Here is a 53,620-nt window from a genome sequence, read left to right on the forward strand (position 1 = left end):
CTTCTTGGTCTTGCCCTTCTGGACGATCGTGTTGACGTTCGTGACGCTGACATTGAACAGCGCCTCGACGGCAGCCTTGATCTCGGGCTTGGTCGCGTCGCGCGCGACCTTGAACACCACCGCATTCTGTTCCGACATCATCGTCGACTTTTCGGTGATGTGGGGGGCGACGATCACGTCATAATGACGGATGTCGATCGCGCCCTTGCTCGGCTTCTTAGCCATTGAAACGCGCCTCCAGCTGTTCGACAGCGGCGCGCGTCAGCACCAGCGTGTCATGCTTCAGGATGTCGTAGACATTGGCGCCGGCGGCCGGGAGCACGTTGAGGTGCCCCAGATTGCCCGCGGCGAGGGCGAAGCTGGTGTCGACCGCGTCGCCGTCGATGAACAATGCCGTCTTGCCGAAGCCGAGCTTTTCCAGACTGCCCTTGAGCGCCTTGGTCTTGCCGTCCTTCACCGTCAGGCTGTCCATGATCACCAGCGAGCCCGCCTTGGCATGGCTCGACAGCGCCATCTTGAGGCCGAGCGCGCGGATCTTCTTGTTCAGCGACGGATTGAAGTCGCGAACGCGGGCGCCGTGCGCCTTGCCGCCGCCGACGAACACCGGGGCGCGGCGATCGCCGTGACGGGCGGTACCGCCGCCCTTCTGGCGACCGAACTTCTTGCCGGTGCGGGCGACGTCGGCGCGCTCACGCGTGCCGCGCGCGGTGGCGCGACGCTTTTCGAGCTGCCAGGTGACGACGCGGTGCAGGATGTCGGCGCGCGGATCGAGGCCGAACACCTCGTCGTTGAGCTCGACGTCGGCTGCTTTAGCCTTTGCGTCGAAGGAGGAAATCTTGACCTTCACGTTCAGCCCTCCTGGCCTTCGGTCGCTTCGGGCGCCTGGACTTCCTCAGCGGGAGTCTCGGCGGGAGCGGCAGTGTTGCTGTTGGCGGCCTGCTTGAGCCCGGCCGGGAACGGCGCGTCGGCGTGGCGGGCGACCTTGACGGCGTCCTTGACGAGCAGCCAGCCGCCCTTCGAGCCAGGGACCGAGCCCTTGACGAAGATCAGACCGCGCTCGACGTCGGTGCCGACGATCTCGAGATTCTGCTGGGTGCGGTTCTTGTCACCCATGTGACCGGCCATCTTCTTGTTCTTGAAGACCTTGCCCGGATCCTGGCGCTGACCGGTCGAACCGAGCGAGCGGTGCGAGACCGAAACACCGTGGCTGGCGCGCAGACCGCCGAAGCCCCAGCGCTTCATGCCGCCCTGGAAGCCCTTGCCCTGCGTGCGGCCCTGAATGTCGACGATCTGGCCGGCGACATAATGGTCGGCCGAAATCTCGGCGCCCACGTCGAGCAGTCCGTCTTCGTCGACGCGGAATTCGGCGAGGAAGGCCTTCGCCTCGACCTCGGCCTTGCCGTAATGGCCACGCTGCGGCTTGGCGACGTTCTTCGCCTTGGCGACGCCCGCGCCGAGCTGAACGGCGCTGTAGCCGTCCTTATCCTTTTCGCGACGGGAAACGACCTGCAGCCCTTCGAGGCTCAGCACGGTGACCGGCACGTGGCGGCCGTCGTCCTGAAACAGGCGGGTCATCCCCAACTTCTTCGCGATCACGCCAGTGCGCATGATCTTGGCTCCTTACAGAGGCACATGCAGACAATCCGCAAGTGCGTGTGGGCATCCGTCGAAGTGATACTTCGATGGAACCCGTCAGCCCGGTAATGCGAAGCGAGCCCCCCGTCCCGGGCTGGTGTTCCTGGCATAAGCCTGAAACGTGACGGGAGACGCTGCCTGACCCGAAGATCAGCGGTATCTCTATTTGTCAGCGTCCCGCAGGACCCGTGAGGGTCGACCGCGGGAGCAGCGCCATTAGGCGAGCTTGATCTCCACGTCAACACCGGCGGCGAGGTCGAGCTTCATCAGCGCGTCGACCGTCTGCGGGGTCGGCTGAACGATGTCGAGCATGCGCTTGTAGGTGCGAACCTCGAACTGCTCGCGCGACTTCTTGTCGACGTGCGGGCCGCGGTTGACGGTGAACTTCTCGATGCGCGTCGGCAACGGGATCGGACCACGGATGAGGGCGCCGGTGCGGCGCGCGGTGTCGGCGATGTCGCCGGTTGCCTGATCGAGCACGCGATGATCGAATGCCTTCAGGCGAATGCGAATATTGCTATCCATGGTTCCTGCCGATGCGAAAGAGCGGGGCGGTTTTCCTCTTTCGAGAGCCGCCTCTTGCTGGTTCAAAACTAAACTGGAGGGGCGCCACTACAGGTGCCCTCACTAAAAGGCAACCGCCCGCCGCTCCTTTTTTGACGAAGGAGCGGCGGGCGGCCGTTTGTCGATCGGATCAGCTTACTTGCTGATGCCGCTGACGATGCCCGAACCGACCGTGCGGCCACCCTCGCGGATGGTGAAGCGCTGGCCGACGTCCATGGCGATCGGCGCGATCAGCTTGATGCCGAGCGCGACGTTGTCGCCCGGCATCACCATCTCGGTGCCCGCGGGCAGTTCGACGGTGCCGGTCACGTCGGTGGTGCGGAAGTAGAACTGCGGACGATAGTTGGCGAAGAACGGCGTGTGACGGCCACCCTCGTCCTTCGACAGGACGTACACTTCCGAGTTGAAGTCGGTGTGCGGCGTGATCGAGCCCGGCTTGGCCAGAACCTGGCCACGCTCGACTTCCTCACGACCCACACCGCGGATCAGCGCGCCGATATTGTCGCCGGCCTGGCCCTGATCGAGCAGCTTGCGGAACATTTCGACGCCGGTGACCGTGGTCTTGCGGACGGTCGGCTGGATGCCGACGATCTCGACTTCCTCGCCCACCTTGACGATGCCGGTCTCGACACGGCCGGTGACGACGGTGCCGCGACCCGAAATCGAGAACACGTCCTCGATCGGCATCATGAACGGCTTGTCGAGCGGACGCTCGGGCTGCGGCAAATACTCGTCGACCGCCTTCATCAGGTTGAGCACGGCTTCCTTGCCGAGCTTCTCGTCCGAACCCGAAAGCGCGGCAGTAGCCGAGCCCTGGATGATCGGGATATCGTCGCCCGGGAAGTCGTACGAGCTCAGCAGCTCGCGGATTTCCAGCTCGACCAGCTCGAGGATTTCGGCGTCGTCGACCAGGTCGACCTTGTTCATGAACACGACCATCGCCGGCACGCCGACCTGGCGCGCGAGCAGGATGTGCTCGCGGGTCTGCGGCATCGGGCCGTCGGTCGCCGACACGACCAGGATCGCGCCGTCCATCTGCGCGGCGCCGGTGATCATGTTCTTCACATAGTCGGCGTGGCCCGGGCAATCGACGTGCGCATAGTGGCGCGCTTCGGTCTCATATTCGACGTGCGCGGTCGAGATCGTGATGCCGCGCTCGCGCTCTTCGGGGGCCTTGTCGATGTTGGCGAAGTCGACCGCGGTGCCGCCGGTCGTTTCCGCGAGCACCTTGGTAATCGCCGCGGTCAGCGACGTCTTGCCATGGTCGACGTGACCGATGGTGCCGATGTTCATGTGCGGCTTGTTCCGCTCGAATTTTGCCTTCGCCATTGTTTCCTACCTTCTGGATTCTGATTCGCGGCCTTGACGGCGCCACGCGAACGCGGCCCCTTAACGACCTATTTCCGTTTAGGCCAGCCCTGCGGGCGAAGCCCGGTTAAGCCAATTTCGCCTTCACTTCGTCGGCCACGTTCTGCGGCACTTCGTCGTAATGGCTGAACTGCATCGAATAGCTCGCGCGGCCCTGGGTGAACGAGCGCAGCTGGTTCACGTAACCGAACATGTTCGCGAGCGGCACCATCGCCTCGACCGTTTGCGCGTTGCCGCGGCTGTCGGTGCCCTGGATCTGCCCGCGGCGGCTGTTCATGTCGCCGATGACGTCGCCCAGATAATCCTCCGGGGTGACGACTTCGACCTTCATGATCGGCTCAAGCAGCTTGATGCCGGCCTTCTGCGCGGCTTCACGCATCGCACCGCGCGCGCAGATTTCGAACGCCAGCGCCGACGAGTCGACGTCGTGATACTTGCCGTCGATCAGCTCGACCGAGAAGTCGATGATCGGGAAGCCGATCAGCGACCCCGTCTCCGCCGTCTCGCGCATGCCCTTTTCGACCGACGGAATATATTCCTTGGGGACGTTACCGCCCTTGATCGAATCGACGAAGACATAGCCCGACCCGCGCTCGCCCGGCGTGACCTTGACCTTCACTTCGGCGAACTGGCCCGAACCGCCCGACTGCTTCTTGTGCGTGTAGGTTAGCTCGACCGGCTTGCCGAGATATTCGCGGTACGCCACCTGCGGCGCGCCGACGTTCGCCTCGACCTTGAACTCGCGCTTCATGCGGTCGACCAGGATTTCGAGGTGGAGCTCGCCCATCCCCTTGATGATGGTCTGGCCGCTCTCGTGATCGGTCGACACGCGGAACGACGGGTCCTCGCGCGCGAGGCGGTTGAGCGCAACGCCCATCTTCTCCTGGTCGGCCTTGGTCTTGGGCTCGACCGACAGCTCGATGACGGGGTCCGGAAACTCCATCCGCTCGAGGATGATCGGCGCGTTCATCGCGCACAGCGTATCGCCCGTGGTCGTATCCTTCAGGCCCGCCAGCGCGACGATGTCGCCGGCATAGGCTTCCTGGATGTCCTCACGCTCGTTCGCATGCATCAGCAGCATGCGGCCGACCTTTTCCTTCTTGTCCTTGACCGAGTTGGTCACCTGCGACGCGGTTTCGAGCTTGCCCGAATAGATGCGCGCGAAGGTCAGCGTTCCGACGAACGGGTCGTTCATGATCTTGAACGCGAGCGCGGAGAACGGCGCCTCGTCCGACGACGGACGCGAATCCTCGTCGCCGTTGGGCAGGACGCCCTTGATCGCCGGGACGTCGAGCGGGCTCGGCAGATAGTCGACCACGGCATCGAGCAATGGCTGCACGCCCTTGTTCTTGAACGCCGAGCCGCACACCACCGGCACGAACGCCATGGCGAGCGTGCCCTTGCGGATCATCTTCTTCAGCGTCGGGACGTCGGGCTCATTGCCTTCCAGATACGCTTCCATGACATCGTCGTCCTGCTCGACGGCGAGTTCGATCAGCGTGTTGCGGTATTCGGCCGCCTTGTCCTTGAGGTCGTCCGGAATGTCCTGATATTCGAACTTCGCGCCCAGCGACTCCTCGAGCCAGATGATCGCGCGGTTCTCGACCAGATCGACCAGGCCCTTGAACTGCCCCTCGATGCCGATCGGGAGATAGAGGACAGCCGGGGTCGCGCCCAGACGATCGATGATCGACTGCACGCAGAAATAGAAGTCGGCGCCGGTGCGGTCGAGCTTGTTGACGAAGCACATCCGCGGCACGCCGTACTTGTCGGCCTGCCGCCACACGGTCTCGGACTGCGGCTCGACGCCGGCAACGCCATCGAAGCATGCGACCGCGCCGTCGAGCACGCGCAGCGAACGCTCGACTTCGATGGTGAAGTCGACGTGGCCCGGCGTGTCGATGATGTTGATCAGGTGCTCTTCGCCCTTGCCGTCCTCGGCCTTCCACTTGCACGTGGTCGCCGCCGACGTGATCGTGATCCCGCGCTCCTGCTCCTGCTCCATCCAGTCCATCGTCGCGGTGCCTTCGTGCACTTCGCCGATCTTGTAGGACTTGCCGGTGTAATAGAGGATGCGCTCGGTCGTCGTCGTCTTGCCGGCATCGATGTGGGCCATGATGCCGATGTTGCGATAGCGTTCGAGCGGATGGCTGCGGGCCATGACGTGCTTTCCTTAGTTGGATTATAATATGTCTGAACGCCGAAGCGCTCAGGGAAAAAAGAGCTTGGCGATCGCAGCGCCGGCACCGAGCAAAGCCGCGGTGGCGAGCATCGCCTGAAAGATCATCGAACGCGGCATAAGTTCGCGGTCGCTGTCTAACTTCAAGCGCTCTGCAGCCAATTTATTGGCTTCAGCCATCAGTTTCCGCGTTTCCGCCTCGATACGCGCCGATTGGCGGTTCAGTTCTTCGACGGACGGTTCAGATGCGGTTGCCATGGCTTTGCCTCCAAGCGCAATATAGCCACTTACCAGCGATAATGCGAGAAGGCGCGGTTGGCTTCGGCCATGCGGTGCGTGTCTTCGCGCTTCTTGACCGCGTTGCCGCGGTTGTTCGACGCGTCGAGCAGTTCGCCCGACAGGCGCGCCGACATGGTGTTCTCCGAACGCGCACGCGCGGCGGTGATCAACCAGCGGATCGCCAGCGCCTGGGCACGCTCGGGGCGCACTTCGACCGGCACCTGATACGTCGCACCACCGACGCGGCGCGAACGGACTTCGATGCCCGGCTTGATGTTGTTGAGCGCGTCGTGGAACACGCCGAGCGGGTCCTTCTTGGCGCGCTGCTCGACGGTGGTCATCGCCGAATAGACGATGCCTTCCGCGACGGACTTCTTGCCGTCCAGCATGACGCTGTTCATGAATTTCGACAGAACCTCATCCCCGTACTGGGGATCAGGCAGGATTTCCCGCTTTTCGGGACGACGACGACGAGCCATTTCAAATTCCTTGTTGTGCTTCAGCTTACCCGGAACGCGTCCGGCGCTTACTCTGGCCGATTATTTGGGGCGCTTGGCGCCGTACTTCGAACGCGACTGGCGGCGATCCTTGACGCCCTGCGTATCGAGCACGCCGCGCAGGACGTGGTAGCGAACGCCGGGCAAGTCGCGCACACGGCCGCCGCGGATCAGGACCACCGAGTGCTCCTGAAGGTTGTGACCTTCGCCCGGTATGTAGCTGATCACTTCGCGGCTGTTGGTCAGGCGGACCTTGGCCACCTTGCGCAGCGCCGAGTTCGGCTTTTTCGGGGTCGTCGTATAGACGCGCGTGCAGACGCCGCGCTTCTGCGGGTTCTGCTCCATCGCAGGGACCTTCGACTTGGCCTTCTGCGGGTCGCGGCCCTTGCGGACCAGCTGGTTGATCGTTGGCATGAAGCCCTTCACCTTTGCGTTACCAGAATTCTGGCGGTTACTTTGCCGGGAGCCTTGGAGAAAACGAAAAGGGTCCATGAGAGTCTCGTCGACTCTCCGGGACCCGCGTCTTCCGGCAGCGTTCAGCTCTCCCCACACGGCAAAAGAGCCGGTGGAGCGGGCGCGCCTATAGACTCGGGCCGCGGCGCGGTCAACCGGCGGGGCGGCTTTACCGGGCGCTAACCCGCCATGGGCTAGCATCGTGCAATGCCGTTGTCGCCCGCCCCCCTGCCCGGCCTCGCCGCCGCGCGCCAAGCGACGCGCCGGACATGGCTGGTGCTCGCGATCGTCGCGCTCGTGCCCGGCTGGGCCGCGGCGCAAGCGATGGGCGGCTTCGCGACCATAGGTGCGCAGACCCTTTCGAAAGACGCGCCCAACGTCTGGTCGATCGTCGCTCGGCTGCCGTGGCTCGGCGCCCTCCCCCTCGCCGGGCTCGCCATGGCCAGCGCGATCGGCGCCGCGGCGTGGCTGGCGGCGCACTTCTCGGCCAGGCCACCGCGCGACGCGCTCGCCGCAGCGTTGCTGATCGCGCTGGTAGTCCCCGGCCTGCTGCCCGGCATGACGCCCGTCGATTTTCTGCTCGCCGGCTTACTGAGCGTCGCGCTTTCGGCGCGCGACCGCGACCGCGCGAGTCTGTCGATCGCAGCGACGATCGGCGCCGGCCTCGCCTTGGCCTCGGCCGATCTCGCCCCGCTCGGCGCGGCACCGATGATCGTCGTAACCGCGCTGGTCGCGCAGCGGTTCTTCCTATCGCCGGCCAATGACAATGGCTTGCCGCTAAATCCGCTTGCCGAATTGCCGGGTTAGGCCCAGCCTTTCCGTTTCGCCCGCGAGTCGGGTTCGGGAGGGTCGATATGTTCAACAAGCGCGATGACGCCCCGGCGTCGCCCCATCAACCCGCGCCCGCCGCGCGCCGCGCGCCCGCGGGAGGCTTTTCGGTGATCGGGCCCGACATGGTCGTGATGGGTAACGTTCGCGCCTCGGCCGATTTGCATGTCGAAGGGCGAGTCGAGGGCGACCTTGACTGCGGCAATCTCGTGCTCGGCGCCGAAGCATCGATCCAGGGCCAGGTCCGCGCCGAGAGCGCGCGCGTCGCGGGCACGATCGAGGGATCGGTCGCGATCCGGCAGTTGGTGGTCGAATCGGGCGCGCGCATTTCGGGCGATGTCGATTACGAATCGATCTCGATCGAGAACGGCGCGCAGATCGACGGGCGGTTGCGCCATGCGGCGAACCTCAAGACCGCGGCGTCGAGCAACCCGGCGCTGACCGGGCCCAAGGAACTCAAGATCGTCGACTCGTCGAGCGACGTCGCGGCGGCCTAGTCTTTCATGCCGGAATGGGTCCTGCCGATGGCCGGCGGCTGCAGGTGCGACCGCGTACGGTTTGCGATCACCAGGCCGCCGGTAATCACGATGCTGTGCCATTGCACAGGATGCCAGCGGATGACCGGCAGCGCATTCTCGACCACGGCGATTGTTCCCGCAGACGGCTTTGCGGTAATCGAGGGCGAGACGGTGATCGGCGGTATTCACGGCGACCAGGGCCGCCATCACCATTGCGACTGGTGCAAGAGCTGGCTGTTCACCGAAGTCGATCCGGCGATGGGCGTCGTCAACGTCCGCGCGACGATGCTCGACGATCCCTCCTGGTTCGTGCCGTTCGCCGAGACTTATACCAGCGAGGCGCTACCCTGGGCGCTCGCGGGCACGCAGCATGCGTACGCCAAGTTCCCGCCGATGGACGATTTCCAGAAGCTGACCGCCGAGTTCGCCGCGCGCTAGGAGCAAGGCTTGAGCACCACTTTCTCGCGCGGCGCGCCGGCGACGGTGTAGATCCGCTCGGCCGGAAACTTCACGCGCAGCCCGGTCTTGGGCAGGTCGAAATCGTAGACCGCACCCTTCAATCCCGCCATCCGTCCGCCGCACACGGGCTTGCCGAGTGCGATGAAGCCGACCGCGAGCCCCTCGCCCATGCTGCCGGTCCAGCGCCCGGTGCGGACGCTGACCGGACCGGGATGGTATTTGCCGGGACGCGGCAGGACATATTCGACCCATTGCCGCGGGATCCCGGTTTCGCGTTCCTCGGACGGCAGCTGGTGCATCTGGTACGGCATCGGCTTCGTCACGAACCATCCCATCACCGCGCGCGCGATCGCCGAATTCCCGCCCGACGGCGTGTCGGTCAGGTCGACCACTACCGGTGCGCGCGCCGGCAGCTTGGCCATCGCCGCATCGAACGCAGCGATCGTACCGTCGTCGCCGATCGAATTGTTGAAGCGGATCGTGGTGACGCCGCGGGCCGCGGTCACGGTCAGTGCCGGACGGTCGGGCTGGTTCTTATACAGACTGTCAAGCGTCAGCGTCCGCTCGCCTCCTGGCCCGGCGAAGGTCAGCACACGCGGGCGATCGCGGCGGCCAGCGGCCAGCACACGTGCGGCAAACGGCGCGCGCTCGCCGACGGGCTGTAACCCCATCCGCGACCAGAACGCCGCCACCGCGGCATCGATCGGCTGGCCGTCGGCTTTCACCAGCCGCTCGCTGACCCGCACGCCCGCCTTCGCCGCGATGCTGCCCTCCTTGACCGCATCGACGACGTACGCATCGCCCGTCTTCACGATCCAGATGTCGGCATAGCTCGGCACGATGCCCCAATCGTCCTTGAACGAAGCGCCGGTCAGCGCGTGGTGATCGGCCAGTGCGGCGATCATGTCCTCGGCATAACGGAGCAGCGAGTCGCGGTCGTGCACCGCATCGCGCTCGGCGATGAGTTGCGGCGAGGTCGGCACGCGCCCGCCGGGCAAGTCGTCGAGGTAAGCGTAATTGTCGCGGATCAGCCCCTCGAGCGACACGGCATCGTCACGGTAATCGGCGGCGCTATGATCGGCCGGGGCCGCTGCGGTCAGCGACATCAGGGCGACCAGGGCCAGAGCGCATGAACGTCGCATCGTCGCCTCCTCAGCTCGTCAGCATCGCCCGATAGCTGTCGGGTGCGTGCGGCAAGATCGCGCGGCTGGCAATGCCGCCCGCAATTATGAGCCCCAGCGCCGCGCCACCGATCCTGAGCGCGCGCCGCGACGGTCGAGCGTCGGCCAAGAGCACGACTGCCAACGCGGTCGCCATCATCGGCCACAAATGATAGCGCAAATCCGACGCGATGCTGATCACGGCGAAGCTCGCCTCGAGCGCCAGTGCCGATACGAGCAGGGCCAGCGCGAGGTCGCGGCGCGGTGACGCGGGTCGACGAAGCGCAACGACGAGTGCGGAGATCGCCACCGCCAGCCACGCGATCGGCCAGGCGAGCGGCGTTTCGGCGAGCGGCGCGGTCGCCTGGTTCAGCCAGGCCGCCACCGTTCCCGGGTTGCCGAGGCCGATCGTGTTCGGCTCAGCCTCGGTCGGCGGCCAGGCGCCGAGCCAGCCTGCGGGCACCAGCCAGCGTTCGGTCGAGTTGAGGTGGCTCAGCCGGTGCTCGGTATAAGCGATCGGATGGCGCACGATCGCACCCGCGAGCGTCGCATAGAGCTGCCCGACGGAGAGACCGGCGAGCGGCGCTTCGGCTTCGGCGCACGGCCCGTCGCCGAGCGGATCCCAAAAGTAACCCTTGACGCAATGCCCGCGCCGCAGCCCCTCGGCCTGGGCCGGACTCAGATGCGTCGCCGATGGATCGGCCACGCGCATCGCGATCCCGGCGAGGTCGTAGCGCGGCTGAGTGGTGCGTATGCCGGTATCTTCCGCACCGAAAACCTGGTGATTGACGACCTGCATTCCGCCTAACGTCGCCAGCACCATCGCCACCGTGAGCAGCGCCCGCATCCGCCACCGCGTCGCCACGAGCATCGCAACGAGCGGCGCGACCGCGAACACCGCATTGGCGCGCACCAGCGTCGCGTAAAGAAGCGCGACCGCAACGAGCGCCCAACCCCACCACGGCACGCGCTTGTCGGCCAGCCGCCACCACGCGACTATTCCCATGCTGGCGAGCATCGCGCCGAGCATCTGCGCGTCCTTGAGCACCGCCATCTGCCAGAAAAGGAACACCGGCAGCACGCCACAGGCAAGCACCGCGACCGCCGCACCCCGCCCGCCGATCCGCGCCAGCGCGCCCGCGATCAGTCCGAGCCCCAGCCAGTACAGCCCGACCTGCACCACCAGCATCGGTTGCGCCTGGCCACCAAACACACCGCGCAGCACCGCCCACAACCGCGCCATCGCCGGCGGATGCCAGTCGTCATATGCCCCGCTCAGCACCTCGCCGAACTGCGACACGGTGTCGTACATCGCGATCCCCGGCCACGCCGCCGCGATCGTCAGCGCCGCGAGCAAGGCCGCCGCCAGCGGCCATGACGCGAGGACCGGCCGCGGCGTCACGTCACCATCAGATATGCAGCGCCCGGCCGTACGCCGCGAGCACGCTTTCGTGCATCGCCTCGCTGATCGTCGGGTGCGGGAAGACGGTTTCCATCAACTCGGCCTCGGTCAGCTCGCCGGTCTTGCCGATGGTGTAACCCTGGATCATCTCGGTCACTTCGGCGCCGACCATGTGCGCGCCGAGCAATTCGCCGGTTCTGGCGTCGAACACCGTCTTCACGAACCCCTCGGCCTCGCCCAGCGCGATCGCCTTGCCATTGCCGATGAACGGAAACGTGCCGACCTTGACCGTATAGCCCGCCTCCTTCGCCCTGGCTTCGGTCAGCCCGACGCTGGCGACTTGCGGGTGGCAATAGGTGCAGCCTGGGATGTTGAGCGGGTCCATCGCGTGCGGATGCTTGCCGGCGATCGCCTCGACCGCGATCACGCCTTCGTGACTTGCCTTGTGCGCCAACCAAGGGGGCGCGGTGATGTCGCCGATCGCGTAGATGCCGTCGACATTGGTGCGGCAATCGGGCCGGGTCTTGAGGAACCCGCGCTCGTCGACGTCGACGCCCATTTCCCTCAGCCCGATATCGGCGGTGTTGGGAACGATGCCGATCGCGACGATGACGTGGCTGAACTCCTCCGCGGTCTCCTTGCCCGCCTTGTCCTTCAGCTTGGCGGAGACGCCGTTCGCGCCGACCTTCAGGTCGCTCACCGCGGCACCCGTCAGGATTCGCATCCCCTGCTTGGTCAGCGCTTTTTCGAGGAACGCGGAGACATCGGCATCCTCGACCGGGACGATCCGGTCGAGCATTTCGACCACCGTCACCTCGGCACCCATGTCCTTGTAGAAGCTGGCGAATTCGATCCCGATCGCGCCCGAGCCGATCACCAGCAGCTTGGTCGGCATTTCGGACGGAGTCATTGCGTGGCGGTACGTCCACACGCGCTTCCCGTCGGCGGGGAGGTTGGGCAAGTCGCGCGCCCGCGCGCCGGTCGCGACGATGATGTTCCTGGCGGTCAGATCGGTCGTCTTACCGTCGGCGCCGGTGACAGTCAGCTTGCCTTTGCCGGTCAACTTGCCGGTGCCCATGTGGACCGCGATCTTGTTCTTCTTCATCAGGTGCGTGACGCCCTGATTGAGCTGCTTCGCCACCCCGCGCGACCGCTTGACCACCGCCGCCAGATCGGCGCTGATCCCCTGCGCAACTAGCCCGAAATCCTTGGCATGCTGCATGTAGTGATAGATCTCGGCCGAGCGCAGCAGCGCCTTGGTCGGGATGCACCCCCAGTTGAGGCAAATCCCGCCGAGCAACTCACGCTCGACGATCGCGGTCTTGAGCCCCAGCTGCGCCGCGCGGATTGCAGCGACGTAACCGCCGGGGCCCGAGCCGAGCACGATGAGGTCGTAGGTTTCAGCCACTGGAAGGCATCCTTACTAATCAAACAAAAGTGAAATGCGGTCGGCGCAATCGATCGTAATTAACCAAGCCACCGATCAGCCCTGCCATCGCGCCGCAAATTGCCGTGAAAGCAGCCAGCTCAAGATAGGGGCCAAGGAGCACGACAAACAACACAACATTGGCGATTGCCCCCGCCGCAGCCAAAGCTCCGAGTCGCCCCAGACCTGTCTTTACGCGGCTGCACACGAGCGCGGTCAGCGGTAGGCCGAACAGAAGCATCGCAACGAATGCGATAGCGATCCAGTCTACGATTGCGTCAATTGTCGTTCGGAATCTCCACTGCGAGAAAGGAATGCCGAAATCGAACTGGCCGAAAGCTTCGAGGAAATAGGCCAGGATCGGTCCAACGATCAGCGCCGCAATCGCGATACGCGCGGGGACAAGGAGAATTCTGGCTAATCGCACGCTAGAGATGTCGGGTGATCGGGTCATGGGCCGACCCCAACGAACACAAGCCGACCCTCGGCCACCCGCGCCAACGCCTCGCCATGCCGATCACGCGTCCACGCTTCGGTCGCGATCGTCAGCGACGTGCGGCCTTCACCAACCACCTCAGCCCAGACCGACAATTCCTCCCCGATCACCACCGGCGCCGTAAACTGGAATCCGTCCGCCGCGACCACCGGCGCTCGCTTGCCGGTGCGGCGCGACGCAAGGCTCCCTCCAGCCAGCGCCATCTGGCCGAACAGCCAGCCGACGAACGCGGTGCCATAGGGGTTGGCGTCCGCCGCCATCGCGGTCACGCGAATGTCGGGCGCGCGCTCCGGTGGCGCTGTAGCCTCAGTCATCGGTAGCCGGCCGGGCGCCGGCACGGTCGAGCCGCCAGGAATCGAGGAACGGCTTGAACCCCAGTCCAACCACGAACGCGATCGCCACCCAGCCGATCGGCCAGATCGTTGCGGAGCCCTGCGGATAGCTCCACACCGCGGCGCGCGCGACGAACCAAGTCACGACGGCGCTCGCGGCCATGTAGCAGAATTCGGCGATCGTTCGCCCCGACATCGGATCAGGCCAGCATGCCGAGCGGGTTCTCGATCAGCGCTTTGAACGCCTGCATCAGCTCGGCGCCGTCGGCCCCGTCGATCGCGCGATGATCGAAGCTGCCGGTCGCCGACATCACCGTCGCGACACCCAGCGCGTCGTCGATCACATAGGGCCGCTTCTCGCCCGCGCCGATCGCCATGATCATACCCTGCGGCGGGTTGATCACCGCCTCGAACTGCTTGATCCCGAACATGCCCATGTTGCTGAGCGAGGCGGTACCGCCCTGATATTCCTCCGGCTTGAGCTTGCTGTCGCGGGCGCGGCCGGCGAGGTCCTTCATCTCGGTCGAGATTGCCGCGACGCCCTTGGTATCCGCGCCGACGATGATCGGCGTGATCAGCCCCGACGGAGTCGAGACCGCGACCGAAATGTCGGCGCGGCTGAAGCTGATCAGCTGGTCGGGGGTGAACATCACGTTGCACTTGGGCACCTGGATCAGGCTGACCGCGAGCGCCTTGATGATCAAATCGTTGACCGACAGCTTCACGCCGCGCGCCGCGAGCGATTTGTTGAGATCGCCGCGCAGCTTGAGCAGCGCGTCGAGCCGGATGTCGACCGTCAGATAGATGTGCGGGACGGTCTGCTTGGACTCGGTCAAGCGGCGCGCGATCGTCTTGCGGACGTTCGACAGCTTGGCGGCTTCGTGCGGGATATCCGGGATCGCGGCAGGCTTGGCGGGCGCGAAGGCGGCAGCCGGTTGCGCCGGCGCAGCAGCGGCCGGCGCGGCGCCGGGCTTGGCGCCCTCGACATCGGCCTTGACGATTCGACCGTTGGGCCCGGAGCCAGTCAGCGCCGAAATCTCGATCCCCTTCTCGGCGGCGATGCGGCGCGCGAGCGGGGAGGCTTTCACTCTTTCTCCCTCTCCCCTCTGGGGAGAGGGCCGGGGAGAGGGGCTCGCCGCGGGCGTGGACGCTTGTGACTGGCCCTCTCCCGCCATCGGCTTCGCCTCGGCACCCTCTCCCCCAAGGGGAGAGGGAGTATTGGCTTCGGCGTTCGGTGCGGCCTTGGGCGCCGCCGACGCATTCTCTCCCTCGACCGCCAGGATCGCGATCACCGCGCCGACTTTCACCCCATCGGTCCCCTCGGGCACGACGATCTCGGCGATCACGCCCTCGTCGACCGCCTCGAATTCCATCGTCGCCTTGTCGGTCTCGATCTCCGCCATCAGGTCGCCCGACTTGACGCTGTCGCCCGCCTTGACCAGCCACTTGGCCAGCGTGCCCTCCTCCATCGTCGGCGACAGCGCTGGCATCTTGATCTCGATGGGCATTCTTCGTCCTCGTCGTCGTCCTGGGGAGGCGGACCGTGGCTGAACGCTTTCGCCCCCCCCAAGGTTCGGGTCAAGACCGGGCACTTGCGCAGAACCCCGGTTCGCGTCACCTACTCAAACGTAACGGCAAGGGCATTCGATCATGCGCATCTACCTGGTGGTGGTCGACGACACGCCCGAGGCCGAGGTCGCGCTGCGCTTCGCCGCGCGGCGTGCGGTCAAGACCGGCGGCGGCGTCGAAATATTGTCGCTGCTCCCGCCGCAGGAATTCATCGCGTTCGGCGGGGTCCAGGCGACGATCGAGGAGGAAGCGCGGCACCATGCCGAGGCTTTGGTCGCAGGCGCGGCTGGCACCCTGTTCGAGGAATCGGGGTTGAAGCCCGCGATCACGGTCAAGCAAGGCGACGGCCCCAAAATCATTCGCGAGATGATCGCAGCGAACAAGCAAATCGCCGCATTGGTGCTGGGCGCCGCGGCGACCGGGGCTCCGGGGCCACTGGTCGCGCATTTCGCGGGCGCCGATGCCGGCACGCTGACCGTGCCGATCATGATCGTCCCCGGCAGCCTCGACCGCGAGGCGATCGACCGGTTGAGTTGATTCGATGCTGCTGAACGGTTCCGAACCCGGCTTCTGGAAGGGCGTGGTAACCGACCTCGTGTTGCACCCACACCGATCGTTCAGTTGGGTCGATGGCCTGTTGATTGCCGGGGCGTTGCTGGCGTTTGTAATGCTTGAATATCTTCTAGGCGCAGCTGTGGGCTGGGTCGCTAGGCGCGCCGGGCGGATCGGAGTCGAGTACCGAAGAGCCAACGGCCCGCCCCCGAGGAGCGGGGATCAAGTCCTTCCTCCCGACTAGAGGCGACACTTGCGCGGAACCGTTGCCTCCGCCACGCTCCTGCCATGCGCAAACGTCTTCCCCTCATCGCCCTGCTCCTCGCCGCAGCCGCCCCGGCCTCCGAACCCACCTCCCCCGTCGCGATGAAGGCGACGGTCACCGCATTGGTCGGGTTCGGCACCCGGCATACCTTGTCGACCACCACCGACCCCAAGCGCGGGATCGGCGCGGCGCGCGCTTGGGCGAAGGCGCGGTTCGAGGCGATCGGCGCGGCGTGCGGCGGGTGCATCACGACCGAGACGATCAGCCGCAATTTCACTGGCCCGCGCGCGCCGAACGGAGTCGAGATCGTCGACGTGCTCGGCATCCAGAAGGGCTCCGACCCCAACCGCGTGGTGATCGTCGGCGGGCACATCGACTCGAGGGTCGGCGACGAGATGGACGCCAAGGCCGACGCGCCGGGCGCCAACGACGACGCCTCGGGCGTGGCGGTGGTGCTTGAGGCCGCGCGGATCCTCTCCAAGTCGAAGTTCAAGGCGACGATCGTCTACGCCGTCTTTTCGGGCGAGGAGCAGGGGCTGTGGGGCGGCAAATTGCTCGCCGACACCGCCAAGGAACGCGGCTGGCAAGTCTCGGCGATGCTCAACAACGACATCGTCGGCAATTCGGTGGGCCAGGGTGGCGTCGTCGCCAACAAGACGGTGCGCGTGTTTTCCGAAGGCATCCGGCAGTCGGAGGATCTGCGCGGCGACCTCGCGCGGCGGATGAACGGCGGCGAGGATGACGGCCCGAGCCGAGCGCTGGCCAAGGCGATCGACCACGTCGCGGCGGGGATTCCCGGCGGGCTCGACGCGTTCATCGTGCGGCGCCCCGATCGCTTCGGGCGCGGCGGCGACCATGAGCCGTTCCTCGATCTCGGCTATCCCGCGGTGCGCTTCACCGTCGCCGCCGAGAATTGGACCGGCCAGCACCAATATGTCCGCACCGAAAACAGAGTCGCGTACGGCGACACGATCGACAAGATGGACTTCGTCTATCTGGCGAAAGTCGCCGCGATCAACGTCGCGACGCTCCGCCGCCTGGCGAGCGCTCCGGCGGCGCCCGATGGTGTGACGGTGGCGGGCGCACTATCGCGCGACACCACGGTCAACTGGCAGCCGGTGTCGGGCGCAGTGAAATATCGAGTCCGCTGGCGCCCCGCCGACGCGCAGAATTGGAGCATGAGCCGCGATGTCGCGGGCGTGACAGATTTCGTGCTCAAGAACGTGCCGATCGACGACAATTTCGTCGGCGTGTCTGCGGTCGCGGCGGATGGATCGGAGAGTTTGGTCACGTTCGCCGGGCCCGCGCCGCGCCGGTGACTCGTCCTCCCTTTGGGGGAGGGAAGATGACAGCAAACCGCCCGCCCCCACTGGCGTGGAGACGGACGGCTTCCCCCCTCAGGGCTTAATGCTTAGCTGCCGAGAATCGGCCGCGGCGCTTTGCAGCTGCAGCGCGGTTTCGGACGCGGGTGCCAGCGCCTGACCACGCGCACCACACGCCGAGGCGCGACGTAACGCTCCTCGACATATTCGGTGGTCGTCGTGGTGGTCGTCACCGATCCCGGAATGACGATCGTCGTGACGCTGCCTGGCGACGTATAATAGGTGTTGCCATACGCGATCCGCGGCGGGCCGGCCATTGGGGGCCCGGCCATCGGCGGCGGACCGCCGGCATAACCGCCGCCCGTCGAATAGGTATAGCTCCGAGTCGTGGTCGACGACCCGTCATACCCGCCCGGCGCCGGATAGGGCGCGCCATAGCCCGGTCCCGGCCCTTGCGGCGCCGGATAGGCAGCCGGCGGATAGCCCGGGCCGGCATCGCCGCCATAGGCATAGTCGCCACCCTGATACTCGTCGTCATAGGCGTAGCCGCCCTGATAGCGGTCCCAGTCGACGCTGCCGATCGAGTCGTAGACCATGCCGTTGGCATCGATCAGCACCGCGTCGTTGTAATAGCGGCTCCAATAATAGCCCTCGGGCGGCATGCCGAGCCCGTACAGCTGCCAATCGCTGATGATATAATTGGGCGAAATCCAGTAACCGGGAAGCCGCTTACCGCGCTTCATCCGGGAATAGCCGTTCCAGCCGCCGGGCGCCTGGACGCCCGCCCACCAGAACCCGCCGATGCGGTTGCCCCAGCGGCTGCGCCCATTGCGCTGCCCGCCATTATTGCCGCGCCACTGGCCACCGCCTTGCCACTGAGCACCGCCCTGCCATTGGCCGCCTTGCCGCTGGCCGCCCTGCCATTGGCCGTTGCGCTGCCATTGACCGTTCGCTGGACGAGGCATGTTGGGCATCGGCCTGGGATTGGCGCGCGGCGGCATCGGCCTCGCAACCGGCGGCTGGCCCTGCGGGCCGATTCGCTGCGCCTCGGCGGGGGTCGCGGCGACGCTCATCGCGGTCGCAATCGCAGCAATCACTAGGGTTCGCATGGTTAACACTCCCTGTTACCCGCCGGCGGCATTAACCAACACCCGTCGACGCTTCTTGGCAAGTGTTACCAAAAGTCGCGGTTTTCCGCCAGTTTAGCGCAGCCGGGAATCGCGTCCCGATCTGGATCAGGAATCAGCGATTAACCCTGTCCGTTAGCATCTTCGCGAGTCGCTCGAGCCCCGCGGCGTCCTCGGCGTCGAACCGCGACGGGCTGGGGCTGTCGAGATCGATCACCGCCACCACGCGGTCGCCGTCGACGATCGGCACGACCAGCTCGGACCGGCTGGCGGCGTCGCAGGCGATGTGGCCCGGGAAGGCCAAGACGTCGTCCACCAACTGAGTCGCGTGCGTTTCGGCCGCGGTGCCGCACACACCCTTGCCGAACGGGATGCGGATGCACGCCGCCTGGCCCTGGAACGGCCCGAGCACCAGTTCGCCGCCGACGTTGCGGTAGAAGCCGGCCCAGTTGAGATCGGGAAGATATTGCCACAGCACGGCGGCGGCGTTCGCCATGTTGGCGATCGCATCGGGTTCGCCCGCCGTGACGGCGTCGATCGCGGATAGAACGTCGCGGTAGAGCGCCGGCTTATCGTCGGTGGCTATATCAAAGGCGTACATTCTCGTTCCCGTCGCCCCGGCGGAGGCCGGGGCCGTTGCCTAATATGCTAACGGCGTCCCGCAAAATCCAGCGGCCCCGGCCTCCGCCGGGGCGACGGTTCTACTCCACCCTCACCCGACCCCGCCCCGCCTTTACCGTACTTCTGCCCTTCTTGGCATCGACTCGCCGCGCCTTCGCCGCCTTGCTCGGCTTCGTTGGCCGCCGCTTCTTGGGCACGATCGTCGCCTCGCGGATCAGGTCGAGCAGCCGGTCGCGGACTTCCTGGCGGTTGAGCAGCTGCGAGCGCGCGCCTTCGCTACGCAACACCAATACGCCCTCGTTCGTCATCCGCGACCCGGCGAGCGACGCGAGCCGAGCCTTCACTGCCTCCGGGAGATTGGGCGAGCCCGCCACGTCGAACCGCAGGATCACCGCACTGTCGGTCGTGTTGACATGCTGCCCGCCCGCACCGCCCGAGCGCGTGAAGCTTTCGTCCAGCTCGTCGCTGTCGATGCTGATCGATCGAGTGACCGGGATCATCGGCATGGTTGAACGCTAAGCGTCCCCGAACCCGGCCTTGGCGAAGCGATCCGGCAACTGCGCGACCGCTTCGATCGCCGGCTTGCCCTCGCGCGGCACGGTCAGTTCGGCGGCGTGGAGCAGCATGCCGAGCGGGTCGGCCTTGCCATAGACCGGATCGCCGACCACCGCCGCGCCGAGACCTTCCAGAGCATGCACGCGGATCTGATGCGTCCGCCCAGTCTCCGGCCGGAACTCGACCAGCGTCCGCCCGTCCTGCACCCGCAACGCCTTCCATGCGGTGCGCGCCGATTTGCCCTCCGCGCTGCCGGTCATCCGCCAGCCGGCTTCCCGCGTCGATACCTTGGCGAGCGGCAGGTCGATCATCCCCTCCCCCTCGACGACGCCCTCGAGCACCGACAGGTACCGTTTGCGCACCAGATGCTGCTCGAACGCCTGCTGGAACCGCGCATGCGCCTTGGGATTGCGCGACAGCAGCAGGCACCCCGAGGTGTCCTGGTCGAGCCGGTGCACCGCCACTGGCCAGCGCTTGAACCCGAAGGTCAGGCTGTCGAGATGGTTCTCCAGACTGATCGCGCCCGATCGCGGGCGGTCGACCGGCAACCCCGCGGGCTTGTCGATCACCAACGCCTCGCCATCGAGGAAAAGAACACGGTCCGCCAACATTCGCAGCCCCTTGCCACCCGGCGCGGCGCTATGCCAGTGAGGCTGTCGCTTTATCCCCCCGGAGCGTTTCATGCGGTTGCGTTGGTTGTTCGGATTTCTCGCCGGGATTCTGCCTGCCGCCGCGCTCGCACTCACCCCCGTGACCTTATGCCCCGGCCAGAATATCGAGCCGATGCCCGACGGCCGGATGCTCGGGCACTTGCCCTATGCCGAGGCAAACCCGGCCGACATCGTCACCATTCCCAACGATTTCGGGGTCGGGCGGCCTTGTGAGATGCACCGCGACGCAGCGGTGGCGATGGAGCAATTGCTCGCCGCCGCGAATCTCGATCCGGCGGTCAAAGGCAGGCTGCGCGGCGTGTCGTGCTTCCGCACCATCGAGCGCCAGCGCCAGATCTTCTGCAGCCAGATCGGCCCGAAGAAGCGCTGCGCCAACGCTGCCGAACGCGCCAAGAGTTCGGGCCCGCCGGGCTATAGCGAACACGCCACGGGCTATGCCCTCGATTTCGGGATCCGTCCGCTGGCCAAGGGCTGCGGCGACGTCAGCGACTGCATCGCGCGCACGCCGCCGGGGCGCTGGCTGCTCCAGCACGCCGCCGAGTTCGGGTTCGAGCTGTCGTTCCCGCCGGGCAACGCGCAAGGCGTGACGTGGGAGCCGTGGCACTGGCGTTGGGTCGGCGTCACTGCCGCCACGCCGGGAGCAGCCCGCGCGCGCGCGCTATTCGCGACCGCGCGCACTCGCTTCCCGGCGATGCCGATGGTGCCCGACGTGCCGATCCCGCCAGAATGGCGCGCGGTGATTGGCCCGGCGCCGGCGCCCACGCCGACGCCGGTCTGGCCTCAACGTTAACTCCCCTCCCTGAAAGGGAGGGGTTGGGGGTGGGTGACGTGCTCGTGGTACGACCGCGTACTTGCGCGCCGCATCCGTACTACCCGGACGCCACCCACCCCTAGCCCCTCCCTCTTAGGGAGGGGAATGAGCGGATCAATACGTCCCCGAAAAGCTCCGGTTGAGGATTCGGCCCTGGCCGTCCTCCTCGCGGTCCTGATCGTCGCCGAAGAACGCGCCGCTCTCCTCGTTGCGCCAATGCGCCTGGGCTTCGTCGGCGGTCTTGCGTAGCGTCACCTTGTCGTCGACGCTTTCGATCCAGCGCGACGGGATCGAATGATGGCGGCCGCCGGCATCGGGGTCGCTCTTGGTCAAGAGGATGCGGTCGCCGCGCACCTTGTCGACGGTGCCGATATGTCCGCCGTCGGAGCCGACCACGTCCATATGCTCGGTCACGCGCGACAGCGACGAACGCTGGGTGTCGCGCTCCTTGCGCCAGGCGTCGAATTCGCTCGTGAAGCGCTCGTGATTCTCGCGCCGATATTCGTCATAGTCGCGGTCGAGCGCGGCGATCTGCCCGGCGCGCCAGCTGTGATAATGGTCGTCGCGCGCGCTGCGCGACCGGTCGTAGCGCTGGTCCATTTCGCGGCGCCGCTCGGCCTCGTTGTCGCCGAACCACGAGCGAACCTCGTCGCCGGCGCGGTCGAAGAAGGTGCGTTCGTCATAGTCATAGCCCTGCGGCCGGCCGCGGCCCTGGTTGCGATCGCCACGATCCATGTCGGGCCGGCCGCGGTCGCGATTGGCGGTGTAGCCGCCATAGCCGCCGCGATCATCGTCATATCCGCCACGCGATTGGCCGTACCCGCGATTGCCGTAATCCTGCATGCGGTTGCGGCTGTAATAGCCGCGCTCGCCGTAATCGTCGCGCCCGCCGGCGAACGAGTCGCGGCCCGAGCCGTAATCGCGCGCCGCCGCATCGTCGCCACGGCCGCGGTCCGACTGGCCGTAATCGCCGTATTGGCCGTAGCCCTGGCTGTCGCGGTTCCAGTCGTCCTGCGACCGGCCGCGCGGGTAGCGTTCGTTGGCCATCGAAATCTCCTATGTCCGTTTCAGGGTTCGACGGCGGGCGCGGACAAAGAGGAAAATCCGCGTCCACCTGCCCATCATAACGGTGGAGAAATGGTGCAAGTTCCAGCGGTTCGTCGCATACCGCGCGGTCTGCCGGTCATTCGCGCGAACCCACCGCGAAGCGTTTCGCGTGCCCGCTTGGCGGTGTGTTGCAAAGCCCGAAAATGGCCGCTAGACGCACCGCTCCCGAGCGCCAAAAGGCGCATCGGGGGTGGAGCGGGGCTGTAGCTCAGATGGGAGAGCGCTGCAATCGCACTGCAGAGGTCAGGGGTTCGATTCCCCTCAGCTCCACCAGACCTTCTCGTGACCGATAAACCCGCCGTCGAACCGCCTGTGGGCACGCGCAGCCATGGCTTCGAGCGGGTCGAGCGCGATGGTTCGGCTGCCGCGAGCGAGCGATTGCTGGCAGAAGAAAGCCCGGTCGCGATCGAGGTCAACGGCGTCGGCTATGCGGTGCTGATGGCGACGCCCGCCGATCTGGTCGATTTGGCATACGGCTTCGCGTTGACCGAGCGGTTGATCGATGGCGCCGGCGACATGGTCGACGTGGAGTGCCACGCGGCCCCCGTGGGATCGATCGTGCGGATCACGGTCTCTTCGGCCGTCGCGGACCGCGTGGCGGTGCGCGTGCGGCACCGCACCAGCGATTCGTCGTGCGGGCTGTGCGGGGTCGAGAATTTGGAGCAGGCGATGCGCGCCCTGCCGCACGTGCCGCGCTGGGCGGGCACTAGCGATGCCGTGTTCGCGGCGGCGGCGGCGCTCGACGCACGGCAGGAGCTCAACCGCACCACCCGCAGCGTGCACGCCGCGGCGCGATGCGCGGCCGATGGCACGATCCTCGACGTTCGCGAGGATGTCGGGCGGCATAACGCGTTCGACAAGCTGATCGGTGCGATGCTGCGCGCCGGGGCCGGCTGGGACGGCGGGTTCGCCCTGCTCTCGTCGCGATGTTCGTACGAACTGGTCGAGAAGGCCGCGCTGTCGGGGTGCCCGATGCTCGCGACGATCTCCGCGCCGACCGCGCTTGCCGTCGCGCGCGCCGAGGAAGCGGGGCTGGCGCTCCACGTCCTGGTTCGCCCCGATGCGCTGCTGAGGACATGATCCTCGGCGCGATCCTGGCGGGCGGGCGATCGCAACGGTTCGGCAGCGACAAGGCGGCGGCGTTGCTCGACGGGCGAGCGTTGATCGATCATGTCGCCGACGCGCTCGCGCCGCACGTCGACGGCCTGATCGTCTGCGGCCGCGCGCACGAACGCCTGGAGTGCGTGTCCGACCGGCCGAGCGGCGACCTCGGCCCGCTGGGCGGCCTCGATGCCGCGCTGGATCATGCCCGAACGAACGGTTTCGACCATGTGGTGACGCTGCCATGCGACACGCCGCTGATCGATCCCGACCTCGTTCCTGCGCTGCTGGCGCATGGAGGCCCAGCGATCCTCTCCGAATGTCCCGTGATCGGTATCTGGCCGGCGACGCTCGCGCCCGCGCTCGATCACTGGCTCGCGACCAGCGACGACCGCTCGATCCGCGCTTGGGCGCGCTCGGTCGGCGCCGGGCAACTCGCGCTCCCCGCCCCCGTCAACGTCAACCGAGTGGCCGACCTCGACCGTTTAGGCTGACACCGGCAGCGTCATCACGAAGCGAGTGCCCGATGCTGCTTGCGGGTCGAGCGCGACCGATCCGCCGCCCGCGCGCAACAGCGACGCCGAGATGGCGAGCCCCAGTCCCGTACCGCCGCTCGCGCGTTTGGTGGTGAAGAACGGTTCGAAAATCCGCTCGGCGGTCGCGGGCGCGATGCCGGGGCCGTCGTCCGCGACCCCGATACGCACGCTGCCGTCGCGGCTCTCGGCGGCGATCGTCACCGCATCCGCCCCGGCCTGTCGCGCATTTTCGAGCAGCGCACCGAGCACCGCGTCGATCGTCGCGCGCGGCATCGCCACTGCGGGCAGCGCCGGCGGCGCCTCGACCGTCACCGCGAAGCCATCGCTCGCAAACGCGTCCGCCGCTTGCCGCACCGCGCCGAGCACATCGACCGCCGCCGCTGGATCGGGCGTCGCCATGTCGGCGCGCGCGAGGTCGAGCAGTCGCGTGACGAGCTGCGACAGCCGCGCCGCATCGGCCTTGGCATTGGCGAGGAAACGCGCACGCTCGGCGGGGTCCATGTCCTCGCCATGGTCCTCGAGCAATTCGATCGCGCCCGAAATCCCGGCGAGCGGGGTCTTGAACTCATGGCTGACCGAGGCGGCGAAGTCGCGCAGATAGCGCGACCGGCGGTCGATTGCGGCGGCCATGCCACGAAAATTGTCGAACAATTGGCGGATCTCGACCGCGGCGGTGGTGGGCGTGTCGGGAACTACGCCAGTCCCCGCCGCGACATCGCGCGTCGCCTTGTCGAGCGCCTCGACCGGCCGCGCGATGCCGCGCGACAGGAGCGTCGTAATCACCAGCAGCAACCCGAAGATGACGACGATGCCGAAGATGATCTTGCCGCGATCCTCGTACAGCCCGCGGAACAACGCGCGCGGACTACGCGACAGCAACAGCGCACCGACCACCTTTCCGTCAACCACGATCGGCCGCACGTGATGGATGCGCAGCGACGAGGCACGGCTGAGCCATTCGAACGCATAGACCTGCGCATAGCGTCCGTTCTCCCGCAACACGGTACCGACGCGACCGCGCAGCGCCGCCGCGACTTCGGGCACTCGCGCGTAGCTGCCCCCGGCTTCCGGGCCCAGGATCACGACGCCGTTGCGGTCGATCAGTTGGATCGAGGCGAGCGTGGTGTTTTCGGTGGTGGCGAGGATCGGTCCGATCTGCCGCGCCACCGCGAGCGCTTGCGGGTCGGGCGGCCGGTCGCTCGCCTGCGCCGGCGGGCGCTCGTCGAGCACCGGAGTCGCGCGCAAGTCGATAGTCGACTCTTCGGGCTGGTAGGCCGGCGCGACCTTGGCCGGCGCTGCGCCCGGCCACAGCGCCTGGGTCGTCGCGACCAAAGCCGCGCCTTGCGCGATCAGCTCGGTCTCGGTCTGACGGACCAAAGTATTCTCATAGACGCGCAGGAACAGCGCGCCGAACCCGGGCAACGCGGCGGTGAACAGCAAGGTGCCGAACAGGATCGTGCGCAGCCGAAGCGCGGGCCAATGCGCCTTGAGCCACTGTTTGGGTCGCCCCATCACGCCCCGGCGCAGGCCCCGAGCCGATACCCCACCCCCGCCCGCGTTTCGATCAAATCGCTGCCCCCCACACCCGCGAACTTGCCGCGCAAATTGCGGATATGGCTGTCGATCGTGCGGTCGGTCACCGCGAATCCCGGGCCATGCAGCCGGTCGATGATGGCATCGCGGCTGAACACCCGCGTCGGCATCACCGCGAGCGTGCGCAGGATCGAGAATTCGGTGACGGTCAGCGGCACCTCCTTGCCCTCCCAGGTCGCGCGCCAGCCGTCGGTGTCGAGGCTCAGCCGGCCGTGATCGATCCGCGTGCCCGCCTCCACCACCGGCGGCTGGGGACTGGCGCGGCGCAGGATCGCCATCGATCGCGCCACCACTTCGCGCGGGGAAAACGGCTTGGTGACGTAATCGTCGGCGCCGAGCTCGATCCCGAGCACGCGGTCGATCTCGTCGTCGCGCGATGACAGGAACAGGATCGGCACATCGCCCTCTGCCCGCAAGCGCCGGCACGTCTCCAGCCCATCCATCCGCGGCATGTTGATGTCGAGCACGACGAGGTCGATCTTCTGCCGCGCGGTCGTCTCCAGCACCGCCTCGCCGTCGTTGGCCTCGACCGTGTCGAGCCCGGCCTTGGCGAACGCGAAGGTCAGCAGCTGGCGGATGTGCGGATCATCGTCGGCGATCAGGATCGTGCGCGGCATGGGACACATGATCATCGTGACGCCGCGTTCGTCAATGGCGCTGGCGCACTGGCGTTCGCCGCCGCCTCGTTCGCGGCATCGGTCGCTTCGCGATCCGGCGCTGGCCCGGTGACCAACGAGCCGTCGCAATTGCGGCCATATTGGCCGGGGTCCGGCGGTGCGGGAAGCTTGCGGCCGCCGAGCATCGCCGCGAGCTGCTCCATCCGCCGCTGGTTGCGCCACGTCCAGCCGGTGGCGAGCCTGATCCGGGTCTGCTGCAACGTATGGTGCCGCACCCAGGCGAGCCGCTGTGCGAAATCGGGCGGCAAATTGGGCCGCTGCTCCATTTCGACCAGCGCGACGAGCGCCGACGAATTGAGCTGGTTGAGGTAGCACAGGTCGAGCGCCTGCCCCTGCCCGCCCGCCTCCTTCGCGTGGCGAACGTTCCACGTCGCGGCGACCGAGCCGAGATCGACCGCGCTGCATATCAGCAACACGAATCCGGCCGCGAGCGCGTTGGCGTTGATCAGCCACGCGCCGCTCTTGGCTGCCAGCATCCGCCACACGATCAGCACAAGCCCGACCGCGACCAACGCCATCCAGATCAACGCCGCGATGCGCAGCTCCGTCAGCTGGTACACCTGGATATAATCGACCGTGCGCAGGATGCTCGACGCAACGAGGAACACGTTCTGCGCGACCCAGGCGATCACCAGCCGCCGGATCAGCGGCACCCTGGCGGTGTCCGATCCCGGCCGCAGCGCAACTAGCACGAACAATCCGGCGAGCAAGGCCGTCGCGATCAGCGGATAGGCGCCCTGGTGCGCATAGCTCGCGAGCGACACCCCCTTCGGCAACGGCGCGCCGGTCCACAGGAAAGCGAGGTCGAGTAGGTTTTCGAGCGCAAACAGCGCGTTGAAGGTGATCAGCGCGAGCGTCACCGAACCTGTCGATATGCCGGGCAAGTCGAGCCCGACCTCGGACTGCGCCTCCGCAAAGGTCGGCTGAATCCGCCGCGGGCGGAGCGTTGCCCAGACGAAGGTGAACAGCAGGCCCCAGAAAAGCACGCGGAAGAAGGTAGTGATGTCGAAGCTCGGCAGGCCGATCCGGGCCAAGGTATCGCCGATCAACGGGTTGGCGCTGGCGAACAAGGTCAGGAACACCGCGCCGCCGATCAGCGGCAACGGCAGCAGCGGCAACCAGCCACGCAGCTTCGCCCCCTGGTTCGCGGTTCGCGCCAGCCGCCCGATCCGGATCAGATCGGCCCAGGGTCCGATCAATCCGGCGAAGCAGAATACGAGGATGCGCAAAGCCCAGCGGCCGACATGGTCGAACCTCACACGCGGCAGCAGCACGACGGTCGCCAGCGCCCAGCCGAATAGCAGCACCGCGAGCAGCCCCGGGTCGTCGAACAGGATCGCGCCGATCAGCAACGCGACGGCGCCCGCCACCATCGCTCCGAGCCGCCGCCATGCCCCGAGCGTCAGCAACACCGTCGCGACTGTCCAAGCTATCGCGAACACCCCAAGTGTCGACCCGACGCCATCGATGTCCCAGAACAGCCAGTCGCCAAGCGCGACCAAGGCAGCCGCCGCCGCCACTTTCGCGATAAAGCTCGATTCGATCCGCACCCGCATTCGCGACACTCCCTGTTGTCGGGGAGCCTCATCGCGTGTTGTGGTGAGCAAGGTGCGGCGCACGCGGTCTCCGTCGCGCGCGATTGCCGTGCAGATTCGGTGCAGACGCTTCAGCGTCTCAGCGCAGCTGGCTGTCCTTGCTGCCGCGGCGGTTGATCCCCACACTTCTCACCGCCGCATCGCGCTGCGATTGACAAGCGACGCAGGTGCGCGTGCCCGGCAGCGCGGCGCGGCGCTTGGCCGGAATCGGCTCGCCGCACGCCTCGCATTCTTCGCTGCCGTCGCCCGCGGGCGTCATGGCGCGGGCCCGCGCCACCGCGTCCGCCACCGTGTCGTCGATTTGATCCTGCACCGCGCCGTCGGGCGCCCACCCGTTCGCCATCGCTTATTCTCCAGCGCTCTAAATGGGTCGCGCTAGCGTCGGGTTCCAGACCGCTCGGCGAGGCTGCGGAAGGTCACCGACCAGCGCAGCGCGTCATGCTCGGCGATGCCGTGCTCCCATTGGTGCCGCGCCTCGCCGCTCAAGTGATAGATCGAGCGGGGGCTGAGCGGCAGGCTGGCGCGCTCGAAGCCGCTCTCGGTGCGCCGCCTCAACCTGAGCGTAGCGGGCGCGCCGAGCGAGATGCCGACGACATGCTCGAACACCGGCCGGTCGCGATGCCAGCCGATCCCGGCGCCGGGATCGTAGAGAACGACGAGCGCCTGGACGAGCGCATCCGGGGGAAGGTCAGCGAACTCGGCGGCGCGTCGCCGCAGGGGGAGCAGGAAGTCTGGGATCGGATCGGCCTCGCCGAACTTGGCGGTGTCGAAATCGTAATGCCATCCGAACGACGCCGTCTGGCGCTTGCCGACCCAGCCCTGGAAACGGAACGGCGCCACCGAAACGTTGGTAAGCTCGACAAGCAGCGCGGCTTCTTCGTCGGTGCTCAGAATGCCCTCGCGATAGGCGAGCCCCGACGGAAGGTCGGCCTTTGCCGCCCCGAACAAGTCGAACTGCGCCGTCATTCCACCGGCGCGACCTTGTCTTGCGTTCTGGTGTCGAAGTCGCTGGCGTCGTGGCGTTCCCACAACTGGCTCGCGGGGTCGCCCATCACGCGGTTGACCATCCGCCCGCGCTTGGCCGCCGGACGTGCGGCGATGGCGTCGGCCCAGCGCAGCACGTTCTTGTACTCCTTCACCTGAAGGAATTCACCCGCGTCGTACACCAGCCCGCTGACCAGCGCGCCGTACCACGGCCATGACGCGATATCGGCGATCGAATAATCTGCGCCGCCGAGATACTCGCTCTCGCCGAGCCGCCGATCGAGCACGTCGAGCTGCCGCTTCACCTCCATCGCATAGCGATCGATGGCATATTCGATCTTGAAGGGGGCATAGGCGTAGAAATGCCCGAACCCGCCGCCCAGGAACGGCGCCGATCCCATCTGCCACATCAGCCACGACAGCACTTCGGCGCGCGCCGGATAGTCCGACGGCAGGAACGCGCCGAACTTCTCCGCAAGGTAGAGCAGGATCGCGCCCGACTCGAACACGCGCACCGGCTCGGGTCCGCTATGATCGACCAGCGCGGGGATCTTCGAATTGGGGTTGGCGGCAACGAACCCGCTGCCGAACTGGTCGCCCTCGCCGATCCGGATCAGCCAAGCGTCATATTCAGCGCCTTCGTGTCCCGCGGCGAGCAATTCCTCGAGCATCACCGTCACCTTCACCCCGTTGGGCGTACCCATCGAATAGAGCTGGAACGGGTGCTTGCCGACCGGCAGGTCCTTGTCATGCGTGGGTCCAGCGATCGGCCGATTGATCGCGGCGAAGCGACCGCCATTTTCCTTGTTCCAAGCCCAGACCTTGGGCGGGGTGTAGTCGGTCGACTCGGTCATTGGCGGGATCCCTCCGGGGGTTGTTTCGGGAGAGATAGGGCGCGGGGGGCAGTTCGGTAAGATGCTCTCCCCTCCCGCTCGCGGGAGGGGTCGGGGGTGGGCCAGTCGGGCGGCGGCTTAAGGAACAGGCCCACCCTAGCCCCTCGCGCAAGCGGGAGGCGAATTTGCGATCATTCCACCGGCAACGCCAGCTGCTCCGCCTCGCCCAGTTCCTCCATCGAGGCCAGCGTCACCCCGACCAGCCGAATCCCACTCCGCAGCGGAAACAGCGTCGCGACTAGCCGCTCCGCTACCGCGATCAGATCGGCGTGGCTCGCCACCGCGCGCTCCAGCGTTCGCGACCGCGTGACGATGCGGAAATCGGCGTAGCGCGCCTTCACCACCACGGTCTTGCCCGAAGTCCGCGTCCGCTCGACCCACGTCCAGACGTGATCCGCCATTCGCCGCACCGCCGCCAGCACTTCGTCGGGGGTGGTCAAATCATGCTCGAACGTCGTTTCCGACCCCGACGATTTGCGCGGGCGATCCGGCGTCACCGCGCGATCATCCTCGCCGTGCGCGATCTTGTGGTACCACGCCCCCGATTTGCCGAACCGCGCGAGCAGCATCGCGGGGTCGGCCGCGCGCAGATCGGCGCCGGTCTCGATCCCCATTCGGTTGAGCTTTTCCGCGGTCTTCGGCCCGATGCCGTGGAATCGCCCGACCGGCAGCGCGGCGACGAACGCCTCCCCCGTCCCCGGCGGAATGACGAACTGGCCGTTGGGCTTGTTCTGGTCCGACGCGAGCTTGGCGAGGAACTTGTTGTACGAAATGCCCGCCGACGCGGTCAGCCGAGTCATGTCGAGGATTCGCGCGCGAATCTCGCTCGCTGTCGCAGTAGCCGATGGCAACCCCTTGAGATTGGCCGTAACGTCGAGATAGGCCTCGTCGAGCGACGGCGGCTCGACCAACGGCGTATAGTCGTGGAAGATGCTGCGGATCTGGCGCGACACCTCGCGATAGACTTCGAACCGGTGCGGCACGAAGACCAAGTCCGGGCACCGCCGCAGCGCCACGACCGAGGGCATCGCCGACCGCACGCCGAATTTGCGCGCCTCGTAGCTCGCCGCCGCCACCACCCCGCGCCCGCTCGCCGAGCCGACCGCGACCGGACGCCCGCGCAATCCCGGATCGTCGCGCTGTTCGACCGAGGCGAAGAAGGCATCCATGTCGACGTGGATGATCTTGCGAGTCACGAATGTCGGCATGCCCGCCGCGCACCGGCTTGGCAACGCGACTGATCTGCGTTCGTGACTTTCGGATCGAAATGCTTCACGGTCGCTTCGTCGATGGCGGGATTCGGCGGGTAATTAGAGGGTGTTATGCGGGGAAAACGGTTCGGGCGAACGATCGGCGCGGCGGTCGCGCTCGCGATGGTCAGCGGTTGTGGTGGCGGGGGCGGAACGTCGGGTGCGACCAGCAGCACCGGATCGGGCGGGACGTCGAGCGGCGGTGGCGGCACCACCACCGCGGGCTGCAGCCTGCGCGAGCGCCAGGACTGGGCGGCGGCGACGCTCAAGGAATGGTATCTGTTCCCCGACACGCTCCCGGCCAATCTCGATCCGACGCCGTACACCAACGTCGGCGACTATATCGACGCGCTGACCGCGACGGCGCGCGCGCAGCACAAGGACCGCTATTTCACATACCTCACCTCGATCGCGGCCGAGGACGCCTATTACAATTCGGGATCGAGCGCCGGGTTCGGGGTGCGGCTGGCGTACGACACCGTCGCCGCACGCGTGTTCGTCGCCGAAAGCTTCGAGGGCGCGCCCGCGCTTGCCGCGGGGATCGATCGCGGCACCGAAATCCTCGCGATCGGCACCGACGCGTCGAACCTCGTGCCCGTCAACACGATCATCGCGAGCGGCGGCGCGCAAGCCGTCAGCGACGCGCTCGGCCCGTCCACGGCGGGCACCACGCGCGTGCTCAAGGTCGTCACCGGCGGCGTCACCAGCACCGTCACCGTGACCAAGACCGATTATTCGCTGACCCCGGTGTCGAGCCGCTACGGCGCCAAGATCATCACCGAGGGCGGCAAGCAATACGGCTATCTGAACCTTCGCACCTTCATCAACACCGCCGACCCGGCGTTGCGCGACGCGTTCGCGCAGTTCCGCACGGCGGGCGTCACCGACGTGATCGTCGACCTGCGCTACAATGGCGGCGGGCTGATCTCGATCGCCGATCTGATGGGCGATCTGCTCGGCGCGAACCGCAATGCCAGCGACGTGTTCGAATACACCACCTTCCGCCCCGAAAAGTCGTCGAACAACTCGACCCACACTTTCACCGCCCAGCCGCAATCGATCGCGCCGACGCACATCGCGTTCATCGGCACGACCGGCACCGCGTCGGCGAGCGAGCTCGTGATCAACGGCATGGTGCCGTATCTTCACGCCAACGAAGCGCTGGTCGGCACCAACACCTATGGCAAGCCGGTCGGGCAGATCGCGGTCGACAAGACGGCGTGCGACGACCGGCTGCGCGTGATCGCGTTCGCGTTGCAGAACGCCAACCACCAGGGCGCTTACTATGACGGGCTCGCCAATTTCGTGGAAGCGAGTTGCCAGGCGGGCGACGACGTCACCTACCCGCTCGGCGACCCCCGCGAAGCCTCGACTCGCTCGGCGCTCGATTTCCTCGAAGGCAAGGCCTGCACAAAGATCACCGCTAGCACCGGTCAGTCGACGCTGTCGCTGCAGAACAAGCGCGAGCTGATCACCCCGGCGCATCCGGATACGGCACAACGCGAGACGCCTGGATTGTTCTGACGGTGTTCCCCTCCCTCTCAGGGAGGGGTCGGGGGTGGGTGGCGTCCTGGCGATACGGATTAGCTGGTCGGTAGCGGCTTCGTATCGTGCCAATCTACCCACCCCCAGCCCCCCTTTCAGGGAGGGGAGAATTGCCTCCCGCTCGCTCGCCGCGCATATCGCCTCGATGCCCGACACGCCCCAAACCCCCATCCCCGCCGCAACCCTCGTGCTGATCCGCGACCGCGCCGGCGCGCCGCCCGACCTGCTGATGGTCGAGCGCGCCAAGGCGATGGTGTTCGCGGGCGGTGCCTTGGTGTTTCCCGGCGGACGGATCGACCCCGGCGATCATGCGCTGGCCGCCGCTATGGGTCTCGACGCCGAGGACGGCCCCGCGCGGATCGCCGCGATTCGCGAGACGATCGAGGAAGCCGGGGTGCCGGTCGGCCTGACCCCCGTGCCCGACGCCGCGACGCTCGATCACCTGCGCGAACGCCTCCACGCCGGACAACCGCTCGGTCCGCTGCTCGATGCACACGGTTTGACCCTCGAGCTCGGCGCACTGACCTACTTCGCGCGCTGGCTTCCGGCGCACGCGCACATGCGGATATTCGACACGCGCTTCTATCTCGCCGCATGGCCCGAGGGCGCGGCCGATCCGGTGGTCGACGATACCGAGAATGTCCGCTTGCTATGGGCGAGCGCCGCACAAGTTCTGGCCGACTGCGACGCCGGCCGCGCGACGGTGATCTTCCCCACCCGCCGAAACCTCGAACGCCTCGCGCAGTACGGCAGCCACGCCGATGCTGTCGCCGACGCGCTCGCTTACCCGCCGCGCACGATCACCCCGTTCGCGGAGGAACGCGACGGCGGCGTCCACCTCTGCATCCCCGACGGCCTCGGCTATCCGGTGACGAGCGAGAAGCTGACGGGCGCTGTGAGGGGGTAGCGTCGGCGGCGCGCTATGCTGGACATCGGTGGCGGCAATGATAGGGCGCGCCGCGATGGTCGCGGCTATATCGTTCGAGGAAAACGTTTTCGGGCCGCTCGTGCCGGGCCGCGAATGCGGGGCGTGCACGGCGTGCTGCTTCGAGATCACGATCGACCACCCGATGCTCGCCAAGCCGCCGCGGACCTTATGCTCCAATTGCCGGGCCGACGGCTGCTCGATCTACGCGAACCGGCCGGGAGATTGCCGGAGCTGGTTCTGCCTGTGGCGGCGCGTGGCCGACCTGCCCGATCATTTGCGCCCGGACAAAAGCGGCCTGCTCGCGTCGGTGGTCGAAAATCCGGGCGCGGAGAACCCGCTGGCGCGGCTCTACATCGTCGTTCAGTGGCTCGACCAACGGCCGATCACCAGGAGCGCGGCGGCCGACGAGCTGCTGGCGGCGATGCGGCGCCATGCGCTGCCGGTGTGGGTCGGCAGCGGCGACCGCATGGCGCTGCACTTCCCGCGTGAGGAGGTCGCATTGCACGTGATCAACGGCACGGTAGCGCCGGCTGCGCTGGCGCGAGAGGTCGATGCGTGGCGCGAGCGGCTGCCCGGGGCCTAGGCCGCGCCGGCTGGAGGATTGCAAGAGGCGCCAAGCTTGCCGTGCGGGTTCATAAGGCCACTGAAATCGTATCTTTTTCTGCAGCGAACACGCGCGGCCGCTTGCAGCCCGGACCGCCGCGCCGCATCATCGTGAGCCTCGATCCGGAGTCTTCGACATGCTGCGTTGCTTTGGCGCTTTGGCGCTTCTTGGTGTTGGCGCCGCCCCTTCGGCAACGCCGCCGTCCGATTGGCCGCTCAAGCGTTATGTGGCTTGGCAACCCGGCTGGGGATCCCGCACGATCGTCGCCGCCGGCCTGAAAGCGCGTGTCGAGATCAAACGGTGCGGTGAGGATCGCCCCGCGTCGGAAGCATGCTATCGCGGCGATCCGTATCTCGTCGTCACGGTCGGCGCTCCCGGAATGGCGCCGACGACATTGCGGGGCGAGCCTGACGTCGCCGCGTCCATCGCGATCGGTAAACTGATGCCGGGTGCCGTCCATCCCTCGCTGATCATGATCTCCGAAGACGGCGGAAGCGGCGGCTGCGCCCAGATCGACGTGGGGATGCCCGGTCGAGCCGGCTATCGGAGCGTCAGGCTCAGTGCCGACAAGTCTGATCGCGGCACGCTATGCGAGGTCGATCCAGCCAGCCTGGAATGGCCACGCGACCTCACGGGTCATCACCGCCCGGAGTTCGTGCTGCGCGACACGCGGTTCGCTTGCCGATTCACCAGCTGTGCCGGCACCTGGTATCCGCCGCGCGTGGTTGCATTGGCCCGAGGACAAGGCGTCGACGTCTCGAACGACCCGGCGCTCGCGCCGCTCTACCGCGCCGACATGGTCAAGGCACGCTATGCCTGCGAGCACGACGAAAAAGAAGCACAGGGCGCCTGTGCGGGGTACGCGGCCGACGCCTCGCGGCTAGGTCGGCTCGCCGAAGCGTGGCGAGTCATTGGCGCCCAAATGCGCCGCGGCTGCCGGGTGCCCTTCTCCGACGTGTGTCCCGACATCGATCGCATACCCGCCAGCTTTCCCGCCGAACTCGCGGCATCGCTCGAAAAGGCCGGGTTTCGCTGACGAAACCGCGGGCGCCGCATCGCTGCGACGCCGTCCCGAACTTAGTTCGACAGCGCCGCGCCGGTGTCGACCTTCTCGACCCACGCCGGGAAGAAGCTCGGCTGGCGGTTCGACCAGCCGCTCGCGGTCGCGGCGGCTTCGCTGATCGACTGGAGCAGCTTGCGGCGAAGATCGGGGTGAAGGTGCGGCAGCGCCGCCGCCGCGCAGAACGCGCCGGGAAGCCACGGCCGCACTTCGGCGCCGATCAGCCGCTCGTAAAGGAAGCGATAGGCGGAAAAGGTCGTCAGCCGCCCCTGCCCCAGATCGAACGCGGTGACCGCGATCAGCGGCGGCATGAACATCTCGATCGCATCGAGCCCGCTATCGTCGGGGACGATCGCGCGGAGTTCCTCGAGCCGGTCGTAGATCCGCGCCTGCGCGCGGATCGACGCGGTTTCGATCGCGTCGCGCGACCAGCGCAGCATCGCGTCCTCGCGCTCGAGCCCGACATCGAGGCTGCGCCGGATATAACGCTGCGTCGCCGAGGCGAACCCCGCAAACTCCTTCATCTCGGCCAATGTCATCGCGCCGTCGGCCGGTCTTTTGCTGCTGGCACCCATCGTAACAATCCCACCCGCTACCAATGCGAAGGGGACAATGCGCCGATATGGTTAACGCTATGCTTAACGCCCCGTCGCCCCGCGTTCAGGATGGAATCACACAAGCAGCCGGGGCGCAACGCGGATTGCGACGAAGCGGAGTCGTGGCTGCCGATCGGTCAGCAAGTGAGCCATTTGGGCAACGGTCTGTTCTCCCCTCCCTTTCAGGGAGGGAGCGGGATCAGGCGCCCCGGCTCCGCTCGGCCTCCGCCGCCTCGTCATAGCCCGACGACTTGGCCGGCTCGCCGCTCGTCCCCGGCAGCGCCGCCGAAGGCGGGTCGGAGGCGTCCATCGATTCGTCGAGCCCGCGATCGAGCTGCGCTTCTTCGTTCTCGGGGTCCTGCTTCAGCCTTTTCTCGATCGATCGGTCCTGACCCGCGTCCTGGCGAGGGTCGCGAGTCATGTTCCCGGCTTCTGGCGTGTCGGTCGTGGAATTGTCGTTCATCGCCGCCTCCTGCGATTGTTTCACCAGGAAAACGGTTCGGCTCGCGCGACAGTTCCGTGCGCGCCGGAAAGGCAACAAAAAAGGCCCGGCGGATCGCTCCGCCAGGCCTTCGCTGTACCTTGACCAGCGCTAGTTGCGGCTCGATCCGAACAGGCGGAGGATGAACAGGAACATGTTGATGAAGTCGAGATAGAGGTTGAGCGCCGACATGATCTTGGCGCGGCCCTCTTGCGGGGTGCCCGCGACGACGTTGTAGATGCTCTTGGTGCGTTGCGTGTCCCAAGCGGTGAGCCCCGCGAAGACCAGCACGCCGAGCACGCTGATCACCAGCGCCAGCGGCCCGGAATGGATGAAGGCATTGAAGATCATCGCGACAACGATGCCGATCAATCCGACGATCATGAACGACCCGAGCGCGCTCAAGTTACGCTGCGTGGTGTAGCCGTAGAGGCTCAACCCCGCGAAACCCGCCGCGGTGGCGAAGAACGCGCCCGCCACCGACGACGCGGTGTAGGCAATGAAGATCGTCGAGAGCGACACGCCGAGCAACCCGGCATAGGCCCAGAACAGCGCCTGCAGCGTGCCCGTCGACATGCGGTTCTGGCCGAAGCTCATCGCGAACACGATCGCCAGCGGCGACAGCATCGCCAGCCATCCGAGGCCAGACAAGCCGCCGGTCGGGCTGAGCAACGCGACGTAGGCGCCCGAAAAGGCGATGACCATCGCGACGATGCCGGTGAGCAGCACCGCCGACGCCATGTAATTGTAGACCGAAAGCATATAGGCACGAAGCCCCGCGTCGTACGCGACGCCTCGCGCATCGACCGCGGCGCCAACGGGCGCCAGGCCGGGACGGGGATCAGACCAATTGGCCATCGAAACACTCCTTCGCACGGCCCCGATGGCCGCTCCCCGCCAATATCGTGAGTTCCGGTGCGTTGTTCAAGCGAAACACGACATGTGGCGGGCGGGGCTGTAGGTGTCGTGGATGCACCGCCTGTTCGTCGCTTTGCGTCCGCCGCCTGCGATCCGTGACGCGCTCGCGCTCGTGATGGGCGGCGTGCCTGCTGCGCGCTGGCAGGACGACGATCAGCTCCACCTCACGCTGCGCTATATCGGTGAGGTCGAACGGCCGGTCGCCGAAGATGTCGCGCTCGCGCTTGGCCAACTCCACGGGCCTGCGCCGGTGGTCGCGCTCGCCGGAGTCGGTGCGTTCGACAAGCAAGGCCGAGTCGATACGTTATGGGCGGGCGTCGCACCGCACGACGCGCTGGCGACGCTTCACAAGAAAGTCGACCAGGCGTTGGTGCGGATCGGCCTTGCGCCCGAACGCCGCGCCTACCTGCCGCACATCACGCTCGCGCGGCTGCCGCGCTCCGCTGGCGTCGACCCTGCGATCGCGCGCTGGCAAGCCGAGCATGCCGCGCTGGCCAGCGCGCCGTTCCAGCTCGACGCGATGATCCTCTACGAAAGCCATCTCGGCCGCGACCGCGCGCACTACGCCCCGGTCGCGCGGTTCCCGCTCGGCGGCTGAGGCGCGGCGACACTGCCCGGCGTCGCGTCGTCCGCGCGGCAAACGAAGGCGCTGAGATACCAGCGCGTCGGCGTCAGGCTCTCGCTCACCGTGAAGCCCAATTTGTTGCGATCGAGCAGTCCCAGCACCGCTGCTGCAGCCTCCCTTTCGGCATCGTTCGCCTCCGCGCGGATCGTGTTGTTGCTGCCCGCCCCGGGATAGCCGCCGCCTTGGCGCATCAAAGGCAGTGGACGAAGGCGGACCGTGCCCAGAAAGACTGACGCCGATAGTTTGCCCTTGACCGATTGCTGGGCAAGCAGCTGCGCGGCGTTGCGCGCTATTACATAGTTTTCCAGCTCGACGGCTTTGCTGCCACCCGCGCACCAGAACACGTCGATGTCCCATCCACCCGGATTGCCCGCGACCATGATTTGCGTGCTCGGATTGGGCGTTACGTCGGACGGTAGCTGGGTGCGATCGCCGATATCGGTTGGTGCGGGCGGTGGCGCGTCGGTCGGCCCTGCGTCCGTCTTTTCGGCAAGCTGCGCCTGGCCGACATCGAAACTGAAAGCCAACCGTGCAGCGGCAGCGACCCTCGGATCGTCGCTCGAGCCCAGCGCACGACCTAGGTCACTTTTCATTTGATTGAGGCGATCCTGAGCAATCGTGATCTCCTCTGAGCCGTCGAACACGGAGGCCCGGTATTCGCGGAACGTCGGGACGCGGTGGCCGCCGAGCGAGATCAGGAGGAGTTCCTTACGTTCCTTGATCTTTGGGTTGGTTTCGCCCGCGAGCGACGCATTTTCTTCGAGAAGGCCCTTCCAATATCCTTCCTCCGCGGCGACCGACGTCCGGAAGGATGCGTAACGCTGTACGCTCTGAGCCGTGCAGGAATTCAGCTGCGAGCCCAGCGCGACGATCCCTGTAAAGATCGCGCCGATCGCGACGACGCGGTTGCTGATCGCGTTCAGGATACCCGCATTCTCCAAGCTTGGAGTCGAGGCGGGGGGCGGGGACGTTGGCGGCGGCGGTGTCCCCTGCTCGCCGGGCGACGGCGGATCGGCCGCAACGGGTTGGTCAGGCGGCGCCTCATCGGCTGGTGGTACGTCTTCCGGGGGATCGCCCTCCCCCGGCGCGCCGGGCGGCAGCTGATCCTCATCCTGAACCATACATCGCCTCCATTTTGGCGTTGATCTCGGCAATCGCCAGGCCCGCGCTGGCTGGACTGGCAGCGACCCGTTTTTGAACGTGCGGCCAGTCCTTGAGTGACAGCCAGTATCCGCCTGCGGTCAGGCCATCCTTGGTCGCCTGGTCGGCGTAGATGCGGTAGCCGTTGTCGGGGCCGCCGATTTCGGTGCTCCATTCGGCCTTGCCGTCGACCAGCCAGTAACAATCCATCGCCTCGCCCCATTGATGCCACGAAAAGCCGGGTGCGGCGTTGGTGACATGCGGACCGTGGCGCGGGCCGGCAGCGTCGATGCAATGCGCGAGGAACGGCGCGCCGAGCGTCTTCAGCTCGGCGGTCTTGGCGGCGATCTCGGCGGTGCTTCGGCTTTGCCGCCACAGCCCGCCTTGCTCTACGGGCGTGCGGATGCCGAAATACGGCACCATCGTAGTGCCGCGCCCACCGCAATGTGTCAGGCAAGTTTCCAGCTTGGTGCGAAACGCGGGATCGAGGCCGTCGAGCGAAATGGGCATGGCAAATCCGTGCGATGGAGGAAGACGCCACGCATACCCAAGACTACAAGCGACCATCTTATCGTGGGCGGCGCTGGCAGAGGCGTCAAACCGAATTGCAACCCGATTGGATCGATCGAGCCGAAACCGCCGGATCGGCGCTAACCCGCGACCAGCACTCCGCACGCGATCCGCGCGCCCGAATTGCCCGACGGATCGGTCATCATGTCGTCGGCGGCGGCGTGGACCACCATCGCCGCGCCATCTGCATCGAGCAGCGCGTCGAAGCTTCCGCCAGGGATCGTCACACCTATCGTGCCGCGTCCGTCGGCGCCGATCACGAGGTTGGGCAAGTCGCCCGCATGCCGCCCCGCCGGGTTCATCGACCCGTGCTTGGTGCCCAATGGGTTCCAGTGCGGCCCGGCGCTGGCGAAAGCTGGGCCTTCGCAACGCCCGATCGCGTGGAGATGCGTGCCGTGCATTCCCGGCGGCATCAACCGAGCGTCGATGGTCACGCGCAGCCCGCCGGACACCTCGGTCACGCGCACGCGACCCACCTCCTCGCCCGCCGGGGTACGCAACGTCGCGGTTGCGATTCGACCGCCTGCCACCGGCGCCCCGACCTTGGCATCGTCGCTTGCACAGCCAGCCAGCGCCGCGCCCACGATCAATGCTGTCGCCGTTCCGATCGATCCGATCCGCATCGCCCAACACTCCCTGGTTCGCATTCCCACCATCGGCCCCAATGCGCCGTTCCGCAAGCGAGCGCAGCCTGCGCCGTCGCTGGCGCCAAAAGATGATACAATATGCCGTCTTGACCTTCGCTTCCTCGTGCGCAAAGCGGGACGCCTATGAAGACCCCCCTCCTCACCGCAACCGCCGTCGCGCTTCTGGCGCTCACGGCCTGTCAGTCCAAGACCGCGACCAACACGGTCGACAACACGGTCACCTCCAACACCACGACCGCCGCGACCACGCCGGTCGAATTGCCGCCGGCGATCAAGTCGGAAGGCTCGTACCGCTGTCACGGCGACAACAGCCTGGTCAAGGTGACCTTCTTCGAAGCCGGCAAGGACGGCAGCACGACCGCCAGTGTCATGTCGCCCCCCGACGCGCCGCCGGTGCTGCTCAAGAGCCCCGCCGCCGGTCAGCCGATGGTCGCCGATGGCGGCTGGTCGCTGTCGGGCAACGCCCAGTCGTTCAAGCTCGCCCAGCCGGGCAAGCCCGAGCAGAGCTGCTCGAAGTAAGCGTCAACCCCTCCCCCCTTGCGGGAGAGGGATACCGGAGACTTAGCCACGGAGTGGCTTAGTCGAAGTTGGGAGAGGGGTTGCGGTCGCGAGGCGACCCGGGCGGCGCGCCGCGCCGCTCCCCTCTCCAAGCTGCGCTAGGCGCTGAAGCGCCAAGCTGCGCTATCCTCTCCCGTCGAGGGAGAGGAAGTTGGAACCAATGTCAGCCGTTGCATATGGGTCTCCACGCAGGCACCACCCATGCCATGGCGACGATCGCGATCTACAGCCTGAAGGGCGGCGTCGGAAAGACGACGCTGGCGGTCAATCTGGCCTGGGCCGCCGCCACGCAATCGGCGCGCCGCACGCTGCTGTGGGATCTCGACCCGCAGGCGGCGAGCTCCTTCCTCCTCGCGGCGAAGACGCCGAAGGGCGAGGCGCGATCGATTTTCTCGAAGGACGCGGCGCCCGAAAAGTCGATCCGCGCGACCGCGACGCCGCGGCTCGACCTGATCGCCGCCGACGCGAGCTTGCGCGACCTCGACCTGCTGTTCCACGAGCTCGACAAGAAGAAGCGGCTGCAAAAATTGCTCGCCGGCCTGTCGGACGAATATGACCGCATCGTCCTCGACTGCCCGCCGGGGCTGACCGAGACCAACAAGCAAGCGATGCGCGCCGCCGATCTGATCGTCGTCCCCGTCATCCCATCGCCGCTGTCGCAGCGCGCGTTCGAGGAATTGATCCACTATCTCGGCACGACCAAGCGCGTGCTCCCGGTCCATGTCATGGTCGATCGCCGCCGCCGCCTCCACGCCGACAGTGTCGCCGCCAATCCGGGTTGGCCGGCAATCCCGATGGCGAGTGCGGTCGAGCAGATGAGCGTGCGTCGTGCGCCGCTCGGCGAGTTCGCCGCGCGCTCGCCCGCCGCCGATGCCTTTGCCGGATTGTGGCAAACGGTGGAGCAATGGCTCGCGGTGCCGGAGCGATGAGTGCGGCCGAAAAGGGGTTGTGCTCCGGCGTAGGCCGGAGCGTTGGCCGGTTGGCTCATCGCTTAAGGCCAACGCTCCGGCCTGCGCCGGAGCACGGGACAGGCACATGAAGCACCTCCCCGAACCCTCCTACGACCTGCTCGACCCCAACCTCGTGCTCGGCGCCTATGCGGTCGGGGTGTTCCCAATGGCCGACGCGCGCGACGCCGCCGGGATCTATTGGGTGGAGCCGCGCAAGCGCGCGGTGCTGCCGCTCGACGGCTTCCACCTGTCGAAGTCGCTCAGGAAGACGATCTCGGCCGACCGATTCCGCGTGACCGCCGATGCCGCGTTCGAAGAGGTCATCGCATTGTGCGCCGAAAGCGCCGACGACCGCCCCGACACCTGGATCAACACCACGATCGAAACCGCGTTCACCAACCTCCACTTCCGCGGATACGCGCACTCGGTCGAATGCTGGGACGGCGATGCTCTGGTCGGCGGGCTCTATGGCCTGGCACTCGGCCGCGCGTTCTTCGGCGAATCGATGGTCAGCCGCGCGACCGACGCGTCGAAGGTCGCGCTTGCCTGGCTCGTCGCGCGGCTGCGCGTCGGCGGGTTCACGCTTCTCGATTGCCAGTTCCAGACCCCGCACCTCGCCTCATTGGGCGCGATCGAGATCGATCGGGCGGATTACGTCGCGTTGCTCGGCGGCGCGATCGAGGGCTCGCTCGGTGGCGCGGCGTCGGCTGGTGCCCCGGCGGGCGATTTCGGCGCGCTCGACCGGTTGCCGCCGCCCGCGCCGCTGCCCCCCACGACGGAGGGCGCCGCCACGGTATCGGGGCCGCTCGTCGGGAAGGACATCGTGCAGCTCTTGACCCAGACGTCGTAGACCGGATCCTGCACGACGTTCAGGCTGGGGCGTTCCTTGTACAGCCAGCCCGAATGGACTCGCTTCCACGACCCGTCGGGCTGCGCCACGTCGAGCTGGACGAACGCGCCGGTATAATGGTCCTGCTCCCACGGCGCGGTCTGTTCGCAAGCGCGCAGCCGCACCACGACGTTGCCGACGCGCATCGCCTGGCCCGGCTTCATCGTCAGGTCGCGCGACTGGCTGTTGCGCTTGTTGAGTAGCCCGAGCACCGCGACTCGGTCCTTCATCGGGGTCGTGCCGGCTTCGGGGTTGGTTGGATCGCCCGACACGTCGACGGTCTCGACGCTACCGGCGACCTGCGCGTCGTCGAGCGTGGTCGCGGGTGCAGTCGCGGCGGCGACCGGCGCGGGCGCCGGCTGGCCCTCATACCAATTGTACCCCGCCCATCCCGCAGCGCCGACACCGGCCAGCAATGCGGCGATGCCGACGACGCGGCGCGAGTTCATGCGTCGGGGGTCCAGGCTTCGTAATCGCCGGTCGCGGGCGCGCGCTTGCCGCCCTTTTCGAGCGCGCCCGACGGCCGATACGCCAGCGCGGTGCCGGTCATGTTGGGCACCGCCGGCTTCTCCCAGCCACGCGTCGGCGGCAGCGCGCGATCGGGCACGTCGTCGATCTGGTGATGCAGCCAGCTGAACCAGTCGGGCGGAACTCGGCTGGCGTCGTTGGCGCCGGCATAGATCACCCAGCGCCGCGGGTTGCCCGCGGTGTCGGTGCCGCCCTGATAATAGACGTTGCCGAGCTCGTCCTCGCCGACCCGAGTCTTGCCGATCAGCCCAAGCATGGTTCCCCAGCTCGCGCCGTTCCACCAAGTGAAGGGATTGAGATTGATGCCCATGGGCTCGGCGCTTAGCGGAGGCGGCGGGAGCGTTCAACGGGAGATGGGGGCATCCGTTCGCTGCAATGTACGCTTCCCCGGCGAAGGGCGCGGCCCAGTCGGAAAGGTGGATGTAACTAGCCGAGGCGTTCACCAAAAAGTCGCCCGCAACTGGGCCCCGGCCTTTGCCGGGGAGGCGTCAAACGAGCAACGCCTATTTAGGCCAACTCACCTTGTCACCCTCGGCGATGCCGAGCGCCGCGCTGCGTCCGCCCTTGATCTCGAGCACTGCGCCGACCGGCTCGCCCGACGATAACGGAGTCTCGTCGAACGGCACCGCATTCTCGGCGATGTGCGCGATCGTGCCGTCGGCGCGGATGAAGATGATGTCGAGCGGGCTCGGCGTGTTCTTCATCCAGAAGCTCGCCGCGCGGGGCGGCCCGTCGGGCGGGTACGGCCAGAACAGCATGCCGTAATCGTCGGCAAGGCCGGTGCGGTACATCAGCCCGCGCTCCTGCTCGGCGGCGGTCTTGGCTTGTTCGACGTGGAAGACGTGGCGACCGTTGGCGCTCGTGACGGTGACGTCGAACTTCGCCACCGCGCTCGCGGCATTGCCCGCGTCGCTGGTCGCGCACCCGGCCGGCAACGCGCACAACGCCAGCGGCAGCAACATCCTACGCAATATCATGCAATCAATCGTCCCGTTCGACCGCCACCGCGAGCGGGCCTTTGCGCCCGTCGACGATCCGCGCGCGCAGCCTTTGGTCGGGCTCGACCTCGTGCAATCCCGCGCGGCGCAGCGTTTCCATATGGACGAATATATCGGCGCCATCCGAATCGCGCACCAGAAAACCATAGCCTTTGAGCCGGTTGAACCATTTGACCGCGGCCGGCTCGAACGCGCCGGCATCGTCGAGCATCGTCACCGGGTCGATTCGGTCGCCGTCGCTGCGCTGCCGCGGCGCCGGCTCGATCGCGGTGGACAGGTCGATCGACAGGATCTCGGTCGCCTGCAGCCCGCGCTGGCGGCGCACCGCGCGGCATTCGATCCGGGCGCCCTCGGGCAAGCTGCGCCGGCCGTGCGGCTGCAGGACGGAGAAGTGGATCAGGATGTCGCCGGCATGATCGTCGTCGACCAGGAAGCCGAACCCGCGCGTGACGTCGAACCATTTGACCGATCCGGCGTGCCGTGATTCGTCATCGCCCGGCAGATCGGCGACGGACTCGTCGGACGGCGGGCGCGACCGCTCGTTCACTTCCGGATGCGGCTCTGTACGCACGGATTACCCCCTGGGCGCGACTGTACCACGTTTGCCGGCAAAGCCAAATTGGCGCGAGCGATTCGCAAAGCCTCAAAGCTCGATTGCGGCGGGGTCGTCGCCCGGCGCCATCGTCGCGATCCGCCGCGCAAGTTGCGGCGAATGACCGGCGCGCAGCATCGCCGCGATCTGCTTCTCGCGGCCGGGCCGGTCGGCGGGCGAGTCGGCGAACGGGCCGATCCGCCGCCGCCGCGCGAAGGTGATCGCCGCTTCGAGCGCGCGATCCTCGATCGCGGGCGCGATCGCCTCGGCATCGTCGCCCTTTACCCCGGCCTGATACAGGGCCCCCGCCACCCGTCGCGCGCCGAGCCCGCGCCGCGCCATCGCGCTCGCCTTGGCCTCGCCGTAAGCGCGGTCGTCGATATAGCCGAGCTCGGCGAAGCGCTCGGCAAGGCCTACGGGGTCCGCCGCCTCCCCCTCCCAGCCGCGCTCGCGGATCTTGCGGCGAAGATAGTCGACCAGCCGCGAGCGAGTCGTCGCGAAGCGTTCGACGTAGCGCAGCGCCAGCCGTTCGAGCGCGGCGCGGTCGAGCGGCGGGACAGGTCGTGAAGTGCGCGCCATCGCCTTGATTGTGCCACACTGGCAACGGATTTTGAACGCGTGCCATTGGCAGGGGGGTTCTACCTTTGGCGCGGACGCGGCCGGCACGAACCGGACGCGCACAACATGGGCGCATGCGAATGACGATGGATACGGCAACAGAGGCGGCGGCGAGCGAGCGTGCGGCGGCGCTTGCCCCGACGCCGAGCGACGATTCGCTGCCGCGGCGATTCGCCGACTTCGCGACGTTGGGCAACGCGCTGGACTACGCCGCGCAAGGCACCAAAGGCCTCAATTTCCACGATCCGCGCGGCGCGCTGATCCGCGCCTACACCTTTGCCGAACTTCGCGACGATGCGCTGGCGATGGCACGGCGGCTGATCGCGGCCGGGATCAAGCCCCAGGACCGAGTCGCACTGATCGCCGAGACCGGGACCGAATTCGCCGCTTTGTTCTTCGGCGTCGTCTATGCCGGCGGCTGGCCGGTGCCGCTGCCGCTCCCGACCAGCTTCGGCGGGGCGCAATCCTATATCGACCAGCTCTCCGTCCAGCTCGACAGCTGCGATCCGAAACTGCTGATCTATCCGCCCGAAATCGGCGCGATGTGCGCCGAGGCCGCCAAGCTTCGCAACGTCGAGGGAATCGACTGGGACAGCTTCGCCGGGCGTCCCGCGCCCGATGCCGAACTGCCGGGGGCCAGCACCGACGACATCGCCTATCTGCAATATTCGAGCGGATCGACTCGATTCCCGCATGGCGTCGCGATCACCCATGCCGCCTTGCTGTCGAACCTCGCCGCGCATTCGATCGGGATGCATGTCGGCCCCGGCGACCGCTGCGTGTCGTGGCTGCCCTGGTACCACGACATGGGGCTGGTCGGCTGCTTCCTGTCGGTGGTCGCGAACCAGGTCTCGACCGATTATCTCAAGACCGAGGATTTCGCACGGCGCCCGCTCGCTTGGCTCGACCTGATCAGCCGCAACCCGGGCACCACGCTCTCTTACTCGCCGACCTTCGGCTACGATATCTGCGCGCGCCGCATGTCGAGCCAGACCAAGGCCAGCGACCGCTTCGACCTGTCGCGCTGGCGAGTCGCCGGCAACGGCGCCGACATGATCCGCCCCGACGTCATGCAGTCGTTCGTCGACGCGTTCTGCGACGCGGGCTTCAAGGCCAGTGCGTTCCTGCCGAGCTATGGTTTGGCCGAGGCGACCTTGGCGGTGTCGATCATGCCACCGGGTGAAGGCATCCGCGTCGAACTCGTTGAGGAAACGCAGCTTTCTGGGCAAGCCGGACGCCGAGACCGGCCCCAGCGCTACCGCGCGATCGTCAATTGCGGCAAGCCCGCGCGCGACATGAAGATCGAGATTCGCGAGGAGGACGGCACCCCCCTCCCCGAACGTGCGATCGGCAAGGTGTGGTGCGCCGGGCCGTCGTTGATGACCGGCTATTTCCGCGACCCCGAAGCCACCGCGGCATGCATGGCGGCCGGCTGGCTCGACACCGGCGACATGGGCTACATGTCGGACGGCTACATCTACATCGTCGGCCGCGCCAAGGACATGATCATCGTCAACGGCCGCAACCATTGGCCGCAGGATATCGAATGGGCGGTCGAGCAGCTTCCCGGCTTCAAGGCCGGCGATATCGCCGCGTTCGCGATCACCACGCCGGGCGGCGAGGAAACTCCCGCGGTGCTGGTCCAGTGCCGGTCGAGCGACGAGGCCGAACGCGTGCGCCTCCGCGACGAAATCCGCGAGCGCGTGCGCTCGGTCACAGGAATGAACTGCGTGATCGAACTGATCCCGCCGCGCACGCTGCCGCGCACCAGTTCGGGCAAGCTCAGCCGCGCCAAGGCGCGCAACCTCTACCTCGCTGGCGAGATCAAGCCCTACGCCATCGCCGCGTAAGCGGAGCGCGCCAGGCTAACGGGCTAGCAAGTTGTCTTTCGCCAAGTCACCGCGCTGGGCCCAGTTCCCATCGTGATGGTGTCCGAGGAGGGATCGCGCGTGATCGGGCCCTGCCGCATGCCCGTTCCGGCAATGTTCATCGACAAGATGTAGCTGCCGTCGCCACTCGGCGCTATCGACCAGCTGCCGCTGCCGTCGGCATTGTCGCCGAGGCTGTGATCGCTGTTGAAGCGCAGCCACTGCGCGCAGGATGGCGCGGCGACATTTTCCCATTGCCCCATCAGCCAGCTGTCGTCGGACGCCGCCGGTGTGACGGGGGCAGCGAGAGGCGTGCCGGATGCCAGCGGCGTGGCGGCTGCACTCGGCATTCCGGTCGGCGTCGACACGTTCAAGTTCAGGGCCGTCCCGTCGGTGCTCGCGGCGCTTGCGCTACTCGTCGTGCCGTGGGGCCGAAACACGCCTGTTGCCCACAAAGCAAGTACGACGACGATCAATGCGACCACGCCGACGATGACGAACACCGCGGTCTTGCTGCCCGGCGTGGGCGGCGCGTAGCCAGGCGGGCGAGGCCTGGTCGCCTGCCCCGCGACGATGGGTGCGGCCGCTGCACCAGGAACTGCCGACGCCGGGCCGGCGGGGGAAGTCGAGCTGGCCGGCGACGCAGCGTCGGCGGCTGCCGGATGAAGCAGCGCCGCCTTCTGCTGGTCGAATTCCTCCTGCGTCAGGACCCCGCGATCACGCAGATCCGCCAGCCGCCCCAATTCCTCGCTGATATCCGACACCGTATTCCCCCAGATTACGCCATTTCATCTGGTCTAGGCGCTTGGCGGGCCGTCGCATTGTAGGAAATGGTCACAAGCCTTGGCGGACGGCGTTTCGCAATCAACCGGCATCAGCCCCTCACTCCGTTAACAAAGCCAGGAAAACGCGCGGAGCAGGAAGGCCTCGCCGCCTTCGCGCACGACTTCGCCATGCGCCACGACGACAATCTCCGGATGCTCGTCGATCAATGCGCGGATCTTGGGCCGCGTGGTCTTGCGGCGGCGGAAGCTAGTGCGCAGGTCGATCGGCGGATAGCCCCAGCCCTGGGTCATCTTCGACCATCGGGCGATCGGCCGAAACCACCACGGCCAATGGTCTTTGAGAAAGGCTTCGCTGAAGGGTTGCGACAGATCGGCGATGATCGCGGTGCGGGACGCGCGATGGTAAAAGATCAGCTCGTCCAGGAAAGGCGAGTTGGTGAAGTAGAACTGGTCGATCTGCCCGGCCCATTCGGGCGGCGGCTTTGCATCGAGCGTGCCGGAAAATGCCAGGGTCTTGCACTTGGCGATCGTCGAGGCGGTCCCCCACATCCGCCCCTCCGGAAATCGCTCCCGCCACGCGGCGAGGAACAGGTAATGGAGCTTGTTGGGGCTGACCAGGTGCCGCACCGGCCCGAGCGCGCGCACCTGTTGCTCGAGTCCGGGCGTGGGCTCGACCGGCGACCACAGCCAAAGCCCGCCGTCGTCCAGCCGCACGACCACCATCCGCGTCGGATAGTCGAAGCCGAAGAACGAGACCACGCCGCCGTCCGCGATCCAAAGCTCCGGTCCGAGTGGCTCGAGCATGACCTATCCTACCCTACCGAGCGTGCCTCACCGGGCGCACCAGGCACGCTCAGCGGATGTCCTTATATCCCTTGGTGACGGGCTTGCCGCTGAACAGGATCGAGAAATAGTTGATGAAATAGATGCTCGCCATCTTCAGGAAGCCTTGCTTCTTCATCCGGCGCCCCGATGTCGGCATCACGAAGCTGGGGCAAAACAGCACCTTGCCGTGCTTCTTGGCGCGCTTGCCGATATCGACGTCCTCGCCGTAGAATTCGATCGTGCTGTCGAATCCGCCCATCTTCTCCAGCACGTCGCGGCGGATCGCGAAATTGCCGCCGACCATCATGTGTCCGGTCACGCCGTAGAGCGGCCGCGCCGCGACGAACCAGCCGGTAGAGATCGCGTTGCGGATGCCGCTGAGGTCGTAGAAACTGTATGGGCCGGACAGGCAGGCGAGGTCCGGATTCCTGCCGAATTGCTCCCAGATTTGCTCGATCCAGCCGGCGGGCGGATGCGTGTCGGCATCGACATAGGCGATGATGTCGCCTTTCGACCCGACGAAACCGCGCTGCCGCGCCCGCGTGATGCCCTTTTCGGGCTCGAACAGATAGGTCGCCGCCGGATAGCGCTCGACCACCGCCTTGGTGCCGTCGGTGCTGTTATTGTCGACGACGACGATTTCCATCGCCTTGCCCGTGACATTCTGCATCACCGCATCGAGGCACGCGGGCAGATACGCTTCCTCGTTATAGGCGGGGATGACGAGGCTGATCGTCGGCCGTCGTTGTTGCGTGCCGGACACCGTCATTTGCGCCCGGTCAGCGCCTTGAACACTTCGGAGGGACCACCCGACAGGCTGGCGACGATCACGAAGACCAGGGCGAGCGGTGCCAGCACGATCCCCAGCAGGATGCTCGTCAGAACGGATTTCTTGGCCGGCGCGGGGTTCATCCGCCGCCGCCTAGCAGTTTCGATCGCGGTTGGGGAGTGCGCCGCCGCTAAGCCGTTCGACCTCCGCTCAAAATGGCACGCGGCGCGACGAACTAAAATCCTTGGCCCTAACCCTTCGCTAACCTGCACAGGGTATCGCGCGTCGAGTGAACATGGCGCCCTCATCGCAATTCCCCAAGCCGCGGATCGACGTCCGCGCGTTGCTTGGGCTGTACGATCCCGCGGACACCACCGATTGGGGACCGATCCGCGCGGCGCAATTGCATGCCGGGCGCCAGCTCGCCTTGTTCCTGCTCGCCGCCAATCTGATCGGCGCCGCGCTGATGGTCATCCTGCTCGACCATCACGCGTCGCGATCGATGCTGATCGGGTGGGGCGTGGCGACCGGCGGGGTGGGCATTTTCGTCGCGATCCGCCGTCTCGCCACACGCCATCGCGACGCCAGCAGCGCGCCGCTGCGCGATGTTCGCGACACCGTGGTCGAGGGAATCGCGCTCGCGATCGTGTGGGCGGCGCCGCCCCTCGCGCTCGCCGCGCGGATCGATATCGGCACCGCGATGGCGGTGTGGATCCTTCTGTCGATCATGATGACGGCGTCGGCGGTGGCGATGGCGGCGCTGCCACTCGCCACGTTGAGCTTCCTCGGCATCCTCGGCACTGCCATCGCGACGATGCTGATCATGCTCGGCAGCCCGTTACTGGCGGCGGCGACGATCCTGTTCGTCGCGCTGCTGATGATCGGCTGTTACCAGCGCTGCAAGGCGCTCGTCGTGATCCGCGCCAACGAGATCGGCTTGTCGGAGCGCGATGCCACCGTCAGCCTGTTGCTACGCGAATTCGAGGAAGAAGACGGCGACTGGCTGTGGGAGACCGACAGCGCGCGCCGCATCGTGCGCGCGTCCCCGCGCTTTGCCCGCTCGATCCATCTCGATCCGGTCAAGATCAACGGCATGCCGCTGCTCCAGGCGCTGGCGGGCGAACGATGGGAATCGGGCGAATTTTCGCCGGGTCTCCGGACGCTTTCCGAAAAGCTCAAAGGGCGCGAACCGTTTCGCGACCTGGTGCTGCCGGTCCATGTCGATGGCAGCCAGCGCTGGTTCGCGCTCGCCGCCAGCCCGCGCTTCGACGATCGCGGCGCGTTCATGGGCTTTCGCGGCGTCGGGTCGGACGTCACCGTCCAGCGCGAATCGGCCGACCAGATCAACCGCATGGCGCGGTTCGACACGCTGACCGGTCTCCCCAACCGACTTCAGCTCAACGAGCAACTCGCCAAGGCGATGGCCGATGCCGAGAAATGGGGAATGCGCTGCGCGTTCATGATGATCGACCTCGACCGCTTCAAGGCGGTCAACGATTCGCTTGGGCACCCGGTCGGCGACCGATTGCTCGGCAGGGTATCCGAACGGCTTAGCCGCCTAGTCACCGAAAACGAGACGATCGGGCGGCTCGGCGGCGACGAGTTCGCGGTGGTGGTGCGAGACGCGTCGGACACCGAACGAATCGACCGGCTCGCGCGGTCGATCATCGAAACGCTGTCGCGGCCGTACGATCTCGACGCGCACACGCTCTTCATCGGCGCGTCGGTCGGCGTCGCCATCGGGCCGCGCGACGGGCGCACCGCGGAAATGCTGGTGCGCTCGGCCGACCTTGCGCTCTATCGCTCCAAGGATGCCGGGGGCGGCGTGTTTCACGCCTACGAACCCCAGCTCCACGTCAAGGCGGAGGAGCGGCGCGTGCTCGAAATGGCGCTGCGCCAGGCGCTCGAAAAGGGCGAGATGCACCTCGAATACCAGCCGGTGGTCGCCGCCGGCACGGGCGGCCTGACCGGGTTCGAGGCGCTGCTGCGCTGGACTCACCCCGAACTGGGCGTGGTCTCGCCCGCCAAGTTCGTGCCGCTCGCCGAGGATGCGCGGCTGATCGGGCCGATGGGCGAATGGGTCTTGCGATCGGCGTGCGACGAGGCCTCCAAATGGCCCTCGCCGACGCGAGTCGCGGTCAACGTATCGCCCGAACAACTCCTCAATCCGGCGTTCGTGGCGGTGGTCGCCTCCGCGCTGGCCAATAGCGGGTTGCCGCCGCAACGGCTCGAGCTCGAAGTCACCGAAGGCGTGTTCATGCGCGAAGGCACCGTCGCGGTGCAGGTGCTCGAACGCATCCTCGATCTCGGCGTGCGGCTCAGCCTCGACGATTTCGGCACCGGCTATTCGTCGCTCGGTTATCTCGCCCGCACGCGTTTTTCGACGATCAAGGTCGACCGCAGCTTCGTCCAGGGCGCGTCGAAGGGCCAGAAGGAGCCGATCGCGATCATCCGCGCGGTGGTCGCGCTCGCGCAGTCGCTCGGCATGGCGACGACGGCCGAAGGCGTCGAGACCGAGCAGGAGCATCTGATGGTGCAGGAACTCGGCTGCACCAAGGTTCAGGGTTACTATTTCGGCCGGCCGTTGCCGGTCGCTGAAGCCCGCGCGCTCGCCGCCCGCAGCTGGGACGACGCGGCCGCCGCTTGATCAGCCGCGAGCCGCGCCGCGCGAACTGCATCACCCGATCTTCCAGTCGGTGCCGTCGCAAAACACCGGCACGAAGTTCGCCCCGCCACCCGCAACGACCGAGTTGAACGTCGTCGCATCGGCGTCGTTGACGAACGCCCGTGCGCCTGCGCCCGCCGTCGCCGCTGCGGGGAGCGCAGCGACTGCGTAGGTCGGGAACTTGACTGGCTTGTCGACCTCGAACCGCTGGCCGCTATTGGTCAGCTTGAGCGTGCCCGTGCGCCCGCTCGCCGTATGTTTGAACAGGAGCGTCTGGTTGCCGTAGCCGATGATATCGAGCCGAGCCTCCCCGGTGGCGTGCTGGTTCTCGATGCTCCAGCGGACGACGGTGCTTGCCGCTCCCTGCGTTTCCAGGTCGGTAATCGTCGCCGGCGCTACGCCGCCTGCGCCCGCGAAGGCGAGATAGCGAAGCCGCGCGCCGCTCGGCACGTTCCCGATGGCAGTAGCATGGGCCGAATAGATGCCGAGCGGATTGAGTGCGGGGCTGGTGATCAGGTGATAGATGTTCTGCTGGACGTAGAGTTCGTTATGGTCGTCGATGAAGGGCAGTGGCAACATCGCGTTTCCAGCCGCGTTGTGCTGGGTCAGCCACGGGGTGTTGTTGCCGAGGTGCGCGAAGCTGAACCTGGCGTGGAGCGTTTCGACCGGTGTGCACGGGCTGTCGCCTTGTGCGTCCAGCACCTTGATTATATCGACACCATTGCCGGCATAGATCGTATGTTGCGCCGCCCGCATCGAAATGCCGCTGTCGTATTTCCAGTCGTTCGTGTCCCAAGGCAGTGTGGCGGTGAATAGCCGGACTTCCTCCCCGGTCCCGGCGACTCCGTTGTTCGAGGCGGTCCAGAACGCCATGTGGCGTTCGGACCAATAGACGAAGGGATTGCCGGTCTGGCGCGAACGCCCGCCGAACTTCATCTCCCAGCGATCGGTGAAGGCCGGCTGCGACGTATCGAGCGGGGTGAATGAACCCGTCGCGTTCTGCCCGATCGCCAGCACGCGGTCGGTCAATGACGGCGACCCCGGGAGGATCGAGTCCGCCGGAAACGGGCTGTACGCGTATTGGAGGCGGATGTGCGTGTCGGAATGCGTCCCGTCGCCATCGGTGCGGTCGGGGCACACGAAGTCGAACAAAACCTGCGAAGTGCCGTCATCGATTGTCGGCGGCTGCAGCGTGTCGGCGATAAACGTCTGCGCGTTGGCCAACAGATCCGCCACGCGCTCCCATCCGGCGGGCGAGACCGACCAGGCATAGACGCCGATATTGTCGGCCGTGCCGCCGGACACCGGATCGGTATGCGTGCCCGAATCGGGTCCATAGACCCACGCGCCCTCGTTGGCGGTCGTCCCGCTGGTCGCCGACAGGTCGTCCCAGGTCGTAAATATCTCCGTCATTCGCGCTTTCTCCCGCAGGTTGGAATGGCTGCGAGGGCCCATGCCGCTCGCATCACATGGATACACGCACCGTTGTCGGACGGCCACGTTCAGTCGCCGCGCGTCGCCCCAAAACGGCGTTTACAGGCTGGAAACCAAGGATCTGGAAGGTGGCAGGGGAGCTCGGATTCGAACCGAGGGCCTTCGGTTTTGGAGACCGACGCTCTAACCAGCTGAGCTACAC

General features: G+C 66.8%; 61 protein-coding genes, 2 tRNA genes and 1 pseudogene (1 of these 64 cut by a window edge). 19 read left to right on the forward strand and 45 right to left on the reverse strand.

Annotated features, from left to right (window positions below; translation table 11 throughout):
* From VH326_RS00780 to rpsL, 9 genes are all read right to left on the reverse strand, one after another.
* A partial coding sequence (locus tag VH326_RS00780; RefSeq protein WP_329629890.1) for a 50S ribosomal protein L23 occupies positions 1-225 on the reverse strand: 225 nt, incomplete at its 3' end.
* Positions 218-847, reverse strand: a complete 630-nt coding sequence (gene rplD, locus VH326_RS00785; protein WP_329629891.1) for a 50S ribosomal protein L4 — start codon at positions 845-847, stop codon at positions 218-220. The genes rplD and VH326_RS00780, both read right to left, overlap by 8 nt.
* Positions 848-849: 2 nt before the next feature.
* Positions 850-1,608 (reverse strand): 50S ribosomal protein L3, encoded by a 759-nt coding sequence (rplC, locus tag VH326_RS00790; protein ID WP_329629892.1) that lies wholly within the window; start codon positions 1,606-1,608, stop codon positions 850-852.
* 243 nt (positions 1,609-1,851) lie between these two features.
* Positions 1,852-2,160 (reverse strand): 30S ribosomal protein S10, encoded by a 309-nt coding sequence (rpsJ, locus tag VH326_RS00795; protein WP_066776796.1) that lies wholly within the window; start codon positions 2,158-2,160, stop codon positions 1,852-1,854.
* A 174-nt stretch (positions 2,161-2,334) separates the two neighbouring features.
* Positions 2,335-3,528 carry an elongation factor Tu gene (tuf, locus tag VH326_RS00800; RefSeq protein ID WP_329629893.1) on the reverse strand — a complete coding sequence of 398 codons (1,194 nt, stop codon included), beginning with the start codon at positions 3,526-3,528 and terminating at the stop codon, positions 2,335-2,337.
* A 106-nt stretch (positions 3,529-3,634) separates the two neighbouring features.
* Positions 3,635-5,728: an elongation factor G gene (gene fusA, locus VH326_RS00805; protein ID WP_329629894.1), complete on the reverse strand. Its 2,094-nt coding sequence runs from the start codon at positions 5,726-5,728 to the stop codon at positions 3,635-3,637.
* A 48-nt stretch (positions 5,729-5,776) separates the two neighbouring features.
* Entirely contained in the window at positions 5,777-6,004 is a 228-nt protein-coding gene (locus VH326_RS00810) for a hypothetical protein (protein WP_329629895.1), read from the reverse strand.
* Between the two features lie 29 nt (positions 6,005-6,033).
* Complete coding sequence (gene rpsG / locus VH326_RS00815; RefSeq protein WP_329629896.1) at positions 6,034-6,504, reverse strand: 30S ribosomal protein S7; 471 nt, start codon at positions 6,502-6,504, stop codon at positions 6,034-6,036.
* Between the two features lie 60 nt (positions 6,505-6,564).
* Entirely contained in the window at positions 6,565-6,936 is a 372-nt protein-coding gene (gene rpsL, locus VH326_RS00820; protein ID WP_010185487.1) for a 30S ribosomal protein S12, read from the reverse strand.
* A 246-nt stretch (positions 6,937-7,182) separates the two neighbouring features.
* On the opposite strand from rpsL, the gene VH326_RS00825 reads away from it, so the two are divergent.
* From VH326_RS00825 to VH326_RS00835, 3 genes are read left to right on the forward strand one after another with little or no spacing between them, the layout of a single operon-like run.
* On the forward strand, positions 7,183-7,782 hold the full coding sequence (locus VH326_RS00825; protein ID WP_329629897.1) for a hypothetical protein: 600 nt from the start codon (positions 7,183-7,185) through the stop codon (positions 7,780-7,782).
* 47 nt (positions 7,783-7,829) lie between these two features.
* Positions 7,830-8,300: a polymer-forming cytoskeletal protein gene (locus tag VH326_RS00830; RefSeq protein ID WP_329629898.1), complete on the forward strand. Its 471-nt coding sequence runs from the start codon at positions 7,830-7,832 to the stop codon at positions 8,298-8,300.
* 6 nt (positions 8,301-8,306) lie between these two features.
* Positions 8,307-8,759: a GFA family protein gene (locus VH326_RS00835; RefSeq protein WP_329629899.1), complete on the forward strand. Its 453-nt coding sequence runs from the start codon at positions 8,307-8,309 to the stop codon at positions 8,757-8,759.
* Here the strand turns inward: VH326_RS00835 and VH326_RS00840 are convergent.
* The 7 genes from VH326_RS00840 to VH326_RS00870 are packed head-to-tail and all read right to left on the reverse strand — an operon-like array spanning position 8,756 to position 15,104.
* Positions 8,756-9,922, reverse strand: coding sequence for a hypothetical protein (locus VH326_RS00840; RefSeq protein WP_329629900.1), 1,167 nt, complete (start codon positions 9,920-9,922; stop codon positions 8,756-8,758). The genes VH326_RS00835 and VH326_RS00840 overlap by 4 nt on opposite strands.
* Positions 9,923-9,932: 10 nt before the next feature.
* Positions 9,933-11,342 carry a hypothetical protein gene (locus tag VH326_RS00845; protein WP_329629901.1) on the reverse strand — a complete coding sequence of 470 codons (1,410 nt, stop codon included), beginning with the start codon at positions 11,340-11,342 and terminating at the stop codon, positions 9,933-9,935.
* Between the two features lie 7 nt (positions 11,343-11,349).
* Positions 11,350-12,750: a dihydrolipoyl dehydrogenase gene (gene lpdA / locus VH326_RS00850; RefSeq protein ID WP_329629902.1), complete on the reverse strand. Its 1,401-nt coding sequence runs from the start codon at positions 12,748-12,750 to the stop codon at positions 11,350-11,352.
* A gap of 19 nt (positions 12,751-12,769) precedes the next feature.
* Complete coding sequence (locus VH326_RS00855) at positions 12,770-13,222, reverse strand: hypothetical protein (RefSeq protein ID WP_329629903.1); 453 nt, start codon at positions 13,220-13,222, stop codon at positions 12,770-12,772.
* Positions 13,219-13,578 (reverse strand): acyl-CoA thioesterase, encoded by a 360-nt coding sequence (locus tag VH326_RS00860; protein ID WP_329629904.1) that lies wholly within the window; start codon positions 13,576-13,578, stop codon positions 13,219-13,221. Before VH326_RS00860 ends, VH326_RS00855 begins: the two co-directional genes overlap by 4 nt.
* Positions 13,571-13,759, reverse strand: a complete 189-nt coding sequence (locus tag VH326_RS00865; protein ID WP_329629905.1) for a hypothetical protein — start codon at positions 13,757-13,759, stop codon at positions 13,571-13,573. The genes VH326_RS00860 and VH326_RS00865 overlap by 8 nt, the downstream gene beginning before the upstream one ends.
* Positions 13,760-13,796: 37 nt before the next feature.
* On the reverse strand, positions 13,797-15,104 hold the full coding sequence (locus VH326_RS00870; protein ID WP_329629906.1) for a pyruvate dehydrogenase complex dihydrolipoamide acetyltransferase: 1,308 nt from the start codon (positions 15,102-15,104) through the stop codon (positions 13,797-13,799).
* Between the two features lie 142 nt (positions 15,105-15,246).
* Between VH326_RS00870 and VH326_RS00875 the strand changes: the two genes are divergently transcribed.
* Both VH326_RS00875 and VH326_RS00880 read left to right on the forward strand, forming a co-directional pair.
* Positions 15,247-15,702: a universal stress protein gene (locus tag VH326_RS00875; RefSeq protein WP_329629907.1), complete on the forward strand. Its 456-nt coding sequence runs from the start codon at positions 15,247-15,249 to the stop codon at positions 15,700-15,702.
* 303 nt (positions 15,703-16,005) lie between these two features.
* Positions 16,006-17,301: a M28 family metallopeptidase gene (locus VH326_RS00880; RefSeq protein ID WP_329629908.1), complete on the forward strand. Its 1,296-nt coding sequence runs from the start codon at positions 16,006-16,008 to the stop codon at positions 17,299-17,301.
* A 92-nt stretch (positions 17,302-17,393) separates the two neighbouring features.
* Here VH326_RS00880 and VH326_RS00885 read toward each other — a convergent pair whose 3' ends face one another.
* From VH326_RS00885 to VH326_RS00900, 4 genes are all read right to left on the reverse strand, one after another.
* Entirely contained in the window at positions 17,394-18,413 is a 1,020-nt protein-coding gene (locus VH326_RS00885) for an RcnB family protein (RefSeq protein WP_329629909.1), read from the reverse strand.
* Positions 18,414-18,546: 133 nt separating this feature from the next.
* Positions 18,547-19,032, reverse strand: a complete 486-nt coding sequence (locus tag VH326_RS00890; RefSeq protein WP_329629910.1) for a GAF domain-containing protein — start codon at positions 19,030-19,032, stop codon at positions 18,547-18,549.
* A gap of 100 nt (positions 19,033-19,132) precedes the next feature.
* Positions 19,133-19,558: an alternative ribosome rescue aminoacyl-tRNA hydrolase ArfB gene (gene arfB / locus VH326_RS00895; RefSeq protein WP_329629911.1), complete on the reverse strand. Its 426-nt coding sequence runs from the start codon at positions 19,556-19,558 to the stop codon at positions 19,133-19,135.
* 9 nt (positions 19,559-19,567) lie between these two features.
* Complete coding sequence (locus VH326_RS00900) at positions 19,568-20,218, reverse strand: RNA pseudouridine synthase (RefSeq protein ID WP_329629912.1); 651 nt, start codon at positions 20,216-20,218, stop codon at positions 19,568-19,570.
* Positions 20,219-20,288: 70 nt separating this feature from the next.
* Between VH326_RS00900 and VH326_RS00905 the strand changes: the two genes are divergently transcribed.
* The gene (locus tag VH326_RS00905) at positions 20,289-21,068 is read left to right on the forward strand and encodes a M15 family metallopeptidase (protein WP_329629913.1); all 780 of its coding nucleotides are present in this window, start codon (positions 20,289-20,291) and stop codon (positions 21,066-21,068) included.
* A gap of 135 nt (positions 21,069-21,203) precedes the next feature.
* Here the strand turns inward: VH326_RS00905 and VH326_RS00910 are convergent, their stop codons facing one another.
* The gene (locus tag VH326_RS00910) at positions 21,204-22,136 is read right to left on the reverse strand and encodes a DUF2171 domain-containing protein (protein ID WP_329629914.1); all 933 of its coding nucleotides are present in this window, start codon (positions 22,134-22,136) and stop codon (positions 21,204-21,206) included.
* A gap of 257 nt (positions 22,137-22,393) precedes the next feature.
* Here VH326_RS00910 and VH326_RS00915 point away from each other — a divergent pair.
* The 3 genes from VH326_RS00915 to mobA all read left to right on the forward strand — a co-directional run bounded on the left by VH326_RS00915 (position 22,394) and on the right by mobA (position 23,791).
* A tRNA-Ala gene (locus tag VH326_RS00915) sits at positions 22,394-22,469 on the forward strand.
* Between the two features lie 9 nt (positions 22,470-22,478).
* Positions 22,479-23,276, forward strand: coding sequence for a formate dehydrogenase accessory sulfurtransferase FdhD (fdhD, locus tag VH326_RS00920; RefSeq protein WP_414714229.1), 798 nt, complete (start codon positions 22,479-22,481; stop codon positions 23,274-23,276).
* Positions 23,273-23,791 (forward strand): molybdenum cofactor guanylyltransferase, encoded by a 519-nt coding sequence (gene mobA, locus VH326_RS00925; RefSeq protein ID WP_329629915.1) that lies wholly within the window; start codon positions 23,273-23,275, stop codon positions 23,789-23,791. Before fdhD ends, mobA begins: the two co-directional genes overlap by 4 nt.
* Here mobA and VH326_RS00930 read toward each other — a convergent pair.
* From VH326_RS00930 to dinB, 7 genes are all read right to left on the reverse strand, one after another.
* Complete coding sequence (locus VH326_RS00930; protein ID WP_329629916.1) at positions 23,783-25,345, reverse strand: HAMP domain-containing sensor histidine kinase; 1,563 nt, start codon at positions 25,343-25,345, stop codon at positions 23,783-23,785. The two genes, mobA and VH326_RS00930, sit on opposite strands and share 9 nt — an antisense overlap.
* Complete coding sequence (locus VH326_RS00935) at positions 25,345-26,043, reverse strand: response regulator transcription factor (RefSeq protein ID WP_329629917.1); 699 nt, start codon at positions 26,041-26,043, stop codon at positions 25,345-25,347. The genes VH326_RS00930 and VH326_RS00935 overlap by 1 nt, the downstream gene beginning before the upstream one ends.
* 11 nt (positions 26,044-26,054) lie before the next feature.
* On the reverse strand, positions 26,055-27,659 hold the full coding sequence (locus VH326_RS00940; protein ID WP_329629918.1) for a DUF4173 domain-containing protein: 1,605 nt from the start codon (positions 27,657-27,659) through the stop codon (positions 26,055-26,057).
* A gap of 118 nt (positions 27,660-27,777) precedes the next feature.
* On the reverse strand, positions 27,778-28,041 hold the full coding sequence (locus tag VH326_RS00945) for a DksA/TraR family C4-type zinc finger protein (protein WP_329629919.1): 264 nt from the start codon (positions 28,039-28,041) through the stop codon (positions 27,778-27,780).
* 32 nt (positions 28,042-28,073) lie between these two features.
* Positions 28,074-28,664 carry an alpha-ketoglutarate-dependent dioxygenase AlkB gene (locus VH326_RS00950; protein ID WP_329629920.1) on the reverse strand — a complete coding sequence of 197 codons (591 nt, stop codon included), beginning with the start codon at positions 28,662-28,664 and terminating at the stop codon, positions 28,074-28,076.
* Positions 28,661-29,536, reverse strand: coding sequence for a glutathione-dependent disulfide-bond oxidoreductase (gene yghU / locus VH326_RS00955; protein ID WP_329629921.1), 876 nt, complete (start codon positions 29,534-29,536; stop codon positions 28,661-28,663). Before yghU ends, VH326_RS00950 begins: the two co-directional genes overlap by 4 nt.
* Before the next feature lie 170 nt (positions 29,537-29,706).
* On the reverse strand, positions 29,707-30,783 hold the full coding sequence (dinB, locus tag VH326_RS00960; protein WP_329629922.1) for a DNA polymerase IV: 1,077 nt from the start codon (positions 30,781-30,783) through the stop codon (positions 29,707-29,709).
* Between the two features lie 114 nt (positions 30,784-30,897).
* Here dinB and VH326_RS00965 point away from each other — a divergent pair, with 114 nt between their 5' ends.
* The 4 genes from VH326_RS00965 (at position 30,898) to VH326_RS00980 (ending at position 34,938) form a co-directional block, all read left to right on the forward strand.
* Positions 30,898-32,349, forward strand: a complete 1,452-nt coding sequence (locus tag VH326_RS00965) for a S41 family peptidase (protein ID WP_329629923.1) — start codon at positions 30,898-30,900, stop codon at positions 32,347-32,349.
* A gap of 166 nt (positions 32,350-32,515) precedes the next feature.
* Positions 32,516-33,277, forward strand: a complete 762-nt coding sequence (locus VH326_RS00970; RefSeq protein ID WP_329629924.1) for an NUDIX hydrolase — start codon at positions 32,516-32,518, stop codon at positions 33,275-33,277.
* A gap of 55 nt (positions 33,278-33,332) precedes the next feature.
* Positions 33,333-33,881: a YkgJ family cysteine cluster protein gene (locus VH326_RS00975; protein WP_329629925.1), complete on the forward strand. Its 549-nt coding sequence runs from the start codon at positions 33,333-33,335 to the stop codon at positions 33,879-33,881.
* Positions 33,882-34,281: 400 nt separating this feature from the next.
* On the forward strand, positions 34,282-34,938 hold the full coding sequence (locus VH326_RS00980) for a hypothetical protein (protein ID WP_329629926.1): 657 nt from the start codon (positions 34,282-34,284) through the stop codon (positions 34,936-34,938).
* 41 nt (positions 34,939-34,979) lie between these two features.
* Here the strand turns inward: VH326_RS00980 and VH326_RS00985 are convergent, their stop codons facing one another.
* From VH326_RS00985 to VH326_RS00995, 3 genes are all read right to left on the reverse strand, one after another.
* Positions 34,980-35,537, reverse strand: coding sequence for a hypothetical protein (locus tag VH326_RS00985; RefSeq protein WP_329629927.1), 558 nt, complete (start codon positions 35,535-35,537; stop codon positions 34,980-34,982).
* Positions 35,538-35,757: 220 nt separating this feature from the next.
* Entirely contained in the window at positions 35,758-36,021 is a 264-nt protein-coding gene (locus tag VH326_RS00990) for a hypothetical protein (protein ID WP_329629928.1), read from the reverse strand.
* Between the two features lie 129 nt (positions 36,022-36,150).
* Positions 36,151-36,897: a Bax inhibitor-1/YccA family protein gene (locus tag VH326_RS00995; RefSeq protein ID WP_329629929.1), complete on the reverse strand. Its 747-nt coding sequence runs from the start codon at positions 36,895-36,897 to the stop codon at positions 36,151-36,153.
* A gap of 112 nt (positions 36,898-37,009) precedes the next feature.
* On the opposite strand from VH326_RS00995, the gene thpR reads away from it, so the two are divergent.
* The gene (gene thpR / locus VH326_RS01000) at positions 37,010-37,555 is read left to right on the forward strand and encodes an RNA 2',3'-cyclic phosphodiesterase (protein ID WP_329629930.1); all 546 of its coding nucleotides are present in this window, start codon (positions 37,010-37,012) and stop codon (positions 37,553-37,555) included.
* On the opposite strand, the gene VH326_RS01005 is transcribed toward thpR, so the two are convergent.
* The 3 genes from VH326_RS01005 to VH326_RS01015 all read right to left on the reverse strand — a co-directional run bounded on the left by VH326_RS01005 (position 37,519) and on the right by VH326_RS01015 (position 39,915).
* Entirely contained in the window at positions 37,519-38,703 is a 1,185-nt protein-coding gene (locus tag VH326_RS01005) for a hypothetical protein (protein WP_329629931.1), read from the reverse strand. The genes thpR and VH326_RS01005 overlap by 37 nt on opposite strands.
* Complete coding sequence (locus VH326_RS01010) at positions 38,690-39,232, reverse strand: M15 family metallopeptidase (RefSeq protein ID WP_329629932.1); 543 nt, start codon at positions 39,230-39,232, stop codon at positions 38,690-38,692. The genes VH326_RS01005 and VH326_RS01010 overlap by 14 nt, the downstream gene beginning before the upstream one ends.
* A 140-nt stretch (positions 39,233-39,372) precedes the next feature.
* Positions 39,373-39,915: a superoxide dismutase family protein gene (locus VH326_RS01015; RefSeq protein ID WP_329629933.1), complete on the reverse strand. Its 543-nt coding sequence runs from the start codon at positions 39,913-39,915 to the stop codon at positions 39,373-39,375.
* Between the two features lie 147 nt (positions 39,916-40,062).
* Here VH326_RS01015 and VH326_RS01020 point away from each other — a divergent pair, with 147 nt between their 5' ends.
* The 3 genes from VH326_RS01020 to aat all read left to right on the forward strand — a co-directional run bounded on the left by VH326_RS01020 (position 40,063) and on the right by aat (position 42,297).
* On the forward strand, positions 40,063-40,458 hold the full coding sequence (locus VH326_RS01020; RefSeq protein ID WP_329629934.1) for a hypothetical protein: 396 nt from the start codon (positions 40,063-40,065) through the stop codon (positions 40,456-40,458).
* Positions 40,459-40,703: 245 nt separating this feature from the next.
* Positions 40,704-41,426, forward strand: a complete 723-nt coding sequence (locus VH326_RS01025; protein ID WP_329629935.1) for a ParA family protein — start codon at positions 40,704-40,706, stop codon at positions 41,424-41,426.
* A 106-nt stretch (positions 41,427-41,532) separates the two neighbouring features.
* Positions 41,533-42,297: a leucyl/phenylalanyl-tRNA--protein transferase gene (gene aat / locus VH326_RS01030; protein WP_329629936.1), complete on the forward strand. Its 765-nt coding sequence runs from the start codon at positions 41,533-41,535 to the stop codon at positions 42,295-42,297.
* Positions 42,298-42,332: 35 nt separating this feature from the next.
* Here the strand turns inward: aat and VH326_RS01035 are convergent.
* From VH326_RS01035 to VH326_RS01055, 5 genes and pseudogenes are all read right to left on the reverse strand, one after another.
* Positions 42,333-42,785 (reverse strand): annotated as a pseudogene (locus VH326_RS01035) (DUF2155 domain-containing protein); the annotation flags it as partial.
* Positions 42,782-43,174, reverse strand: a complete 393-nt coding sequence (locus VH326_RS01040) for an NADH:ubiquinone oxidoreductase subunit NDUFA12 (RefSeq protein WP_329629937.1) — start codon at positions 43,172-43,174, stop codon at positions 42,782-42,784. The gene VH326_RS01040 and the pseudogene VH326_RS01035, both read right to left, overlap by 4 nt.
* 193 nt (positions 43,175-43,367) lie before the next feature.
* A complete protein-coding gene (locus VH326_RS01045; protein WP_414714230.1) occupies positions 43,368-43,841 on the reverse strand; it encodes a DUF192 domain-containing protein in 474 nt (157 codons plus the stop codon).
* 4 nt (positions 43,842-43,845) lie between these two features.
* Positions 43,846-44,433 (reverse strand): cold-shock protein, encoded by a 588-nt coding sequence (locus VH326_RS01050; protein ID WP_414714231.1) that lies wholly within the window; start codon positions 44,431-44,433, stop codon positions 43,846-43,848.
* Between the two features lie 72 nt (positions 44,434-44,505).
* Positions 44,506-45,033, reverse strand: coding sequence for a regulatory protein RecX (locus tag VH326_RS01055; RefSeq protein WP_329629938.1), 528 nt, complete (start codon positions 45,031-45,033; stop codon positions 44,506-44,508).
* 119 nt (positions 45,034-45,152) lie between these two features.
* Here VH326_RS01055 and VH326_RS01060 point away from each other — a divergent pair, with 119 nt between their 5' ends.
* The gene (locus VH326_RS01060) at positions 45,153-46,922 is read left to right on the forward strand and encodes a fatty acyl-AMP ligase (RefSeq protein WP_329629939.1); all 1,770 of its coding nucleotides are present in this window, start codon (positions 45,153-45,155) and stop codon (positions 46,920-46,922) included.
* Between the two features lie 23 nt (positions 46,923-46,945).
* Here VH326_RS01060 and VH326_RS01065 read toward each other — a convergent pair whose 3' ends face one another.
* From VH326_RS01065 to VH326_RS01080, 4 genes are all read right to left on the reverse strand, one after another.
* On the reverse strand, positions 46,946-47,704 hold the full coding sequence (locus tag VH326_RS01065) for an SHOCT domain-containing protein (RefSeq protein ID WP_329629940.1): 759 nt from the start codon (positions 47,702-47,704) through the stop codon (positions 46,946-46,948).
* A gap of 126 nt (positions 47,705-47,830) precedes the next feature.
* The gene (locus VH326_RS01070) at positions 47,831-48,529 is read right to left on the reverse strand and encodes a DUF4336 domain-containing protein (protein WP_329629941.1); all 699 of its coding nucleotides are present in this window, start codon (positions 48,527-48,529) and stop codon (positions 47,831-47,833) included.
* Positions 48,530-48,578: 49 nt separating this feature from the next.
* Positions 48,579-49,319, reverse strand: a complete 741-nt coding sequence (locus VH326_RS01075) for a glycosyltransferase (protein ID WP_329629942.1) — start codon at positions 49,317-49,319, stop codon at positions 48,579-48,581.
* Positions 49,316-49,462, reverse strand: a complete 147-nt coding sequence (locus VH326_RS01080) for a hypothetical protein (RefSeq protein ID WP_329629943.1) — start codon at positions 49,460-49,462, stop codon at positions 49,316-49,318. The genes VH326_RS01075 and VH326_RS01080 overlap by 4 nt, the downstream gene beginning before the upstream one ends.
* A 152-nt stretch (positions 49,463-49,614) precedes the next feature.
* On the opposite strand from VH326_RS01080, the gene VH326_RS01085 reads away from it, so the two are divergent.
* A complete protein-coding gene (locus VH326_RS01085; protein ID WP_329629944.1) occupies positions 49,615-51,966 on the forward strand; it encodes a putative bifunctional diguanylate cyclase/phosphodiesterase in 2,352 nt (783 codons plus the stop codon).
* 30 nt (positions 51,967-51,996) lie between these two features.
* Here the strand turns inward: VH326_RS01085 and VH326_RS01090 are convergent, their stop codons facing one another.
* Positions 51,997-53,397 carry a hypothetical protein gene (locus VH326_RS01090; protein ID WP_329629945.1) on the reverse strand — a complete coding sequence of 467 codons (1,401 nt, stop codon included), beginning with the start codon at positions 53,395-53,397 and terminating at the stop codon, positions 51,997-51,999.
* 150 nt (positions 53,398-53,547) lie between these two features.
* Positions 53,548-53,620, reverse strand: a tRNA-Trp gene (locus VH326_RS01095) (it continues 4 nt past the right edge of the window).

Source organism: Sphingomonas sp. (genome assembly GCF_036269755.1).
Classification (GTDB): Bacteria; Pseudomonadota; Alphaproteobacteria; order Sphingomonadales; family Sphingomonadaceae; genus Sphingomonas.

What these genes read in the sequence shown, in the direction of transcription:
- rplC (WP_329629892.1), bottom strand. Translation starts at nt 1,608, where the DNA reads ATGCGCACTGGCGTGATCGCGAAGAAGTTGGGGATGACCCGCCTGTTT.
- rpsJ (WP_066776796.1), bottom strand. Translation starts at nt 2,160, where the DNA reads ATGGATAGCAATATTCGCATTCGCCTGAAGGCATTCGATCATCGCGTG.
- tuf (WP_329629893.1), bottom strand. Translation starts at nt 3,528, where the DNA reads ATGGCGAAGGCAAAATTCGAGCGGAACAAGCCGCACATGAACATCGGC.
- fusA (WP_329629894.1), bottom strand. Translation starts at nt 5,728, where the DNA reads ATGGCCCGCAGCCATCCGCTCGAACGCTATCGCAACATCGGCATCATG.
- VH326_RS00810 (WP_329629895.1), bottom strand. Translation starts at nt 6,004, where the DNA reads ATGGCAACCGCATCTGAACCGTCCGTCGAAGAACTGAACCGCCAATCG.
- rpsG (WP_329629896.1), bottom strand. Translation starts at nt 6,504, where the DNA reads ATGGCTCGTCGTCGTCGTCCCGAAAAGCGGGAAATCCTGCCTGATCCC.
- rpsL (WP_010185487.1), bottom strand. Translation starts at nt 6,936, where the DNA reads ATGCCAACGATCAACCAGCTGGTCCGCAAGGGCCGCGACCCGCAGAAG.
- VH326_RS00825 (WP_329629897.1), top strand. Translation starts at nt 7,183, where the DNA reads ATGCCGTTGTCGCCCGCCCCCCTGCCCGGCCTCGCCGCCGCGCGCCAA.
- VH326_RS00830 (WP_329629898.1), top strand. Translation starts at nt 7,830, where the DNA reads ATGTTCAACAAGCGCGATGACGCCCCGGCGTCGCCCCATCAACCCGCG.
- VH326_RS00835 (WP_329629899.1), top strand. Translation starts at nt 8,307, where the DNA reads ATGCCGGAATGGGTCCTGCCGATGGCCGGCGGCTGCAGGTGCGACCGC.
- VH326_RS00840 (WP_329629900.1), bottom strand. Translation starts at nt 9,922, where the DNA reads ATGCGACGTTCATGCGCTCTGGCCCTGGTCGCCCTGATGTCGCTGACC.
- VH326_RS00855 (WP_329629903.1), bottom strand. Translation starts at nt 13,222, where the DNA reads ATGACCCGATCACCCGACATCTCTAGCGTGCGATTAGCCAGAATTCTC.
- VH326_RS00860 (WP_329629904.1), bottom strand. Translation starts at nt 13,578, where the DNA reads ATGACTGAGGCTACAGCGCCACCGGAGCGCGCGCCCGACATTCGCGTG.
- VH326_RS00865 (WP_329629905.1), bottom strand. Translation starts at nt 13,759, where the DNA reads ATGGCCGCGAGCGCCGTCGTGACTTGGTTCGTCGCGCGCGCCGCGGTG.
- VH326_RS00870 (WP_329629906.1), bottom strand. Translation starts at nt 15,104, where the DNA reads ATGCCCATCGAGATCAAGATGCCAGCGCTGTCGCCGACGATGGAGGAG.
- VH326_RS00875 (WP_329629907.1), top strand. Translation starts at nt 15,247, where the DNA reads ATGCGCATCTACCTGGTGGTGGTCGACGACACGCCCGAGGCCGAGGTC.
- VH326_RS00880 (WP_329629908.1), top strand. Translation starts at nt 16,006, where the DNA reads ATGCGCAAACGTCTTCCCCTCATCGCCCTGCTCCTCGCCGCAGCCGCC.
- VH326_RS00885 (WP_329629909.1), bottom strand. Translation starts at nt 18,413, where the DNA reads ATGCGAACCCTAGTGATTGCTGCGATTGCGACCGCGATGAGCGTCGCC.
- VH326_RS00890 (WP_329629910.1), bottom strand. Translation starts at nt 19,032, where the DNA reads ATGTACGCCTTTGATATAGCCACCGACGATAAGCCGGCGCTCTACCGC.
- arfB (WP_329629911.1), bottom strand. Translation starts at nt 19,558, where the DNA reads ATGCCGATGATCCCGGTCACTCGATCGATCAGCATCGACAGCGACGAG.
- VH326_RS00900 (WP_329629912.1), bottom strand. Translation starts at nt 20,218, where the DNA reads ATGTTGGCGGACCGTGTTCTTTTCCTCGATGGCGAGGCGTTGGTGATC.
- VH326_RS00905 (WP_329629913.1), top strand. Translation starts at nt 20,289, where the DNA reads ATGCGGTTGCGTTGGTTGTTCGGATTTCTCGCCGGGATTCTGCCTGCC.
- VH326_RS00910 (WP_329629914.1), bottom strand. Translation starts at nt 22,136, where the DNA reads ATGGCCAACGAACGCTACCCGCGCGGCCGGTCGCAGGACGACTGGAAC.
- mobA (WP_329629915.1), top strand. Translation starts at nt 23,273, where the DNA reads ATGATCCTCGGCGCGATCCTGGCGGGCGGGCGATCGCAACGGTTCGGC.
- VH326_RS00930 (WP_329629916.1), bottom strand. Translation starts at nt 25,345, where the DNA reads ATGGGGCGACCCAAACAGTGGCTCAAGGCGCATTGGCCCGCGCTTCGG.
- VH326_RS00935 (WP_329629917.1), bottom strand. Translation starts at nt 26,043, where the DNA reads ATGCCGCGCACGATCCTGATCGCCGACGATGATCCGCACATCCGCCAG.
- VH326_RS00940 (WP_329629918.1), bottom strand. Translation starts at nt 27,659, where the DNA reads ATGCGGGTGCGGATCGAATCGAGCTTTATCGCGAAAGTGGCGGCGGCG.
- VH326_RS00945 (WP_329629919.1), bottom strand. Translation starts at nt 28,041, where the DNA reads ATGGCGAACGGGTGGGCGCCCGACGGCGCGGTGCAGGATCAAATCGAC.
- VH326_RS00950 (WP_329629920.1), bottom strand. Translation starts at nt 28,664, where the DNA reads ATGACGGCGCAGTTCGACTTGTTCGGGGCGGCAAAGGCCGACCTTCCG.
- yghU (WP_329629921.1), bottom strand. Translation starts at nt 29,536, where the DNA reads ATGACCGAGTCGACCGACTACACCCCGCCCAAGGTCTGGGCTTGGAAC.
- dinB (WP_329629922.1), bottom strand. Translation starts at nt 30,783, where the DNA reads ATGCCGACATTCGTGACTCGCAAGATCATCCACGTCGACATGGATGCC.
- VH326_RS00965 (WP_329629923.1), top strand. Translation starts at nt 30,898, where the DNA reads ATGCGGGGAAAACGGTTCGGGCGAACGATCGGCGCGGCGGTCGCGCTC.
- VH326_RS00970 (WP_329629924.1), top strand. Translation starts at nt 32,516, where the DNA reads ATGCCCGACACGCCCCAAACCCCCATCCCCGCCGCAACCCTCGTGCTG.
- VH326_RS00975 (WP_329629925.1), top strand. Translation starts at nt 33,333, where the DNA reads ATGGTCGCGGCTATATCGTTCGAGGAAAACGTTTTCGGGCCGCTCGTG.
- VH326_RS00980 (WP_329629926.1), top strand. Translation starts at nt 34,282, where the DNA reads ATGGCGCCGACGACATTGCGGGGCGAGCCTGACGTCGCCGCGTCCATC.
- VH326_RS00985 (WP_329629927.1), bottom strand. Translation starts at nt 35,537, where the DNA reads ATGGGTGCCAGCAGCAAAAGACCGGCCGACGGCGCGATGACATTGGCC.
- VH326_RS00990 (WP_329629928.1), bottom strand. Translation starts at nt 36,021, where the DNA reads ATGAACGACAATTCCACGACCGACACGCCAGAAGCCGGGAACATGACT.
- VH326_RS00995 (WP_329629929.1), bottom strand. Translation starts at nt 36,897, where the DNA reads ATGGCCAATTGGTCTGATCCCCGTCCCGGCCTGGCGCCCGTTGGCGCC.
- thpR (WP_329629930.1), top strand. Translation starts at nt 37,010, where the DNA reads ATGCACCGCCTGTTCGTCGCTTTGCGTCCGCCGCCTGCGATCCGTGAC.
- VH326_RS01005 (WP_329629931.1), bottom strand. Translation starts at nt 38,703, where the DNA reads ATGGTTCAGGATGAGGATCAGCTGCCGCCCGGCGCGCCGGGGGAGGGC.
- VH326_RS01010 (WP_329629932.1), bottom strand. Translation starts at nt 39,232, where the DNA reads ATGCCCATTTCGCTCGACGGCCTCGATCCCGCGTTTCGCACCAAGCTG.
- VH326_RS01015 (WP_329629933.1), bottom strand. Translation starts at nt 39,915, where the DNA reads ATGCGGATCGGATCGATCGGAACGGCGACAGCATTGATCGTGGGCGCG.
- VH326_RS01020 (WP_329629934.1), top strand. Translation starts at nt 40,063, where the DNA reads ATGAAGACCCCCCTCCTCACCGCAACCGCCGTCGCGCTTCTGGCGCTC.
- VH326_RS01025 (WP_329629935.1), top strand. Translation starts at nt 40,704, where the DNA reads ATGGCGACGATCGCGATCTACAGCCTGAAGGGCGGCGTCGGAAAGACG.
- aat (WP_329629936.1), top strand. Translation starts at nt 41,533, where the DNA reads ATGAAGCACCTCCCCGAACCCTCCTACGACCTGCTCGACCCCAACCTC.
- VH326_RS01040 (WP_329629937.1), bottom strand. Translation starts at nt 43,174, where the DNA reads ATGGGCATCAATCTCAATCCCTTCACTTGGTGGAACGGCGCGAGCTGG.
- VH326_RS01045 (WP_414714230.1), bottom strand. Translation starts at nt 43,841, where the DNA reads ATGATATTGCGTAGGATGTTGCTGCCGCTGGCGTTGTGCGCGTTGCCG.
- VH326_RS01055 (WP_329629938.1), bottom strand. Translation starts at nt 45,033, where the DNA reads ATGGCGCGCACTTCACGACCTGTCCCGCCGCTCGACCGCGCCGCGCTC.
- VH326_RS01060 (WP_329629939.1), top strand. Translation starts at nt 45,153, where the DNA reads ATGACGATGGATACGGCAACAGAGGCGGCGGCGAGCGAGCGTGCGGCG.
- VH326_RS01070 (WP_329629941.1), bottom strand. Translation starts at nt 48,529, where the DNA reads ATGCTCGAGCCACTCGGACCGGAGCTTTGGATCGCGGACGGCGGCGTG.
- VH326_RS01075 (WP_329629942.1), bottom strand. Translation starts at nt 49,319, where the DNA reads ATGACGGTGTCCGGCACGCAACAACGACGGCCGACGATCAGCCTCGTC.
- VH326_RS01080 (WP_329629943.1), bottom strand. Translation starts at nt 49,462, where the DNA reads ATGAACCCCGCGCCGGCCAAGAAATCCGTTCTGACGAGCATCCTGCTG.
- VH326_RS01085 (WP_329629944.1), top strand. Translation starts at nt 49,615, where the DNA reads ATGGCGCCCTCATCGCAATTCCCCAAGCCGCGGATCGACGTCCGCGCG.
- VH326_RS01090 (WP_329629945.1), bottom strand. Translation starts at nt 53,397, where the DNA reads ATGACGGAGATATTTACGACCTGGGACGACCTGTCGGCGACCAGCGGG.